Source organism: Pelagovum sp. HNIBRBA483 (assembly GCF_040931995.1).
GTDB lineage: Bacteria > Pseudomonadota > Alphaproteobacteria > Rhodobacterales > Rhodobacteraceae > JAEPMR01.
Genome location: NZ_CP162412.1, coordinates 2,395,001 through 2,452,671 on the forward strand (window position 1 = coordinate 2,395,001; position 57,671 = coordinate 2,452,671).

Consider the following 57,671-nt stretch of genomic DNA (forward strand, 5'->3'; position numbering starts at 1 on the left):
ATATCGGCGGCGGCACCACCGAAGTTGCCGTGCTCTCGCTGGGAGACATCGTATACGCCCGTTCCGTGCGCGTCGGTGGTGACCGTATGGACGAAGCGATCATCAACTATCTTCGCCGCCAACAGAACCTGCTCATCGGTGAGTCGACGGCCGAACGCATCAAGACCTCCATCGGAACCGCCCGGATGCCCGATGATGGGCGCGGTTCCTCCATGCAGATTCGTGGCCGCGACCTGTTGAACGGCGTTCCGAAAGAAACCGAGATCAGCCAGGCGCAGGTTGCCGAAGCCCTTGCCGAACCCGTACAGTATATTTGCGAGGCAGTGATGACCGCGCTTGAGGCCACACCGCCGGACCTTGCCGCCGATATCGTGGATCGCGGCGTTATGCTCACCGGCGGCGGCGCGCTGCTTGGTGAACTTGATCTCGCCCTGCGCGAACAAACAGGGCTTGCCATTTCTGTCGCGGACGAGTCGCTCAACTGCGTCGCGCTCGGGACGGGAAAAGCGCTGGAATACGAAAAACAGCTCCGCCATGTGATCGACTACGACAGCTGAGGCGGAACAGAGGTTCAAACTGGATTCGAAAGGGTCGTAACCCTTGGCACGCGAGCGGCAGCAAGAAGATACCTATGCAACGCCGATCCGGCGTCTGTTGGTTGGTGTCTCTCTCCTGTGCCTGATCCTGATCTTCCTGGTCTGGCGTATCGACAGTCCGCGCGTCGAGCGGTTCCGCCTGATGGTGATCGACCGCTTTGTCCCGTCGTTCGAATGGGCAATGGCGCCAGTTACCGGCGTCATCAAACTTGCCAGCGATTTTCAAAGCTACCAGCAACTCGCTGATCAGAACCGCGATTTGCGGCGCGAATTGCAGCAGATGAAAGCATGGCGGGAGGCCGCTTTGCAGCTTGAACAAGAAAACGCGAAGCTTCTCGACCTCAACAATGTCCGGCTCGACCCGAAACTGACCTATATTACCGGCGTCGTGCTGGCAGACAGCGGCTCCCCCTTCCGACAATCAGTCCTGCTCAATGTCGGCGAACGTGATGGAATCATCGACGGCTGGCCGGTCATGGACGGGATCGGCCTCGTAGGCCGGATCGCCGGCGTCGCCGAAAACACCAGTCGAGTGCTTCTCCTGAGCGACAGCTCGTCACGCATTCCGGTACTGATCCAGCCCTCCGGCCAGCGTGCCGTCCTTGCCGGCGACAACAGCCTGAACCCGCCGCTTGAATTCCTCGAAGATCCGGATCTTGTCCGCCCCGGTGATCGGGTTGTGTCGTCAGGTGATGGCGGCGTCTTTCCGGCCGATCTCCTTGTCGGCCAAGTAGCTCTCGGATCAGACCGACGGCTCCGCGTCCGCCTCTCGGCGGATTACGAGCGTCTGGAGTTCCTCCGCGTGTTGCGTTCCCGCCAGCGGGAGGAAATCGTTGATCCGGGTGACATCGTCGCGCCCGAAAGCGGGAGCGTAGCAACCACTGACGACGCAGCGGCCTCTACCACGGACGGGCAAAATGAGTGAGCCGAAGCGCAATCGCCAGCAGCTGACCGGCGCGTTGGTCTATTTTAGCTTGGCTGTGATGATGCTCTTCATGCAGATTCTTCCTTTGTCGAGCATTCCGCGCAGCTGGACAGGGCCTGACCTCCTCTTGGGCATTACGCTTGTCTGGGTCGCCCGCCGGCCCGACTTTCTCCCCGTCAGCATGGTCATCGCCGTGTTCTTCTTCGCCGATCTACTATTGCAGCGACCGCCGGGGCTATTTTGCGCATTGGTCGTGATCGCCACCGAGGTGCTGCGTGTACGGTCTTCGGCATTGCGTGACGCGCCTTTTGTTTTTGAATGGCTGTATGTCGCGATTGCGATTGTGGGGCTTACCGCCCTCAATCGCGCAATTTTGAGCATCATGATGGTGCCTTTGCCGCCCGCCTCACTTAATTATATCCAAATGATCATGACGATCGGCTCATACCCGGCGCTGGTCTTTGCAGCCCATTTCGGCTTCGGGCTCTATCGGCCCGCACCCGGAGAACTCGACAGCCACGGAAAACACCTTTGAAACGCCCGAACGCCCTTTCCACCCGCAACCACCGCCGCCTCACGCGGCGCGCCTTGCTTATCGGAACGGCCCAGTTCGCGCTGATGGGTGGTCTCGCCCTGCGTATGCGGTCCTTGCAAATCGAACAGTCGGAAGAGTATCGCCTTCTGGCTGAAGAAAACCGGATCAACATCCGCTTGCTCCCACCTGCGCGGGGGCTGATCTATGACCGCGATGGCCGTATTATTGCCGATAACGAGCAAAACTATCGCATTGTCTTGATCCGCGAAGATGCCGGTGACGTCGATCAGGTGCTCGAAAAACTCGGCAGCCTGATCACGCTTGATCCAGACCGCATTGAAAAAGCGCGCGAAGAAATGGCCCGCCGCTCGCCATTCGTGCCCGTCACCGTCGCCGAACGTGTCACATGGGATGAAATCGCGCGTGTTACAGTCAACGCACCCGCCCTCCCCGGCGTTCTGCCCGAAGTCGGCCTATCACGTCACTATCCGCTCGGCTCGGATCTGGCACATGTCGTAGGTTATGTCGGCCCTGTCAGCGATTATGATCTCAATCGCATCGATGATCAGGATCCGCTCTTGCAAATTCCGCGTTTCCAAATTGGCAAAACAGGCGTCGAGAACAAACTCGAGCGCGCCCTTCGGGGCAGCGCCGGCACCCAGCAGATTGAGGTCAATGCCCTCGGGAGGGTCATGCGCGAACTGGAGCGGCGCGAGGGCAACCCCGGCGCCGATATCCAGCTTACCATCGATAGTCGTCTCCAGTCCTACGTCGAAGCCCGGCTCGAAGGTGAATCGGCCAGCACCATTGTTATGGATGTCGAAACTGGCGATCTTCTGGCCTGCGCATCGGCCCCAAGCTTTGATCCCAACCTTTTCGTGCGCGGCATCAGCGTCCCCGATTGGAACGCCCTGAACGAGGATCCCTACCGCCCACTTGCCGCGAAAGCGGTACAAGGCACCTACCCGCCCGGCTCCACATTCAAGATGATCACTGCCCTCGCCGCCTATGAAGAAGGCCTTATCGACCCCGAAGAGACGGTATTTTGCGGCGGCTATGTCGAGGTTTCAGGCAACCGTTTCCACTGCTGGAAGCCAGGCGGCCACGGCAACATCAATCTTCACGAAAGCCTGAAGCAAAGCTGCGATACATTCTATTATGAAATTTGCCAGCGGGTCGGCATCGAGAAAATCTCCGAAATGGCCAAGCGCTTCGGCCTCGGCATCCAGCATGAGATACCGCTTTCTGCCGTTGCCGCGGGCCTCGCCCCGGACCGCGACTGGAAAATGCGCGTGCGCGGCACCCAGTGGCGGGTCGGTGACACGGTGAACGTCTCGATCGGTCAAGGCGATGTGTTGGCCTCCCCCCTGCAACTGGCAGTCATGACGGCCCGACTGGCAACCGGCCGCTCCGTCACCCCTCGGCTCATCCATTCCGTCGATGGTATCGAAACACCTTCCGGCCGCGGCGCACCGATGGGCATCAATGAAAACGCCCTCCGCCGCATCCGCGCAGCACTTGATGATGTCTCGAACCACAATCGCGGCACTGCCTATGCTTCCCGCATCACCGACTCGGAAATGCGACTGGCTGGCAAAACAGGGACGAGCCAGGTCCGCCGGATCACCCAAGCCGAACGCGATGCAGGCATTTCAGCGAACGAGGACCTCCCGTGGGAACGCCGCGACCACGCGCTCTTTGTTTCCTTCGCACCGTTCGACAACCCCCGCTTTGCAGTTGCCGTGGTCGTCGAGCACGGCGGTAGCGGCTCCGGTGCTGCAGCACCCATCGCCCGCGATGTGATGCTGCAGGCCCTCCATGACGGGCCGCCGCCTCTGTCTTCCTATCCCTCCAGTGTACGCAGCCGAATCGCTGAACAGCAGCGCCGGATCGAGGCACTGATCGAAGCGAAATTCACAGCCGCGGATAGGGCCTGATCGGTGAGTTATCTCGAATATAACATAAAATTTGTCCCGTCCGGCTTTCGTAAGATCCTCTACGTCAACTGGCCGATCGTGCTTTTGCTTGTGGCAATCACAAGCATCGGCTTCCTGATGCTGTATTCCGTCGCAGGCGGTTCCATGCGCCCATGGGTAGAGCCGCAAATGCAACGCTTCGCCTTGGGCCTCGTCTTGATGTTCACGGTGGCTTTCATCCCCATCTGGTTCTGGCGCAACGTATCGCTGCTTGGCTACCTGCTGGCATTCGGGCTCCTCGTGTATGTGGAACTTTTCGGCGCTGTCGGCATGGGCGCCCAGCGCTGGATCGATCTCGGTTTCATGCGGTTGCAACCCTCGGAGTTGATGAAAGTTACACTCGTGATGCTGCTCGCGGCCTATTATGACTGGCTTCCTGCAAATAAGATCTCACATCCTGTCTGGGTAGCGCTGGCGGTCATGCTGATCCTTATTCCGACAGCCCTCGTTCTCCGGCAGCCCGACCTCGGCACGGCGATCCTACTGCTCTCCGGGGGGGGTGCCGTGATCTACTTTGCAGGTGTTCATTGGGCCTATTTCGTCACCGTTATCGCATCGGGTGTCGGCGCCATAGCCGCCGTATTCCAAAGCCTTGGCACAAGCTGGCAATTACTACAGGATTATCAGTACCGGCGGATCGACACTTTTCTCAACCCCGAGAACGATCCCCTTGGCGCGGGCTATCACATCACGCAGGCAAAGATCGCGCTTGGTTCCGGCGGATGGACAGGGCGCGGCTATATGCAGGGAACGCAGTCGCGCCTCAACTTCCTTCCCGAAAAACATACCGACTTCATCTTCACTACCTTGGCAGAGGAATTCGGCTTCGTCGGTGGAATCGCCCTGCTCGGGCTTTATGCGCTTGTCACGCTCTTCTGCATCATCGCCGGATTGCAGCAGAAAGACCGTTTCAGCGCTCTGATCTGCCTCGGCATCGGTGTCACCTTCTTCCTCTATTTTTGCGTGAACATGGCGATGGTCATGGGACTGGCACCCGTCGTCGGTGTCCCATTGCCACTTGTCAGCTACGGTGGATCGGCCATGCTGGTGCTTCTTGCTGCTTTCGGCCTCGTTCAAAGCGCACACATCCACAGACCGAGGTAAGACGATGACCGTTAATGTTCTTTTTGCCGCGCCCGAAAAAGACTGGGAGGAATATGCCCCCCATCTGCGCACCGCTCTGGCCGATTTCGGCATCGCGGCAGATGTTGGAACCGATATCGCCCCCGAGGCGACGGACTACATCGTCTATGCCCCCAATAGCCCATTACAGGATTTCCGCCCATTCACCCGTTGCAAGGCAGTGCTCAATCTCTGGGCAGGGGTCGAGCAGGTCGTCAGCAATCCGACGCTATCCCAGCCACTTGCCCGCATGGTCGATGAAGGGCTCACCAATGGCATGGTCGAATGGGTCTGCGGCCACACGCTGCGCCATCACCTCGGGATGGACACCCATATCCACGGCCAGGACGGCATCTGGCGCGAGGGATCAGTCCCGCCTCTCGCCTCGGAGCGTACTGTCTGCATTCTCGGCATCGGCGCCTTGGGCAGCGCTTGTGCGCATCATCTTGCGCAATTCGGCTTCAAAATGCGGGGTTGGTCACGCAGCCCCAAACGGATCGAGGGTGTCACCTGCTTCCACGGCGAGAATGGCCTGAAGGAAGCGCTCACCGGCGCTGATATCGTCATCCTGCTGTTGCCGAACACACCGGATACCGAGAACACACTGAATAGCGAGACATTGGCGCTCCTCGCGCAAGGCGCCGTCGTCATCAACCCCGGCCGCGGGCCTCTGATAGATGATGACGCACTTCTCGCGGCCCTCAATAGCGGCCAAATCGGCCACGCAACACTCGACGTATTCCGCACCGAGCCCTTACCCGCCGATCATCCCTACTGGTCACATCCTCGGGTGACGGTCACACCGCATATCGCTTCAGCAACCCGCCCTAATACCGCAGCGCGTGTCGTCGCGGAGAACATTCGCAGGGGCGAAGCAGGTGAGCCGTTCCTCCACCTCGTGAACAGGCAAAGCGGCTACTAGGCTCTACTTCAGCTTAGGCGGTTTTTCGGGATCCATCCCGGGCGCCTGCCCGACCGTGCGCTCGGCTGGCTTTGGCAGATCAAACCGCAAACCAACCTGCCCGAACTTCGCCGCGTTCGGGTCGGTATCCGCCAGAAACACCACGTCCAACTGCCCCGCCTCAACGCCAGAGAACGTCAGCGCCTCATTCACCGCGCCAGCAAGGGCATGTTGCGCCGCATCGACGACATTCACAAATGCCAGAACATGCCCTCTCGTTTGGTCGTCATATGTCACCGCCGCGAGAAAACAAAACTCGGCCAGCCCCTGCCCCGTCGCCAACTTTCGCGAAAGCGACTCAAGTAAATGCTCCGGCACCCCTTCCGGTGGGCGCACCTCAAGAATTCGCGCCATGCCTTCTTCCGGCCCCTGCCCAAGCGTTTCAGAGAGCCATGAAATCGCTGCTGGCGGCACGAGCATCTCGTATCCCGCAACACCGATATTCACAGCCAGCCCCAACTCATCGCCCGCGATCATCGCTGCGAGCGACCGCCCCGACAAAGCAACATAGGGCGCCGAGCGGCCAACAAACTCTGCCAACCGCAACTCCCGGTCAAAAACCAGCAAGTATTCCAGCCCCTCGACATCAACCGTCTCTGGGTCGATATCCTCTCCGTCTGGCTCGGCTGTCAGCAAAAGATAAAGCTCACTGTCCGCCAACCGCTCATAATAACGCAGCCGCGCCATATCATCGTTGTCATCAGCTGCCATCGCGGCGAATGCCGTATCAAGTTCCGTCTGTGTCACGATCCATTACCTCTGCCACCCGCTGCCGCACAAACGGCAGAACCTCCTGTTCGAACCAAGGGTTCTTTTTCAACCAACCCGTATTCCGCCAAGACGGATGCGGCAAGGGCACCACGCCATTTCCAAACGCGCGCCAATTGGCGACTGTCTCCGTTACGCCCGTTTTGGCACCCAGGTGCCTGCGCTGCGCATAACCGCCCACAAGTATCTTCAGCTCTACATTGGGCAGAACGTCGGCAACCCGCTCATGCCATTGCGCAGCGCAAATGCGCGGTGGCGGCAGATCGGAGCCAGCATCATCATACCCCGGAAAGCAAAACGCCATCGGCACAATTGCGATCCGCTGCTGATCATAAAACGCAGCCTCAGACAGCCCCAACCACGCCCGCAACCTGTCCCCCGACGGATCGGAGAATGGCCGCCCGCTCGCATGCACGCGGGCACCGGGTGCCTGACCGGCAATCAATATGCGGGCACTAGGATCAAACCAGACAACAGGATTCGGTGAATGCGCCGTTGCCGTTTGTGCAAAGCGCTGCGCACACAGTCGGCACGCGCGTATCTCGGATTTCAAATCAGCCTGCATGTCGAAACCGCTACAGCGTGCCGCCTCAAAGGTCAAAACCCGCTAATACTTTGTGCTTCTGCGCCGTTTCACCCACAGTTGTGCCGTTTGCTATCTTCGGGTATCCGGCAATAAAGAAACAACGGGGATGGCTATGTACCGCGTCTGGAACTTCGTTACGAACTACTCGCTCCTACTCATTATCGGCGCACTCATCGCCTTGGTTTGGGCCAACATCAACCCCGACGGATACCACCACTTCGTCGAGTTTGAGTTGATCCACGACTTCATCATCGGCCACGCCCATTACAATGAAGCAGGACAAGTCGAGTACCGTTCGCTCACCCTACATTACCTCGTCAATGACGTGTTGATGGCCTTCTTCTTCGCCATCGCGGCGAAGGAAGTCTGGGAGGCGATTATCCTCGAAAACGGCTCTCTGCGCGGCAAAAAAGCCGCCACGCCGTTGGTCGCCACCGCTGGCGGCATGTTCGGCCCGATTGCCGTTTACCTCGGCCTCGCCATGTTCCTCGGCTCCGATACATATGACGCGGTTGCACGCGGCTGGGCCATCCCAACCGCAACCGATATTGCGTTCTCCTATCTCGTGGGTCGCTTGGTGTTTGGCGCAGGCCATCCAGCCGTGCGCTTCCTGCTTTTGCTGGCCATCGCAGATGACGCGGCAGGCCTGATCATTCTGGCCATTTTCTACCCTTCGGGCGAACTGGCCCCCGAATGGCTCATGCTGTCGGTCGGTGCCGCTGTCGCCGTCTATTTCCTCGCAAACTGGCTGCCCCGCCGTCTCGACCGTGGCAAGCAAGCGCGTCCAAATTCGACATGGGCGCGTAACACGCTGAGCTTCTGGCCCTACCTCATTGCAGGCGCGCTGAGCTGGTACGGCTTCCAAGAGGCCGGCATCCACCCCGCCCTTGGCCTGCTGCCAATCGTTCCAACGATCCCGCATGCGGACCGTGCCTTCGGTATCTTCTCGGAGGCAGAACAATACCTCTCCGACTTGCTGAACCATATAGAACACATCCTTAAGCACCCCGTTGAGGTGGTTCTCTTCTTCTTCGGCCTTCTGAATGCCGGCGTCGAATTCTCCTCCATCGGCTCGCCCACATGGCTGGTCCTTGCTGGCCTGCTTGTCGGCAAACCCTTTGGCGTCCTTCTTTTCGGTTGGATCGCGGCCAAACCGCTTGGCCTCGGCCTGCCGAAAGGTATGCGGATCATTGATCTCTTCGTGATCGGGTGCGTCGCCGCAATCGGCTTCACGGTGTCACTGTTCATCGCTTCGGTCGCGTTCACGGGTGATGCCATGCTGGGCGATATTCCGGTGAAAGACGCCGCCAAAATGGGTGCTCTGTTCAGCTTCGCCGCTGCCATTATCGCCATCGTGGCGGGCAAAGTCACCGGCGTCGTAAAACAAGAAAACTAACAACTTTCGCGGTCGGCCCACACGGGCCGGCCGCACCGATAACGAGAAACCGTTGTCAATCACTCGCGCTTTCCCTCATACTGAAACAAATGCAACCGTCCGGCACTTCGCCTGACGGAAGAGGTCGAGAGCGGGCCGCATGCTAGAATTTGTAAATGTGAGCAAATCTTTCTGGACTGGAAAACAGCGCAAGGTGATCCTTGATCGCGCATCTTTTCGTGTGGAGCTCGGCAATTCTTTAGGCATCCTTGCTCCCAACGGCACAGGCAAGACCACGCTCATCAACATGATGGCGGGCCTCGAAAAACCTGACGAAGGCGAAATCCACCGCCTCTGCCGAATCTCGTTCCCGCTCGGCTTCATGGGCGGGCTCGTGGGCCGGCATACGGCCCGTGAGAATACCCGCTACATCGCCCGCATCTATGGGCTCGACCCCGATTACGTCGAAGCGTTCTGCCGCTGGCTCTGCGGCATCGAAGAATATTTCGACATGCCGGTCGGCACCTACAGTTCCGGCATGCGCGCACGTCTGTCCTTCTCGCTCATGCTGGCTCTCGATTTCGATATCTACCTGATCGACGAGGGCCTGCCGACGACGATGGACGCAGAATTTAACAAAAAAGCAGGAGAGATTTTGCGTGAAAGGCTCGAAACGACTACCGTGGTGATTGTAAGCCATCAGGCCAAGGTACTCGAAAGGTTTGCGCGCTCGGCAGCGGTTCTCCGCGACGGCCATCTCTACATGTTCGATACGCTGGAAGAGGCAAAGCAGCTCTATGACTACGAACCCCAAAGCTAGAAAGTTCCGCATCCGTCGGACCAGCCGCCCCGCGACCGAAAATGCCCCTTCCGCAAGCGATCAGGTCGCTGGCACCGAACAGCCGAACCCGCAATCTTCCAGCAGCACGGCGCCATCACAACAAACGCCGAGCGACCGCGAGACAGCCGCCCAGCAACTCGATGCCATACGCCAAGAGGGCCTGACCGGCCGCCAGCTCCGCATGGCACGGCGGATCGCGCAGAAATATGGCATCCCAGCGACCTCGGATTTCGATGCAGTTCGGCAGCTTCGGGCGCGCGGCATCAATCCGTTCGAAAAGGCCAATCTGCTGGATATCGTCTCTGAACAGAACGCCGAAGCCGACAACGACGCCCAAATCCAACTGCCCCGCACCGTGCAGCAGCCCGGGCGCGAGGTTGCGCTCCACGATCCCCGCCTCGCCGCCGAACAACGCGCGAGCGAGATCCGCCGCGTACAGCAAGATATTGCCCGCCGCCGCAAGCGCCGCCTATTTGGCCTCTTCGCGCGGCTGACAGCCTTTGTTTTTCTACCGACCATTGCCGCGGGTTACTATTTCTACGTCTACGCCACCCCGATGTACGCCACTAACACCGAGTTCGTCATCCAACAGGCCGAACCCGCCGCAGGTGGCGCCGCCGGTGGCTTAGGCGGCTTGTTCCAAGGCACGTCGATGGCAACCCAGCAAGACAGCATCACAGTGCAATCCTATCTCGGTTCCCGCGCCGCGATGCTCCGTCTGGATGAGGAGCACGGCTTCAAGGAACACTTCAGCGATCCATCGATCGACCTTCTGCAACGCCTGCCCGAAGGGGCAACCAACGAAGAAGCGTTCAAGGTCTATACGGATCGGGTTCAGCTTGGCTACGATCCGACCGAAGGCATCCTGAAGATGGAAGTGGTCGCCACCGACCCCGAAACCAGCCAGCGTTTTGCCGAAGCACTCGTCAGCTATGCCGAGGAGCAGGTCGATCACCTGACCCAGCGTCTGCGCGAGGATCAAATGAAAGGCGCGATGGAAAGCTATAACGCGGCCGAAGAACGCCGGACCGCCGCGTTGAACGAACTCCTGCGCATTCAAAACGAGGTCGAGCTGATCGACCCCGTTGGTGAATCCGCGGCTGTTCTCAGCCAGATTTCGGCGCTCGAAACCCAACGACAGCAAAAGGTTCTGGAACTCACCAGCCTGCAAAACGCCCGTCGCCCCAATCAGGGCCGTGTTCAAGCCGTACAGGGCGAAATCGCGGGGCTCGAGTCCCTCATCGCCGATCTGCGCTCCCAGATGACCCGCGCGAATGGCGACAATACGACACTCGCCGCCAAGAATACCGAGCTACGCATCGCAGAAGAGAACTACCAGTTCCAAACCGTCATGGTGCAGCAAGCCCTCGCCGCGCTTGAGGGCGCACGTTTGGAGGCTAACCGACAAGTAAGATACCTCTCTGTCGGCGTCGAACCTATCGCCCCTGACCAAGCCACCTATCCGCGCGCGTTCGAGAATACGGCCATCGCTTTCTTCATCTTTGCGGGCATTTACCTGATGTTCTCGCTGACTGCCGCGATCTTGCGCGAACAGGTGTCGTCCTGATGCATAACGTCCAGATCGGCACGGTCAGTGTGAGCAATGAGGCTCCGCTGACACTGATTGCCGGCCCTTGCCAGATCGAGTCGCGGGACCACGCGCTGCGGATTGCCGAAACACTGGCAAAGGCAACCCAGAAGGCTGGCGCCAGCTACATTTTCAAAGCGAGCTTCGACAAGGCCAACCGCACCTCTGCAACAAGCCCGCGCGGCCCCGGAATGGATGCGGGGCTTGCCATTCTCGCCGCCGTCCGCAGCGAAATTGGTTGCCCTGTTTTGACCGATGTGCATCTGCCCGACCAATGCAGCACCGTCGCCGAAGTTGCCGATGTGCTGCAAATTCCGGCCTTCCTTTGCCGCCAAACAGACCTAATCACCGCCGCCGCCCGCACGGGCGCGGCGATCAACCTCAAGAAAGGTCAATTCCTCGCCCCGTGGGACATTCCGCCAGCTGCGGAGAAAGTCACTTCTTGCGGCAACGACAGGCTCTTGATCACCGAGCGCGGCACATCGTTCGGATACAACACGCTGGTGACGGATATGCGCGGCCTGCCCATCATGATGCAGACAGGCTTTCCGGTGATTATGGACGCCACGCATTCCGTCCAACACCCCGGTGGTGCAGGCACCGCTTCAGGGGGGGACCGCCGCTTCGCACCCGTCATGGCCCGCGCCGCTGTATCGCTCGGAATCGCAGGCGTCTTTATCGAATGTCACCCCGATCCAGACAGCGCACCCTCCGACGGACCAAACATGATTCCCCTCTCCGAGATGCCCGAACTCATCGCCTCACTGATGCGATTTGACGCCCTCGCAAAGGCCGATCCGGTCCGTCTCTGAGGGCAAAAGAGATTCAACAAAATCCATCCGATTTTTTGCACAATCGCTCTTGAACCATGGCAGCCTTCAGAATATGAACCCCTTCGTCGCTGGGGTGTAGCCAAGTGGTAAGGCAACGGTTTTTGGTACCGCGTACCGTAGGTTCGAATCCTACCACCCCAGCCAAACACTTCTCTGATTTCAGACCCTGAGAAGTTGCCGGTCAATTGCCGCGTGTTTCCGGGCGCTTGGCATGCGGCGCGTCGAGCAGAGACACAATCCCGAGTAGATCCGAAGCCGATTTCGGGCCGCAGTCTCTGTTTGCAATTCCGACGGTACGAGTTTGGGGATTCTGATGTCAGAGCGCTGCGAACTGCTCGCGCTGTTCTGACCAGATTGCGGGGAACCGGGTCTTGATCAGATAATCGGTTGTGAGACCCTCGGGTTGTTCACCCTGAACGATGGAGCAAAGAACATCAGGGGCGAGCAACGCGAGACTGGCCACGTCCTGAACGCGCCGTTTTGAAACGCCATCGGTTTCTGCGATCTCCGAGAAGGTCTTTCCCGCAATGACCATCGACAACCAACGGCGCCCCTTGATGATGTTCTGCACGAGGGTTTGGTCGATATCCGGTGGCGGTGCACCCAGATGCAACTTCAACTCCACCCCGCGCCGGCGCATCTGAAAGGGCGCTTTGATCAGCAATTCCCGCTGATTAATCTGTTCTGACTGACACCCCAACTGTTTTTCGAGAACCGCAGCGCTCAATTGTACGGTGACCAAACCCGGTCGCAAATCAGCACGTTCAACAAGTGCCAGGCATGCTTGCGTCTGCGTTAGATCTTTCAGTTTTTCCACCGCCGAGACGATCTCTGCCGCCGATGCTTTCTGGATCATTGACGAAGCCGCATCAGGTCGGCCCAAATGCTGCGCAACCAGAACTGTCAGAAGCCTTTCAACCTGCTCGGCGGGTAGCCGCCAGGCGCCAGGATGTTTCCGACGGCGATCTTTGACCAGCCGATGAGAGATATAATAGCGCAGGCGCCTGCCGTTCTTGCGGCTGTGGCTGGGTGTCAGGCGATCGCCAGTTTCATCGAAGAGCTTTCCAGCCAGCAGCGATGTTGTTGCCTTTTTTCCTGAACCCCGTGCGATGGAGGCCCTGCCTTGCAGCATATCCTGAACCGTGTCCCAGATCTCCGGATCAATGATCGCAGGATGCTGCCCTTCATACACCTGCTGTTTGTGATGGATCCGTCCGGCATAGACTGGGTTGCTCAGGATGTGCTGGAGGTGACCACGATCAAAGTGTTTTCCGCCTGATATCCGACCACCCGCCCTGTTACGGCACCGGGACCTGAGGTCGAGTTGCTTTGCCCGCTCTTTCACCTCTCGCAAGGTGCCGTGTTTCAGATAGAGGTCGTAAAGCGTCCGGATCGTAGTCGCTTCATTCTCGTCGACCTTCAACGTTCGGCCATCCGGTTGATAGCCAATTGGAACGCTCCCGCCCATCCACATTCCCTTGCGTTTCGAGGCTGCGATCTTGTCCCGGATCCGCTCTGCCGTGACCTCACGCTCGAATTGCGCAAAACTGAGCAGCATATTGAGAGTCAGCCGCCCCATGCTGGTGGCCGTGTTGAAGCTTTGGGTAACCGAGACAAAGGACGTCCCGGCCGCGTCCAATCGATCGACCAGTTTTGCGAAGTCGGCCAGCGAGCGCGTCAGGCGGTCGATCTTGTAGACAACAATCTGGTCGACGCGTTTTTCATCGACAGCCTGCATCAATCGCTTCAGTGCCGGGCGATCCAGATGCCCGCCCGAGATCCCGCCGTCGTCATAGTGGTCCGGGAGCAGTTCCCAGCCCTCGTGCTTCTGGCTGGCGATATAGGCTTCGCAGGCCTCTCGCTGCGCATCGAGGGAGTTGAAGTCCTGCTCCAGGCCATCTTCGGAACTCTTGCGGGTGTAGATGGCGCAGCGGATCCGACGCATCACTGCACTCCGAAGAAGCGGGGTCCGGACCAGCGGGCGCCGGTGATGTGTCGGGCAATGGCCGACAAGGACGGCCAGGTTTTCCCATCCATGACGTAGCCGCCCTCCACCACCTCAACCTGATACGTACGGCCATTCCATTCGCGGATCAGATGCGACCCCGGTTTTGTCGCGGCTGGATGGGATTTACCGGAGGCGATCTGGTTCAGACGCCGGGTGGTCTTGATTGACACACCGCCCAGCGTCTCATTTTGTGTCTCCCAGATCAGCACCCGCTTCATAAACTGCGGAGAGAGGTGTTTGGGCGGCGGACGCCCAAACACCTCTCTCCAGCGATTCAGGCATTCGGCACGATCAAAGGCACTGATATCTGCAATCAGGCTTTCCAGTTTGCCGGGGCCGTCACCGCTCATGCTGCAGTGTCCGCCCTGACCACGCGATAGACCGAACCTTTGTCGCTATCGCTGCGTTCGATCTGGTAGCCTGCCTTGCGTTGGGCGGAGATCGCGGCTCGTGCCGTATGGGGCTGCCAGCCGAAGGTCTTCTGTAACTGCGCCAGCGTTACTCCGGATTTCCGGGTCAACAACTTGTGCAACTGGACGCTGCGCGTCGCCTTGACGCCGAAAAGTTTTGGGCTCGCCGGTTTGTTCTCTTGATGAGATGACACTGCCATCGTGTTTCTCCACTCTGCGGGCGAAGGCCAATCCCCCGCCCTGTACTGAGTGGAGCCCGGACATTCCGGGCGGCACGCTGCCTGGTCAGTACCGCTCTGTCGCGCTCAGAAGTCCAGTGGATTATGGAAAAGTTGGGCGGATTGCGGTCATACACTGCGGTCGCGAAACGGTAAGGTTGCCGGCAAAATAGCTGACATTCGGTTAACTGTCAGACTTGCGTTCTTGGCCTCGATGGGTGTTTGCAGTGGCTCCGATCAGGCTCGCGTAGCGATCGGAAAGGTCGAAGAAGCCCATCTGCGCCATCGCTGCATCCATCTGACGTGTCACGACACCGAGGATACCCCGCCATCAGCGCGGGGGCAATTTATAGAGGTGCCCATAGGCGTATCGTTCCTTTTGGAGGTTCTGGCAGGCGTGGACACCCGCCACGATACGCCGCCTTCTCAGGCCCCATCACCCAGTTTCAGCCATAGCTCGTCATTGTGATTGGCAGTGGAGACCGAAACCGTTTTCATTTGGTGGTGCACGCAACGACAGGTTTGATCCAGACGCTCCCGGAATCGTGAGCTTCTGCCGCCATCCGCTGTTGATCGCGCTTTCCATATGGGCATTTGCACATATCTTGCCGAACGGTGATCTGGCCCATGTGCTGCTGTTCACCGTTTTTGCCGGCTTCGCAGTGTTGGGACAAAAGATCATCGACAGGCGCAAGCAACGGCAGATGGGCGCTGCAGCATGGACCGAACTATGGTTACAAACCCGCAAAGCGCAGATCACGGTTTCGGCGGGGTCAGTTGTTCGGTTCGTGGCGGCTTTACTGCTTTATCTTTTGTTGATCGGGTTCCACCCGCTGCTTTTCGGGGTCAGTCCACTGCCATGATGCGCCAATCGGCGACAACAAAGGGGCTACCCGTTTTCATCCTCAATCCAAGTTTTCGCCGCAACCGCGCGTGGCAAGCCAAGTGGACCAATTGCAAGCAGGGCCACTTGCTGAATGGCTGCCTCCTCGATTCCTTCGGCGCGCGCGCGCCGACAGTGAGAATGGACTGCTCCTTCAGAGGCAGCTCCAACAGCAAGCGCAAGTTTAACCAGGCGGCGTTCACGGTCGCTTAGAGGGCCAGCTTCGGCGCGGGCCTTTCCAAGTGCCGCATAAGCACTTCACAGGTCAGGATGTTGTTCAGCGAGCTCTCCGGCGGCTCCGGGCAAAGTCTTGGACACGGGTGCTTCTTAGGTCGAGTGATCATCAATAAGTGGGCTGGGTTTAGCAAAACGCATCAATTCCTCGGCGTCTGTGATCTTGATATGATTGCCATCGACGCGAACGCCATAGGGTTCCAGGCCTTTGAAGGCGCGGCTGAGGTTCTCGGGGGTCATTCCCAAAAACGATGCCAAGCGCCGCTTCTCCATAAGCAAGTCAAATGCGCTTGATCCTGTGCGCCCCATTTGGCGCAACAAGTAGTTTGCCAGTCGTTCCAATGACGTCCTAAGCTTGAGATCTTTGGTATTCTTGACGACGGCGCGATAACACTGGGAAAGCTCGGTCACGATGGCCCTTGCAAACGCACCGTCTTTTTCAAACACCTGACGCACATCCTCTGACGGTAGAAGAATAATCCTGCTTTTTTCCAATGTACGCGCTGACATCAGGTAAGGGGCGTCCTTGATAGTCGCTGCCAAAATGAATGTGCTGACAGGTCGCACAGTCGCCATACTGGTTTCCCTACCGTTCCATGAAGAAAACAGGTCAACGGCACCGGAGACGACAACATGCAGAAAATCCGGTGAGTCACCTTCGGTGATCAGATCAATACGTGGCGGGAAGTTCTGGACGTAGGACCCTCGCATGAGGGACTCGAAATTGACCTGATCCATATCGGCAAATAGCGCGAGAGCGCGCACGTCTTGTCGATACGATTCGGGCATTGTCTGCTTCCACCTCACCTTTGTACTTTGAAATCACCCTTGGCAACCACTTGATAATTGTCAAGCCTTCGATTGACAGCCGCTACCGCCTGATTTGACGGACCGCCTAACGCGACATGACCAATTTCTGTAAGCTATTTATTTTGCTGCATAAAAGTCGTCTTTTTGATCTGCATCAACAATCGCAGAACCGAACGACCTCATTTCTATCGCAACCCAGAACAGCAGCAACGGCTGCAAAAAGGCGGAGGGGCCGCGATGGAACTTCAAAACAAGGCCACAGCACTGTGGTCAAATTTCTTCAACGTAAAGATGGTGCAGATCAGGACCTTCCACATGACGTGGTTCGCGTTCTTCTCGTGCTTCTTTGCATGGTTCGGCATTGCGCCGCTAATGAGCGTTGTTCGGGATGAACTCGCACTGACGCCGAACCAGATCGGCTGGGCCATCATTGGATCGGTCTCAATGACTATTTTCGCCCGGCTGTTCATCGGCTGGCTCTGTGACCGCATCGGGCCCAGGAAGTCCTATACTTGGCTGCTGATCATCGGGTCGCTTCCAGTGATGGGCATCGGCTTGTCGTATAGCTTTGAAACTTTCTTGCTGTTCCGTGTTCTGATTGGCGGCATCGGCGCTGCTTTTGTTATCACGCAGTACCATACATCTGTGATGTTTGCGCCCAACGTGGTCGGCCAGGCAAACGCGACTTCGGCGGGCTGGGGTAATCTGGGCGGCGGTGTCACGCAATTTGTCATGCCGCTGTTGTTCTCGGTCATGGTCGTTGGTTTCGGCTTTTCCGAAGCGGTTGGCTGGCGCCTATCTATGGTTGTGGTCGGTGTGATCATCTTTCTAACCGGGATCGCCTATTATTTTCTGACCCAAGACGCGCCTGACGGCAATTTCGACGATCTGCGTGCGCTGGGCAAAATGGAAGAAAAGAAGAAAGTCACTGGCAATTACATGCAGGCACTCAAAGACCCACGGGTCTGGGTGCTGTTCGTAATCTATGGCGCATGTTTCGGTATCGAGCTGACAGTAAACAATGTCGCTGCTCTTTACTTCATGGACTACTTTGATCTTACCCTTGTAACAGCCGGTTTCGTCGCGGCCTCCTTCGGCCTGATGAACCTGTTTGCCCGCACGCTTGGCGGCCTGTTCGGGGACAATTTCGGATCGCTCTGGGGGCTCAAAGGGCGCGCATTCTGGCTCTTCATCTGCTTGTTCTTCGAGGGCTGCGCTTTGATGGTCTTCAGCCAGATGCATGTGCTGTTTCTCGCTTTGCCGGCTCTGATCGTCTTTTCGCTGTTCACGCAGATGGCGGAAGGAGCCACCTATTCGGTGGTGCCGTTCATCAACAAGAAGGCGCTTGGTGCTGTGGCCGGTGTAGTCGGCGCGGGCGGGAACGCGGGTGCTGTGCTCGCAGGGTTCCTCTTTAAGAACGTGATCGACTGGAGCGAGGCGTTCTTCATCCTAGGCATTGTCGTCACCTGTGCCTCTTTCCTTGCGTTCTTCGTTAGGTTCTCGACCCGGCAAGAAGACGAGGAGCGCGCCAACTTCGCGGCGGCCAACATCGAAACTCTCCGGTTGCGAGCCCTTAGGGCCAATGCGGCCTTGGAAGAGGGCTTGACCGCAATCGCGAAGAAAAATGGCGAAGCGAAACCAGCAGAATAACAATGAATGCGACGGGCCTGTTGCGGGCCCGTCCCACACTCAGTCTGGAGAAATAAAGTGGGACAAGATCTAAGAAACTGGAACATAGAGGACGATAGCTATTGGTCCTCAACCGGCAAATCGATTGCCACGCGTAACTTGTGGATTTCGATACCCTCATTGTTGTGCGGGTTTGCTGTTTGGTTATACTGGGGCATCATCACCGTTCAGATGATCAATCTGGGCTTTGCCTTTGATCAGTCACAGCTGTTTACGCTAGGCGCCATCGCGGGCCTGACCGGTGCGACGCTGCGTATTCCGTCGACATTCTTTATCCGTATTGCGGGTGGCAAGAACACGATTGTCTATACCACCGCTCTGCTGATGATCCCCGCCGCGGGCGCGGGTTTTGCGTTGCAAGATCCTGACACCCCCTTGTGGTATTTCCAGATCCTCGCATTCTTGTCCGGTATTGGTGGCGGCAACTTCTCGTCATCGATGTCAAACATTTCGTTCTTCTATCCCAAGAAAAAGCTGGGCTATGCGCTTGGCATGAATGCTGGCCTCGGCAACTTTGGCGTGACCACGATGCAGATCCTCATCCCTCTGGTGATGACGGTTGGCATTTTCGGCGGTGAAAGCCGCACACTGGTGAATACTTCCGGCACGCTGATCGGCAAAATTCCAGCCGGTACAGAGACCTACATCCACAACGCTGGCCTGATCTGGCTCGTATTCCTGATCCCATTGGCGATCATCGGCTGGATTGGTATGAACAACATCCGTGACGAGCACGTCTCACCCGACATCCCTAACCCGCTGGGTGGTTTCGCAATTATCACCGGTATGCTGGTGCTGGGCCTTGGTGCTGCGGCGTTCGGCCTTTGGTTGCTCTTGCCGCAAACCGAAGGTGGCCTTCCGACGTCGGGCCTTGGCGTTTCCAAATGGATCGTGCTGCCGATCGTGATCGCGCTGACGGTATTCCTGCTAAAAATGATCCCGGGCGCTGTTGGTCAGAACCTGACCCGCCAATACAAGATTTTCGGCAACAAGCACACTTGGGCGATGACAGTGATCTACACCATGACCTTCGGGTCATTCATCGGCTTCTCTGCTGCATTGGCGCTGACCATCAAGGTTGTATTTGGTTTCAGCCACATTGAAGTCGACGGACTTATGACCCATGATACCGTGAACCCAAATGGCCCCTCGGCCCTGATGTTCGCATGGATGGGGCCGTTCATCGGCGCACTGATCCGCCCGATTGGGGGTATCTGGGCTGATAAGGCCGGTGGCGCAAAGGTGACTCAGATCATCTCCGTTGTCATGGTCGCCTCGGCGCTGGGTGTCGCCTACTTCATCCAAGCGGCTTACAACTCGACGACACCGGAACAGTATTTCTACCCATTCCTGGGCCTGTTCCTGATCCTGTTCGCAGCCACCGGTATCGGCAACGGATCGACCTTCCGGACAATCGGTGTGGTGTTCAACAAAGAGCAAGCCGGCCCTGCACTTGGGTGGACCGCTGCGGTTGCCGCTTACGGCGCCTTCATCATCCCCAAAGTCTTCGGGGAACAGCTGAAAGCAGGAACCCCTGAGCTTGCTCTCTATGGCTTCGCAATCTTCTACGCTGTCTGCATCGCAATCAACTGGTGGTTCTATCTGCGACCTAACGCCTACGTGAAGAACCCTTAATCCTGACCCCTGCCTTCCCCGGCGCAACGCCGGGGAAGAATCCCTTCAACAGGAGACAATGACATGAGCCACCTGCTCGACAGATTGAACTTCCTTCAGTCCAAGGAACTGGAACAGTTTTCGGACGGCTTTGGGAAAGTGACAACGGAAGACCGCGACTGGGAAGATACCTATCGCAATCGCTGGCGCCACGACAAAGTCGTCCGCTCGACCCACGGAGTAAACTGCACAGGATCTTGCAGCTGGAAGATCTACGTCAAGTCGGGGATCGTGACCTGGGAAACCCAACAGACCGACTATCCGCGCACCCGCGCTGATCTGCCCAACCACGAGCCGCGCGGCTGCGCCCGTGGCGCGTCATACAGCTGGTATCTCTATTCCGCGAACCGGGTGAAGAACCCGCTGGTGCGCGGTCGGTTGATGAAAATCTGGCGCAAGATGCGCGAGACGATGGAGCCGATCGAGGCCTGGACCAAACTGCAGGCTGATCCGATCCTGCGCGCCTCTTACGTGGAAACACGCGGCAAGGGCGGTTTCGTCCGCGCCACATGGGATGAGGCGACCGAAATCACGGCGGCCGCAAACGCGTATACGGCCAAGACCTATGGCCCCGACCGCGTCTTTGGCTTCTCGCCGATTCCTGCAATGTCGATGGTCAGCTATGCCGCTGGCTCGCGTTACCTGTCGCTGATGGGCGGCGTCTGCATGTCGTTCTATGATTGGTACTGTGACCTGCCGCCTGCGTCGCCCATGACTTGGGGCGAGCAGACAGACGTGCCGGAAAGTGCCGACTGGTACAATTCAGGCTACCTGCTGCTTTGGGGCTCCAACGTCCCACAGACCCGGACGCCGGACGCGCATTTCTACACCGAGGCGCGCTATAAAGGCACCAAATCCGCCGTCATTTGCCCCGATTATTCCGAGGCCGCCAAGTTCGGCGACGTCTGGCTGAACGCCAAGCAGGGCACGGATGCGGCCCTGGCGATGGCCTTTGGCCACGTCATCTTGCGTGAATTCCACTTGGACCGTCAGGCCGAATACTTCGAGGATTACACCCGCAAATATTCGGATTTCCCGATGCTGGTGAAGCTGGACGAAAAGGACGGCAAGCTTGTGCCGGGTCGTTTCTTGCGGGCGGACGATCTGGACGGCAAACTGGGTGAGGACAACAACCCCGAATGGAAAACTGTCGCCTATGACGAGGCTTCCAAAGGGTTTGTCGCGCCTAATGGGTCCGTCGGATATCGCTGGGGCGAAGACGGTGAATGGAACCTCGAAGAAAAGGCGAAAGAGGCCGAGACCAAGCTCAAGATGAGCTTCGTTTTGGAAGAAGACCATGACGATGTTCTGGGCGTCGACTTTCCCTACTTTGGTGGCGAGGCGTTTGGCCAGTTTAAGACGGATGCCGATCACCCTGACGTTCTGACCCGCAACATCCCGGTGAAAAAGATCAAAACCGCCGATGGCGAGATTGCGGTCGCGACCGTGTTCGACCTGTTCTGTGCCAACTACGGCTTGGACCGTGGTCTCGGCGGTGACTGGGTTACATCGGACTATGCCAATGACATGCCTGGTACGCCTGCTTGGGCCCAGAAGATCACTGGCGTCCCGGCTGACAAGATCATCCACGTGGCTCGCGGATTTGCTGACAACGCAGAGAAGACGAACGGCAAGTCGATGATCATCATCGGGGCCGCGATGAACCACTGGTTCCACATGGATATGAACTATCGCGGAGTCATCAACATGCTGGTGATGTGTGGCTGTGTTGGGCAATCCGGCGGTGGCTGGGCACACTATGTGGGGCAGGAAAAACTGCGCCCGCAGACCGGCTGGCAACCTCTGGCCTTTGCGCTGGATTGGAACCGTCCTCCGCGGCACATGAACTCGACTTCAGCATGGTATGCGCACACGGATCAGTGGCGCTATGAGACCCTTAAAGCAGACGAGATCCTGTCACCCACAGCGCCCGAGGGCGATTGGGACATTTCCCTGATCGACTACAACATCCGCGCCGAACGCATGGGCTGGTTGCCGTCTGCTCCGCAGCTCAAGACCAACCCGTTCGAAGTAGCCAAGGCGGCCAAGGCGGCGGGCAAGGAAATCCCGGCCTATGTGGCCGAGAACCTGAAGTCCGGCGAACTGGAAATGTCCTGTGAGGACCCGGATAACCCAGCCAACTGGCCGCGCAACTTGTTCGTGTGGCGTTCCAACTTGCTCGGGTCTTCGGGCAAGGGGCACGAATACTTCCTCAAGCACCTGCTTGGCACCGATCATGGTGTGATGGGCAAGGATCTTGGCGAAGACGGCGGACAATTGCCCAAAGAGGCCAGGTGGCATGAAGATGCGCCGCGGGGCAAGCTGGACCTGCTTGTGACCATCGACTTTAGAATGAGCACGACCTGCGTCTATTCCGACATCGTTCTACCAACGGCCAGTTGGTACGAAAAGGACGATATGAACACGTCTGACATGCACCCGTTCATCCACCCGCTGCAAGCAGCGGTCGATCCGGCCTATGAGTCCAAATCCGATTGGGAAATCTTCAAGGCAATCGCCAAGAAATTCCAGCAGATCGCACCGGGCTATCTGGACAAAGAGATAGATATCGTCGCCCTGCCGATCCTGCACGACACCCCTGCGGAGATCGCGCAGGACCAGGTGAAGGACTGGAAAAAAGGCGAATGCGACCTGATCCCGGGCAAGACCGCCCCTGCTTTCGTGGCGGTCGAGCGGGACTATACCGCGATCTATGACCGCTTCACGGCGCTTGGCCCGATGCTTGATAAACTCGGCAATGGCGGCAAGGGCATCACCTGGAACACCCAGGACGAGATCGACAACCTGTCGGCTCTCAATGGTGTGCAACTGGACGGCGCGGCAGCGGGACGCCCAAAAATCGAAACGGCCATTGACGCTTGCGAAGTCATCCTGATGCTCGCACCTGAGACGAACGGCAACGTCGCCGTGAAGGCTTGGGAAGCTCTGGAAAAAGCCACGGGGCGCGAACATGCGCATCTGGCTGAAGGCGAACATGGCAACAAAATCCGTTTCCATGACATTGCAGCTCAACCGCGCAAGATCATCTCCAGCCCCACATGGTCGGGCATCGAGTCGGAGAAAGTCAGCTACAACGCGGGCTACACGAACGTCCACGAGCTGATCCCGTGGCGGACCTTGACAGGGCGGCAACAGCTTTATCAGGATCACCTCTGGATGCGCGCATTCGGCGAAGGCTTCATGTCCTACCGCCCGCCCGTTGATCTGAAGACCATTACAGCGGATGTACAGGATGAGGGCGACAACCTCGTTTTGAACTTCATCACGCCGCACCAGAAGTGGGGCATCCACTCCACCTATACCGACAATCTGTTAATGCTCACGCTGAACAGGGGCGGTCCGGTGATCTGGATCAGCGAGAATGACGCCAAGAGCGCCGGGATTGTCGATAACGACTGGGTGGAGCTTTACAACACCAACGGTGCCCTGACGGCGCGCGCGGTTGTCTCGCAGCGGATCAAGGACGGCACAACGTTCATGTATCACGCTCAAGAGAAGATCGTGAACACGCCGGGCTCTGAGAAGACCGGGAACCGCGGGGGTATCCACAACTCTGTAACCCGCGCTGTTCTCAAACCCACACACATGATCGGTGGCTATGCCCAGCAGTCCTACGGCTTCAATTACTACGGCACCGTGGGATCGAACCGGGACGAGTTCGTCGTTGTCCGCAAGATGAAGAAAGTGGACTGGCTCGACAAAGAAAAGAGCTGGGAAGCACCTGCACAGGAGGCAGCAGAATGAGAATCCGCGCACAAATCGGCATGGTGCTGAACCTCGACAAATGCATCGGGTGCCACACATGCTCTGTCACTTGCAAGAACGTCTGGACGAGCCGGGACGGCGTTGAATACGCCTGGTTCAACAACGTGGAAACCAAGCCCGGCACGGGGTATCCAACCGACTGGGAAAATCAGGATCGCTGGAAAGGCGGCTGGGAGCGGACGAAGGCAGGCAAGCTGCAGCCCAGGCAGGGCAGCAAATGGCGCATCCTGTCCAACATCTTTGCCAACCCGTCCATGCCCGAGATCGACGACTATTATGAGCCGTTTGACTTTGATTATGACCACCTGAAATCCGCCCCGGAAATGGAGGCGTTCCCCACGGCGCGCCCCCGTTCCAAGATCACTGGCGAGCGTATCCAGAAGATTGAAAAAGGTCCAAACTGGGAGGAAATCCTGGGCGGTGAATTCTCCAAGCGCTCGGCGGATTACAACTTTGAGGGCATCCAGAAGGAGATTTACGGGGAATACGAGAACACCTTCATGATGTATCTCCCCCGTCTTTGCGAACACTGCCTGAACCCGGCCTGTGCCTCGTCCTGCCCATCGGGCGCGATCTACAAGCGTGAAGAAGACGGCATTGTCTTGATCGACCAGGAAAAGTGCCGTGGCTGGCGCATGTGCGTGTCGGGCTGCCCCTATAAGAAGATCTACTACAACTGGGAAAGCGGCAAATCCGAGAAATGCACCCTGTGCTATCCCCGGATCGAAAGCGGCAACCCGACGGTCTGTTCTGAAACCTGTGTCGGACGCATTCGGTACCTGGGTGTCATGCTCTATGACGCCGACAAGATCGAAGATGCGGCGAATATGGAGGACGAACAGGACCTGTATGATGCGCAACTGGGCGTGTTTCTTGACCCCAACGACCCTGTCGTGATTGAGACAGCCCGCGCTGATGGCATACCGGAGGACTGGATCAAGGCCGCGCAGGAAAGCCCGATCTGGAAGATGGCGATGGAGTGGAAGGTCGCCTTCCCGCTGCACCCCGAATACCGGACGCTGCCGATGGTGTGGTACATTCCGCCACTCAGCCCGATCCAGAATGCAGCCGAAGCCGGAACCATCGGGACCGATGCTGGCATGCCGGACGTCAAGAACCTGCGGATCCCGGTCAAATACCTCGCCAACATGCTGACCGCAGGAGATGAAGAACCTGTTGTCACGGCGCTCGAGCGTATGCTGGCAATGCGATCCTACATGCGCTCCAAGACGATCGAAGGGGTGGTTGACGAAGCCATCGCGGCGCGCGTCGGGCTTTCTGGCCGTGTGATTGAAGACATGTACAAGATCATGGCGCTTGCCGATTACGAAGACCGCTTCGTCATCCCGACAACACACCGTGAACAGGTGGAAGAAGCTTATGACCTGCGTGGCGGCTGTGGTTTCACCGACACCAACGGATGTGGCGGCGGATCATCGAAGGGCTCGCTCTTCGGCGGCTCCAAAAGACCCCTCAAGATGCCATCGGAGGCGATGTGATATGGACCGGACCTTAAAAGCACTATCACTCATCCTGAGCTACCCGACCCGCGAGTTGCAGCAGGCGATGCCCGAAATCGGCGCCGTTCTGGCCTCGGACACACGTCTCACAGCAGCAGCCCGTCGGGCGTTGCGCCCGCTGGTGGAGGAGCTGAGCGGACGCGACATCTATGACCTCAAAGAGCAGTTCGTCCTGCTTTTCGACAGATCGCGCACCTTGTCGCTCAACCTGTTCGAGCACGTTCACGGAGAAAGCCGAGATCGGGGCGGCGCAATGGTCTCGTTGGTCGAGACGTATCGGGAGGGCGGGTTCGATCCCGTCACCTCGGAACTCCCGGATCACTTGCCTGTTTTGCTGGAATTCCTGTCGACGCGTCCCTTCGAAGAAGCACAGGATACTCTGGCGGATGCAGCCCATATTTTTGAGGCGCTGAACGCCCGGCTTGTCCGGAGGGAAAGCCCTTATGGCGCTGTATTCGCCGGAATTTTGCAATTGGCCGGGGTGAAAGCCGATCAGGACGCAGTTGCCGAGATGCTCGCGCAGCCTGACGATGATCCGACCGATCTGGAGGCTCTCGATGAGGTTTGGGAAGAAAGCGAAGTGCTCTTTGGCCCCGATCCCAATGCTGGATGTCCCCATGCGCGCGAAATGCTCGCGCAGATGGATTTTCCCGTTAACCCCGCGCCGCGACACGCGGCTGAATAGGGAGACAAGACATGTTCTTGAACTTTGATATCAACTTCATCATCTTCGGCATATTGCCCTATGCAGCGCTGACCATCCTCGTTGTTGGATCAATCGCTCGCTATGACCGCGATCAATACACGTGGAAAAGCTCCTCTAGTCAGCTGCTAAAGCGCAAACAACTGATCTGGGGCTCGATCCTGTTTCATGTTGGGATCATCACGATCTTTTTTGGGCACCTCGTTGGCCTGTTCACACCGGTCTGGGTGCTTGACGCACTTGGCGTGCCATATTCGCTCAAACAATGGATGGCCGTGATTATTGGCGGCCCTGCAGGTATCGCGGCCTTGATCGGTGCATCCCTGCTTATGCATCGTCGTCTGACTGAGCCACGGATCCGAGCAACGTCCAGCCGGATGGATATCACCATCATGGCATTGATCTGGTTGCAACTGGCCATTGGCTTGCTGACAATCACGCAGACTCTGCAACACATGGACGGCTCCGAGATGGTGCGTTTCATGAACTGGTCGCAGAGCATCGTCACTTGGAACATCAATGCATGGGTTACAGTGGTAGACGTGCATTGGCTCTACAAGTTGCACATCTTCCTTGGCTTGATCATCACGGCGCTCTTCCCCTTCTCGCGGTTGGTTCACATGGTTTCGGGCTTTGCAGCACCGTTCCGGTACCTTTTGCGGCCTGGCTATCAGATTGTGCGCTCGCGCCGTCAAATAGCGCTGCCCAAGCGTGCCGATACCAAAGCGACACCGGCGGAGTAAAGCAAATGAAAGCAGCACTCTTTCCAGATCTGGTCGTCAACGGCGAGCATGTTCCCCACGGCCTGATTGCTGCGGAGACGCAGAACCAGGACGCGCCGAAAGGCAAACCCGGTATTGCTTGGCGCAAGGCGGCCAATGCCGTGGCGATCCGCACCTTGTTGTTGCAAGAAGCGCGGTCTCGCAGCGTCGAGGCAAAACCCAATGAGGTCGCCCCGGGGCGGTTTGAAACTGATGAGGAGGCCCTGATCAGGGGCCTCCTAGAGGAGGCGATTGATGTTGTTCCCCCAACTCGGGAGGACATCGCATCCGAATGGGAAAAAGATCCGACGCGCTTTCGAACACCGCCGCTTTGGGAGGTGTCCCATATCCTGTGCGCCTGCGATCCGCGGGACGAGGCAGCACGCGCCAAAGCGCTAGGCCGTGCCAAGGGGCTGCTTGCCTTGGTGCTGGGTGAACCAAAGAGCTTCGCGGCACTGGCCGCACGCCAGAGCGATTGCGGGTCCAAGACCTCAGGCGGGACGCTCGGCCAACTTGGCCCGAATGACACCGTTCCTGAGTTCGAGGCTGCCCTGCGTCACCTTGTTGAAGGCGAGATTTCGACAGAGCCGGTTCTGACCCGCCATGGCTATCATATCATCCGAATGGATGCGGTTGCGTTGGGGCAGGTCCTGCCATTCGAAGCCGTTCGCGGGAAAATTTCCGAAGCAATGGAGAAAGCAGCTTGGGCGCGGCAGTCCCGTACCTTCATCACCCAATTGGTCGAAGCCTCAGATATCGAGGGGGCAGACCTGAGCATGGTCTAACTGGGAGGAGAGGACGATGGGAAAAGATCCTAAACGACTCTTGAGAACGGCAAGAGGTGAGGCTGCTGATGTTTCCGACTTGGACAATCCACTAGACTTCATCGCCGAAGATCATATGCGCGAACGGGAGGTCTGCGCAGTGATCGATCGGATTGTCGCCTCTGCATCCATAGAACGCGCAGAGATCGACCCAGTCCTCACCTTTCTGGAAACGGAACTGCCGCAGCATCTGGCTGATGAAGAAATTGATCTGTTTCCGATGATGCTAAAACGCTGCGAGCCGGAAGACGAAATCGACAAGGTGATCGACAAGCTTCAATCTGATCATGGCCATGCCATCGCCGACGCGCCGGCGATTGTCGCGATCATCAGAGGTTTCGATAAACCTAACTCGCGGCCCTCCCAATCGGATTGCGAGCAAATTATGGATTTTGCCCATCATGCGCGCCGCCACTTGATCCTCGAAAACGCGGTCATCCTTCCGATCGCCCGGGCGAGACTGACCGAGGCGGACCTGAACGCAATGAAAAGGCACATGCTGGAGCGCCGTAGTCTAAAGCCCACGCTCGGAGAATGAGACATGCTGAATGATCTTCTTGACCGCAACGTGAAATGGTCTGAACAGAAGAACCCGGCTATTTTGCACGTCTGGCCACACGGCAATCGCCTGAATTCTTCTGGATCGGCTGTTCTGACAGCCGGGTGCCTGCCAATGTCGTCGCAGGTCTCGATCCAGGCGAGGTGTTTGTGCACCGCAACGTGGCAAATGTTATCCATACGTCGGATATGAATATGCTTTCGGCGCTGGAGTTTGCCGTAGATGCGCTCAAGATCCGCGAGATAATCGTATGCGGTCACTACGGGTGCGGCGGGGTCAAGGCAGCGACCGAAGACCTGCCCCACGGCTTGGCGGACCACTGGCTCGTACCGATCCGGCGTCTTACCCGGGCCTATGCCGTCGATTTGGCACAACAGGGCGATGACGAGGCACGAAGAGACAAGCTCGCGGAACTGAATGTGGTGGAGGGCGTCCGCCGGGTAGCTGAGACGCCCATTCTTCAACGGGCCTGGCGGGAACGTGTCAGCATCCGTATCCATGGGCTGATCTATGGCCTGAAAGACGGACGGCTTCGCGATCTGGACTGCACGGTTGGCCCGGGCCATTTTCATGCGGAGGCCGCGCAATGACCGTCATCCAAAAGATCGAAAGCAGCGGTTTCGGGTGTGACGATCTCGTGCGTCAGGGTTCACTGATCAGTATTGATGAGGGGTTGGCTCGGATTGCCCGCCTGACAAAGGCTGTTCCTGAAACCGAGCATGTCCCGCTAGCGCAAGCCGCAGGGCGGGTGCTTTCAAAATCTGTGCGGTCGCTGGGAATGGTTCCTCCTTTTGATAATGCTGCCATGGACGGGTACGCAATCAATACGGGCGACCTATCTGGTGAAGGGCCGTGGGAATTGACAGTCGTAGGGCGCGTTGCAGCAGGGCATGTCCCGAACAACACGCTCAAGCGCGGGAGTGCGATACAGATCTTTACAGGCGCGCCTCTTCCAGACGGTGCAAACGCAGTCGTAATGCAGGAGCAGGTTTTGTGCACTAGCACCCATGTCCGTTTGCACGATGTCGTTAAACGGGGCGCTCATGTTCGCCGCGCCGGCGAAGACATGGCGAGGGGAAAGACGATAGCTCCGGCGGGACGCCTCCTCACTCCGCGAGACATCGCGGCCTGCGCGGCCGCCGGACACGCCGAGGTGTGCGTCACACGACGCGTCCGCGTAGCCCTCGTGGTCACCGGGGATGAGGTCGCCCAGCAAGGTGAGGCGAGGGGCACCGCTGCGATATGGGATGTGAATACGCCGATGCTCCGCGCCGCGCTGGCGACGCCTGACATTGAGCTGTACAGCGTCCAAGTTGCATTCGACACGCTCCCCGCGCTGCGCGAACAACTGGACGCTCTGTCGCAAGAGGTGGACCTGATCGTTACGACTGGTGGCATATCGGTCGGCGAAGAAGACCATGTGAAGCCAGCCTTGGCTGGGCTTTTCGCCAAAATTGCCTTTAGCGGCGTCGCGTTAAAGCCCGGCAAGCCAGTGTCGTTTGGACATGTTGGGCGAGCGGTCTGGCTTGGACTGCCCGGTAATCCACTGTCTGCTTTCGTGACGTGGCAAATCTTCGGTTCAGCCCTTTGCAGGTCCCTCAGCGGACAAGCGCAAAGGCCCGTCCGCCGACGACATGTGGTATTGCAACATACGCTTCATCATAAACCGGGCCGATGTGAGCTACGGCTGGCGCGCCTGACGGGCTTTGACAGCGCGGGACGAGAAATCGCTGAATTCGCGGAGGCAACTCATTCGGGTAGGGTGTCACTGCTTCCTGAAATGGACGGTTTGCTTTTCATTCCTGCCGATACCGAGGAATTGCCCTGTGGTGCATTGGTGGAGTTTCACCCTTTCTGAAGGACAAGGACAACAAGATATGAAGATCGCTTACACAATGGCTCCAGGCAGGGGAGATACCGACCTTCTGCTTTCACGGCTGGCCGATACGCTCGCTTCGCAAGGCTACACAACCTGCGGCACAGTTCAGATCAATACAGATCGCGCAAATGGCCCGTGCGACATGGATGTGCAGGTCTTGCCAGACGGTCCGGTTCTGCGCATTTCACAAGATCTTGGATTAGGCTCTAAGGGATGCAGGCTGGACCCCGCTGCGTTGGAGACCGCCGTCGGCCTGGCGGAGGCGCGACTTGATCCAAATGTGGACCTCTTGATCATCAACAAGTTCGGCAAGCATGAAGCCGATGGTCGCGGCTTCAGAACCATCATTGCCACAGCGCTGGAGCTTGAAATTCCAGTGATCGTGGGGGTCAACGATCTCAATATGGCAGCATTTAGAGAATTTGCTGGCACAGAAGCCGTTCAGTTAGAGCCATCGAAAGCGCAAATTCTTGAGTGGTTAGCTATGGTAATGAGAACTAAGCAGGATGTTGCTTGAGTGATCCTAGTACCCGCTAAGTGCATTCCTCAGAGTGTGAGGACGGCTTTGATTTAGCGCAAGACGGATTCGGGATTTGAGAATTGTACGATGCGGTGAAAAAGGACGTACAGTTTTGCCTGTTTCAACCGGGTACAACTATGAGCTGGCAGCGGGTTCTGTGATTTGTTCGCCTTTGGAGGATTGGATATACTGTTCGTCCCAATCAAGGCTGCCGCCACTGTAGGTGCGCAAATTGTGTACAATCCAAAGTGAAGGTCCGCAAACGCATGAAAGCGGCCTCCTGAGCAAGCGCAGCGAATTCACCCTTTGTCCGCATGGCGGACCTCAGCCAAGCGTGCAGCGAAAGTCCGCAATCCGCCCTTCACGACCAAGTCACCTGCCGGCCCGAAGCGGACATTCGACTAGGTGAAAATCCAGCTTTCCAGATTCCCGAAGCCGGACCTTGGTGCAACTTGCAGCATTTGACGACCTGTGTATGACTGCAACGCGGGACAAAGCTACCATTCGGCAAGATTGATGCGAGGGCTGCTTTGGGTAGAGGGCTACGTTCGCTCAGTAAATGCGGCAGTCATATTCAGTATCCACCACTTCGATCATAAAGCGGGACGATCTTCTGTGCGCCGGTACCAACCTCCGACTGCGTTTTCAAATGCACTCGCAGCCTGAAATGCGACTTCATCGCGATAGGCAGGGGCCACAATCTGCATTCCCGTTGGAACTCCGTTTCCCGCAAACCCGGTTGGAAGCGAAATGACGGGACAGCGGCTCAGCATGTTGAATGGGGTCGTCATCGCCCATCCGAGAAACGATCCAACTTCCTTGCCGTTGATCTCAATTCGATCCTGAGATGGATCAAACGTCGCATCAACTGCGGGTAGGGCGGTCGTCGGACATATCAGGCAATCGAATTCCTCTAGCAGCAATCCGAGTCTCCGATAGGCTTGCCCCGCAGTTTTGAGACTGTTGAGATAGTTAAGAGGGCTGGACGATTGCGATTGTTCCGCGAAATCGCGGCAATAGGTCGTCATCAGGTCAGCACTCTCTTTCAACTCGGTCGACAGGGACGCGCCAAAAAGGTGTTTCAGATAAGCGATAACGCCTTCGCTCACTTCGGGCCCCCAACCGATATCGACCTCCTCGACTTTTGCGCCCAGATCGCGGAATACCTGTGCTGCAGTTAGTGTATTTCGACGTACGTCCTCATCCACCTCGAAACTGCCCAAATCCATCGACAATGCGATCTTCCACCCCTTGATGCCGGGGTAGTTCATCGGCAGCGTCAGTTTGGGGTAAAGTGTTGCAATGTCTTCGGGATGCGGACCGCACATGACGTTTTGCAGAAGCGCCGCATCCGCGACCGAACGCGCCAAAGGACCAGTATGATTGTACATATCCAAGTTGAAAGGTGGTGTCTGCGGCGTCCGCCCATAGGTTGGTTTGTACCCGACGAGCCCACAGCAGGATGCCGGAACTCGTATCGACCCCCCAATATCCGTGCCAGTGGCCAATGAACACGCGCCTGAAGCCAGCGCAGCGGCGGCGCCGCCGGAAGACCCACCCGGTGTTTTCTCTGTGTTCCAGGGGTTGCGCGTCACGCCCCAAAGCCGCGACCAAGTGATGAGCGCGCAACAAAATTCGGGCGTCGTGGTGAAAGCGTGCGCAATCGCCCCCTCGGCGAGAATACGTTCATTTGCAGGGGATGTCGCGTCAGCCACGAAATCCTTCAGGATCAGAGAACCACATGTTGACGGCTTGCCCGCAATCTGGGTTTCGTCCTTGATGGCGACAGGCAACCCGTCGAGGCACCCGGAAGGCTCACCCTTGGACCATCGCGCCTCGGATTGCCGTGCCAGTTCGCGCGCTTCATCAAAATGTGTATGTGCAAATGCATTGACTGTCTTGGAAGTCGCTTCAGCGCGGGTGATCTGCGCTTCCAACAGCTCAACTGGTGATAACGATTTTTGGGAAAATCGTGCCAGAGCCTCGGTCGCTGTCACATAAAGTAACTCGTCAGACATTTGATGTTCCTTGTCGGTGACAGGATCGTTGTGAACATACGAGGCACTCAATAATGGGTCCAAAATCAGATAATACAGCCCCCTCCAAAATCAGATAATGTAGCCCCCTAAGCCAGAAAGTTATCAAAGTTCTTAGGCAATGTCAGCTTGGCGCTTTCATTGCGGAAATTCGTGCGATCTATAGCATCGGTCAAATTGGGCTCCAGGCAGCCGTTCGCTGCACTCGGCTCGAACGTCGGCTCCAGGAATTTCGGGCAGCTAAATCATGATGCCCCATAGATCAGGTTCAGTATCGCTTCCCTGTTAGTTCCAAAAAATTCACTGATATCGGAACGGAATTTCCCTGTTAACGAACTTAGGGAAATCGTGGCTAAACCACTGTTTTCTCACCCACAATCAAGGCGACGGGCTCGAATATTGGCAAAATCGGCAGTTTTTCCCTGTATTTTCCCTGTTATCAGGGAAATTTCGGCCAGACTGGCTAGCGTGAGACTGCGTGCACAGCCAGCATTTCCCCTTAAACCATAACGTTCGCACCTAACTTGGTATCAAGCCACAAGTTCAAAAGCCTGCGCGAGATATCGTTTTGTGCGGATTGGATAGCGAAGCGATTACGACTCTGACATAGCCCAAAATCTGCAGTCCGCTTTCGGCGGTGGCAGTGTGCAGTTCTATGATGCTGTTGTGATGCGATAACGATCAGCTGCTGAATTTCTTTTCTGCGCTGGTGATGAGGTACCGCCCACAAATGCGATAGCTAGAGCGTCACGAGCAGCTTGCGTCGCGCGGAGCAGTCTGTTGGCAGATCATATCGCTTGTCCGCCTGCCCGGCTGAACTCATGAAAAGCAAGGTAACGGATTATACCCGCTGCAAAAAATGGGGAACGATGTCTTTGCGCGTCAAACCAATTTCCGCAAGTTCCGCATCGCTCGCACTAAGAAGACGTTCCATTTTGCGAACGCGCAAAATGTCTCCAGACAGTCGGGACAACCCCCTGAAAATCGCAGGAATAAGGCCAACCAGCCCAGACAAGAAAGCATTCCAATTTATTGCCATCTGGACGTAGGTCATGTTGAATACTCCTTGGAAATCAAGACACTGTCGATGCACGGCACATATCTCGGTATTCTCCGTTTATCCACACATAAGACAGCAATGCAGCATTGCAGCATACGCAGAGCTACTGGATAGAAACGGCGCAGCCAGAAATCTGCCTTCATGGTTGCCGAAAGCGCCTAATTCGGAAGACCTTTTTCCGTTCTTGGCAATCTGCATGGGCGCCGGCGCAACCTGATACGGGCGAAAATCAGCGTTCAGTGAATACAGTCAGTCGCACTAAAAACGAGAACAAATTCAATGCTTCGTTGAATGTTGGGTATTCATCGCGACTGCCAGCACCTCGGCCAGAACAGATACAGCGAGTGTTCTTGCATCACGGGCAGAAGGTATGAGCCCGATCGGCCCGCGCAATCGCTCCAGCGTCTCTCCTGCGATACCCATACTCGCCAACATTTCTCTGCGAGCATCCTGCGCTTTCTTACTTCCCTGCGCACCGACATAGAATGCTGGCGTCGCCAACGCTTCCACCAAAATTGGCGGTTCCCAGTCGTGATCATGGAAGAACTACACGATCGCCGTCCTGTGATCGACCGCCAAATCTTGGGGGTAGTTTTTTCCGGTTAACAGGTGCGTGTCACAGCCAGCGAGATCGCCCGCTCCCAAAGTCTCATCATCAGGTGAAAGCAGCAAATTCTCATAGCCGAGTGTTTGAACCAACGCCGCAAACTGTCCTGCTTCGGGGCCTTTGCCGAATACAAAGAACTTCAATTCCGGTCCGATGCGAATGCGAAGAATATTTTTGTCCAGACCGGACTTTACGCTATCCGTCAGTTCCATCCTTCCTGTGTTCACCTCGATTTCAAGCGTTATTCCTCGGCGCTGGCTTTGGTGTTCTTTTAGGTTTTCCAGTACCTCCAAATCGGGGTTTGGAACCAAGAGGATCTTCAGCCCTCCTCCACAAGGCAGCTGGATATCCATGAACGGGGAATCTTTGCCATATGCCACAAAACGTGGCTCACCGTCCGAGCGTGCTTCCAAAGCATGAAGCGCGATATCCGCTTCAACGCAGCCTGATGACAGGGTTCCCACCCATTCCTTGCGCCCAAGCACTGCCATCATTGCACCAACAGGGCGATAGGATGGCCCAGAGGTTTCAGCAATCACCGCCAAAACAGCGCCCCCGCCCGCGGCCACAAGAGCGGAGACAGGATCATGTCGTGAGTGAACAGCCGAAATACCCGCCATCTACCTGCTAAACTGCCTCGATATCGCTTGGCAAAACAATCAGCACCTCAGTAAAATCCGCGTAGAAGCTCCACCGCTTCTGGCATCTCATTGGCCTTGAGGTTTTCCCAAAAACTCTCAGTCTCAATTTCAGCGAACCCGGGCAATGCTTCGAGGTCTTTGGCTTCGACGTTTCTGAAGCCCATCGACCAATTTGGGAACATTCTGTCCGTCTGTTTGCCTTCGGCCAACGTGACAATGGTATGATGGCGTCGATCCTCGGAAATCCTATCCCAAAGAGCGTTCAGGACATCATCGGGCCCCTCGATAGCCTGAATGAAATAGCCTTTATCGAAGTCATCGCTGTACCTGTACAGCAACAGCCCAGTTATCCCTTCATTGGAGTTTCGAGCGCGGCTTTTCTCGAGGAGCTCCTTCAGAGCCAACTTTGAAAAAGGCGCTTTTGCCTGGCTGACATAAACAATGTATTTCATCCTCACGCCCTTTCGACTTCAAAAACGTCAACACGTCTCGCCTGCGAGATCTTTGACAATGGGAATGACAGGCCCATTTCAGCCAACTTCGGCTCAATCCTTGATCTAAGCTCCACCGCCGCCAGTTCAAATGCCGATTTGTCCTGCCAATTTTCGTATGGATCGAGATAGGGCCTTGCTTCGGCAGGTCCGTCACATGGGATCTGCACGCCCCAGACCTGATCCGTTTTGAACTCGCCCGCCTCAAGCGACCCATCGATCGCGGCACCCAAAAGGCTGCGCGTAACTGTTATGGGCATCCTTTTGCCCGTTTCCACGCCGCCGCCGCTCCAGCCGGTATTCACCAACCAAACCTGCGCGCCCGAATGCTCCAGCTTGGCCTCGAAGAGGTCAGCATAGACAGCCGGATCGCGGGTCAGGAACGGCGCTCCGAAACAGGTCGAAAAGGTAGGCTCCGGTTTCCCAACGCCCCGCTCGGTTCCGGCAACCTTGGATGTGAACCCCAGCAGGAATAAGGCGCGTGCCTCAACGGGCGACAATTTCGCAACGGGGGGCGTCACTCCGAAGGCGTCACATGTCAGCAGGAAAATGTGCCGCGGTTCACCTCCACGCGATGTGGAGCTCGCATTTTTCAGGTGATCGAGAGGATAGGCCGCGCGCGTGTTTTCAGTAATTGTATCGTCATCCAGTAATAGCGTCCGGCTTTGATCGTCCATTACGACGTTTTCAAGCACCGTCCCAAAGGAATGCACCGCGCCCCAGATATCCGGCTCCGATTGTTGCGACAGGCGGATAGTCTTGGCATAGCACCCCCCCTCAAAATTGAAGACACCGCCGTCAGACCAGCCGTGTTCGTCATCGCCAATCAATTTCCGTGTTGGATCGGCTGAAAGCGTTGTCTTGCCTGTGCCGGAAAGTCCGAAGAAAAGCGCCGTATCGCGCGGGTCATGCAGCGCATGGTTAGCGGAACAGTGCATCGGTAGAATGCCCCGAGATGGGTACAAGTGGTTGAGAATGGTAAAGGCCGATTTCTTGTTCTCACCCGAGTATTCGGTTCCCGCGATCAGAACGAGCTTTTGCTCGAAACTGAGTGCCACGACAGTCTCGCTCCGAGTCCCATGCCGCTCAGGATCGGCAAGAAAACCCGGAAGGTTGATGATCGTGAAGTCCGGCACATAGGTCTGCAACTCTGCCTGCGAAGGACGACGCAGCATATGACGCAGGAACAGCGCATGCCATGTGAATTCCGCGATCAACCGAATACCGACCGCGTTCGCCGGATCGGCGCCGCAAACCAGATCCTGAACTTCGACGTCCCGATCTCCCAGATAAGCCAACATGTCGGTCTTTAGTGTTTCGAAATTCGATGGGGTCATGGCTCGGTTGCCTTCCCACCAAATCTCCGCCTGCGTCGACGGCTCGGACACGATGTGTTTGTCCTTAGGCGAGCGGCCCGTGTACTTCCCTGTGTTCACAACCAGCGCGCCAGTCTCGGAAAGACGGCCCTCACCCTTCATCAGGGCGGTTTCCAGCAGCGCCGCAGTCCCGGCGTTATAGCGCGCGGACCGCGCTGCGTATCCCTGCGCCTGCAAGCTCCAGCTCAAATTGCGCACCCCCTCATCAAGCATAGCTTACTCCCACTTCTTGGCTCTGTCCGAGCTCTATTTTGGGATGGATCAATTGGCATGATCCGAGTGTGTGCCCAATCCGCGTTGGCGATATTTTCAGCACCTGCCGGATCGGCTGAATCAGAGGCCGAACACCCGCGAACCCAAGGCCAAAATAGAAATACAGCCCCCAGAGATCCCCAAGGATCAACCACTCTTCACTTTTCTCAGAGATCATTCTCATTTTTCGGGTCCTTACGGGCACCCACACTTTTTCGCGCAGGTACCCTTACTCTTCGCCCTGCCCGTTAACTGATTTTTGTCAGCAGGGTATCGAGGCTTGCTTTGGCATCGCCGTAGAACATGCGCGTGTTTTCTTTGTAGAAGAGCGGGTTTTCGATGCCCGAATAGCCCGTGCCCTGTCCCCGCTTGGAGACGAACACCTGCTTGGCCTTCCAGCATTCCAGCACCGGCATACCCGCGATGGGGCTGTTCGGGTCTTCTTGTGCCGCAGGGTTCACGATGTCGTTGGAGCCGATCACGATGGCCACGTCCGTTTCAGGGAAGTCCTCGTTGATCTCGTCCATCTCCATCACGATGTCATAGGGCACCTTCGCTTCCGCCAACAGCACGTTCATATGCCCCGGCAAGCGCCCCGCAACGGGGTGAATGGCAAAGCGCACGTTCTTGCCCTTGGCCCGCAGGCGGCGGGTCAGTTCCGCCACGTTCTGTTGCGCCTGCGCCACCGCCATACCGTAGCCCGGGATGATGATCACGCTGTCGGCCTCGTCCAGAGCCTGCGCCACACCATCCGCCTCGATCGCGATCTGCTCGCCCTCGACCTCCATCGCCGGCCCCGCAGCGCCGCCAAAGCCCCCGAGGATCACGCTGATGAACGACCGGTTCATCGCCTTACACATGATGTAGCTGAGGATCGCGCCCGACGAACCGACCAAGGCACCCACAACGATCAGCAGGTCGTTGCCGAGGCTGAAGCCAATCGCCGCCGCGGCCCACCCCGAATAGGAGTTCAGCATCGACACAACCACCGGCATGTCCGCGCCGCCGATCCCCATGATCAGGTGATAGCCGATGAACAGCGCCGCCGCCGTCAGGATCAACAGGGGCAGCATCGCGCCCGCGTTCAGATACCACACAAGGCACACGACCGAGAGCAAAGCCGCCGCCGCATTCAGCAGATGCCCGCCCGGCAGCTTTGTCGCAGCCGAGTTCACCTTGCCCGCCAGCTTGCCATAGGCAATCACCGAGCCGGTGAAGGTCACCGCACCGATCCAGATGCCCAGCGACAACTCGATCTTCAGGATCGCGATCTCAATCGGCTCTTTCTTGGCGACCAACAGCGCAAACGCGCCCTCAACGCCTTCGCCCGCAGCCTTCGCCGCTTCAACGAGGTTAATGGTCATCTCGGCATTGAAGCCCACGAACACCGCCGCAAGGCCCACCAGCGAGTGCATCGCCGCCACCAGCTGCGGCATCTCGGTCATCTGCACCCGCATCGCCACATAATAGCCGATCAGGCCACCCGCTGCGATCAGCACCAGCGACAGAAGCCACAGCCCCGCCCCCGGTCCAACCAGCGTCGCAAAGACCGCAATCGCCATCCCCACGATGCCGTACCACACCGCGCGTTTCGCGCTTTCCTGCCCAGACAATCCCCCCAGCGAGAGGATGAACAGAACACCGGCAACGACATAGGCTGCCATGGTAAACGAATTTTCCATTGTTCTGGCTCCCCCTTAAGATTTCTGGAACATGGCGAGCATGCGCCGGGTGACAAGGAAGCCACCAAAGATGTTGATACCCGCCATAAAGACCGAGATGGCCGCCAACAGGATCACGAGGAACCCGCCCGATCCGATCTGGATCAAGGCGCCCAGAATGATGATCGACGAGATCGCGTTCGTCACCGCCATCAGCGGTGTGTGCAGCGAATGCGCGACGTTCCAGATCACCTGGAAGCCGATGAACACCGACAGAACGAACACGATGAAGTGCTGCATGAAGCTCGCCGGCATATCCGGGATCAGCCCCACGCCAAGGATCAGCGCCGCGCCGATGGCCAGCAGCGTCACCTGGTTCTTGGTCTGCGCCTTGAAGGCCGCAGCTTCCGCCGCGCGCTTCTCCTCCGGCGTCAGCTCCTTGGCCGCTTCCTTCTTCGGAGCAGCCGCAATCGCCTGCACCTTCGGCGGTGGTGGCGGGAAGGTGATCTCCCCCTCATGGGTGATCGTGGCACCACGGATCACGTCATCGTCCATATTGTGGTTCGGCGTGCCGTCCTTCTCGGGCGTCAGGTCCGTCATCATATGGCGGATGTTCGTCGCATAGAGCGTCGAGGCCTGCTGCGCCATCCGGCTGGGGAAGTCGGTATAGCCGATGATGATCACGCCGTTATCGGTCACGATCCGCTCGTCGGCCTTGGTCAGCTTGCAGTTGCCGCCCCGCTCTGCCGCCAGATCGACGATCACCGACCCCGGCTTCATCGCCTGCACCATGTCCTCGGTCCACAGCTCCGGCGCCTCGCGGTTCGGGATCAGCGCGGTGGTGATGACGATATCCATTTCAGGGGCCAACTCGCGGAACTTCGCCAGCTGCGCCTCACGGAATTCCGGCGAGGAAACAGAGGCATAGCCGCCGCTGGCAGATCCATCCTGCTGTTCTTCCTCGAAATCGAGATAGACGAACTCAGCGCCCATCGATTCCACCTGCTCGGCCACTTCCGGCCGCACGTCGAAGGCATAGGTCATCGCGCCCAGCGAGGTCGATGTCCCGATCGCCGCCAGACCGGCCACACCAGCGCCCACGATCAGCACCTTCGCCGGCGGCACCTTGCCCGCCGCCGTCACCTGCCCGGTGAAGAACCGGCCAAAGTTGTTGCCCGCCTCGATCACCGCGCGATAGCCCGCGATATTCGCCATCGAGGACAGCGCATCCATCTTCTGCGCGCGGCTGATGCGCGGCACCATGTCCATCGCAATCACGCTCGCGCCCTTCGAACGCGCCAACTCCATCAGCGCCTCGTTCGACGCAGGATAGAAAAACGAAATCAAAGTCTGACCCTTCGTCAGACGCTTGGCCTCCGTCTCCGAAGGCGGACGCACCTTCGCAACGATGTCGGCCTGGCCCCACAACTCGGCAGCGCTGGTCACAACGGTGACACCGGCCTCTTCATAGGTGGCGTCAGAGAAACCGGCCCGCGCTCCTGCTCCGGTTTCAACCAGGCACTCATAGCCCAGTTTTTGAAGTTGGCGCGCCGAGTCCGGCGTCATTCCGACCCGCGCCTCCCCTTCGTAGATCTCTTTTGGTGTCCCGATTTTCATCCGTCGTTACCCTTTTTTAGCTCACTTTTTCAGCGGGTTAGGCTGCAAAATCGCGAAATCGCAGCCTTCGTCCGCCTGAAGAACCTGTTCGGCATAAAGCCGGTCGTACCCGCGTCGCGTGTCGGCCGGTTCATTGTCGGAAGTCCATTGCGCGCGGCGTCGATCAAGTTCCGCCTCGTCCACCAGGAGTTCGATGCTCTTGTTCTTGACCGACAGTCGAATTCGGTCACCGTTCTGGACCAATCCCAAGACTCCGCCGGTCGAGCTTTCGGGCGCGACGTGAAGCACGATCGTCCCGAAGGCTGTGCCAGACATCCTCGCATCCGAGATGCGCACCATATCCTTGACACCTTTGGAGCTGAGTTTCCGGGGGATCGGCAGATAACCGGCCTCAGGCATACCGGAGGCACTCTTCGGACCTGCATTTTGCAAGACCATGAAATCATCCTCGGTAATATCAAGATCAGGGTCGTCCACACGGTTGGCCAGGTCCTCAAGAGAACTGAACACCACCGCACGGCCTTCTTTCTCGAACAACCGCTCGTCCGCAGCGGACCGTTTCAGGATGGCGCCACGCGGCGCGATATTGCCAAAGAGCGCGACGAGGCCGCCCTGTGGCTCCAGCGGCTCAGTCGCACTGGAAATGATGCGCCGATCCACATATCCCGGATCCTGTTCCAGACGGTCACCCAAGGTTTCGCCCGTCACCGAGAGCGTATCCAAGTGCAGAAGCGGTTTGAGTTCACGAAGAACAGCCCCCATTCCGCCCGCATAGAAGAAATCTTCCATATAGGCAGAGCCAACCGGCTTCAGATTGACCAGCACAGGGGTCGTGTCGGACAACTCATTCATACGGTCCAGAGAGATGCGTATCCCAAGCCGTCCGGCGATGGCCGTGAGGTGGATGATTGCATTCGTGGACCCCCCCAACGCCAGCAGGACGCGAAGCGCGTTTTCGACGGATTTTTCAGTGATCAACTGGCTTGGCCGGATCGGATTTGTGACCATCCGCGCCGCAGCCAAACCCGACGCCTCGCCTGCGCGCAATCGGTCGGCATTAACGGCAGGGATGGCGGCCGTGCCCGGCAAAGACATACCGAGTGTCTCGGCTATACAGGCCATTGTCGAGGCTGTCCCCATGACAGCGCATGTGCCGGCAGTCGTGGCGAGACGCCCCTCGATCTGGCTAATTTCATCACCAGAGACTTCGCCCGCGCGGTACTTGCCCCAGAACCGGCGACAATCCGTGCAGGCGCCCAAGCGCTCTTCGCCGTGCCGCGATGTCATCATTGGCCCGGCAACAAGCTGAACCGCCGGAAGATCCGCAGAAGCCGCGCCCATCAACTGGGCAGGCACGGTCTTGTCGCATCCCCCCATCAGCACGACCGCATCCATTGGCTGAGCGCGGATCATTTCCTCCGTGTCCATCGACATAAGATTGCGAAATTTCAGGCTGGTTGGGCTGAGATAGACTTCGCCAAGCGAGATCGTCGGAAATTCAACCGGCAAACCGCCGCCCAGAAGCACCCCGCGCTTCACCGCTTCAAGCAGTTCAGGGAAATGCCGATGGCAGCTATTGAAGCCCGAAAAACTGTTCGCGATACCGACGATAGGCTTTTTCAGAACGTCTTGTGAATAGCCCATCGACGCTGCGAAAGACCGTCGAAGGTAGACCGAAAAATCTCTGTCACCATAATTGGTCAGGCCCCTTGCGAAGCCTTGTTCATTGTCGTCTGTCATATCTTCTTATCCCGCGAGTTTCATCTTGACGTATTTCGGATCCAAGTAATCGTGCATCCCAAGGCTCCCGCCCTCGCGGCCCATGCCGCTTTCCTTGACCCCGCCAAACGGAGCCTCAGCGGTTGCGAGAAGCATCTCGTTCACCCCGACCATACCCAGTTCGAGATCTTCATAGGCGCGGGTTGCAGTGGTCAAGTTGTTGGAGAACACATACCCCGCCAACCCGAATGGCAGCGAATTGGCGCGCGCGATCACCTCATCATAATCTGTGAATGTGGTAATCGGCGCGATCGGACCAAATGGTTCCTCGGTCATCACCAGCGCATCGTCCGGCACGCGCCCCAGAACGGTGGGCTCCACGAAATACCCCTTGTTGAATCCGGCTGGACGTTTCCCCCCGGCCAACAATTCCGCGCCGCGATCCAATGCATCTTGGGTCATTTTCTGAATGGTTTCCAGCCCGCGCTTGTTCGCCATTGGGCCGATTTGCACGCCATCGTCCAATCCGCGCCCGATCTTGAGTGAATTGGCGATTTCCGCGAAACGAGAGGCGAACTTCTCGTAACTATTTTCATGAACGTAGAATCTGGTTGGCGAAATACAAACCTGACCGCAATTGCGGAATTTTGTAGGCGCACATATTTCGGCTGCTTTCTCAGCGTCGAAATCGTCAAACACCAGAACAGGGCCGTGGCCTCCCAATTCCATCGACACCTTCTTGACCCCCTCCGCAGCAAGCGAAAGGATTTGTTTGCCGACAGGAACAGAGCCCGTCACGCTGACCTTTCGCACGATGGGAGAGCGGATGAGTTTTTCAGCAATTTGGCCCGAATTGCCGGTCAACATATTCACGACCCCAGGCGGAATGCCCGCATCATGGCAGGCCTGTATCAGAGCAGCACATGAAGCTGGTGTTTCACCTGCGGGCTTGATGATGATCGCGCAACCGGCCCCAAGAGCGGCTGCAATCTTTCTGGCCGGCAACAATGCCGGAAAATTCCATGCTGAAAAGGCCGCAACGACGCCAACAGGTTGATATATCACCGCCATGCGGCTGTCGCTGGTGCGCGCTTCGATGATCTGGCCATAAATACGTTTGGTTTCTTCCGAATACCATTCGAACTGGTCGGCCGCAGCGCCGGTTTCGCCCATGGACTCGGCCAATGGCTTGCCGGTTTCCAACGACATAAGCCTTGCGATCTCACTCTGCCTCTCGCGTATCAGATCAGCAACTTTGCGGATCTTTGCCGCTCGGTCCCATGTCCCGGTTTTGCGCCAAACATCAAAGCCGTCTTTTGCCGCTGAAAGCGCCCGATTGATGTCGTCATCTGCGGCGACGGCGATCGAACCAATCACATCTTCCGATGCCGGACACGTCACCGGCTTGGTCGCACCGTCCGAAGCATTGCACCAGTCGCCATTGATGAAGAGTTCAATATTCTCATACATTGATGCCGCTCCTTAAATAGTCGCGTTCAGGTACGCGCCCTGAACTTCTTCGACCCAATTTCCGACATTCCAGGACCCATAGGCTCCCATACCTGCGATCGGGTCACGTCCCGAATAGACAGGGATATGAAGCAGCGAGAGTCCATCGTAGGCATGCGCCTCAGTTAGCGCAGCCTCGAGCGCACTACGGGTGAAGCCTCCGTGAAGCGCCTTCACACCGGACACCGACGCCGCCATCGCCCTGTAATCAACCGCCACACTGTCATTCGTTTTGAATTCGCGCCCATACTGGTCGTATTGAAGGCCGGTGATCGCCGCCATCCGCCGGTTGTCAAACAGGGCAATCATACCGCGAACGCCATGCTCGACCGCATCAATCAGGATTTGCGGGTTCATCATGAAGGAGCCATCCCCGGTGAAGGCGATGCCGTATTTGGCATCCTTCACCAACGCGCCACCCAAAAGAGCCGATCCCGAAAACCCCATGAAGGAGGCTCCCGTCTCGGTGTATGTCTGGCCGGGCGCATCGTCTTCTACGATCTGGAACCCATTGGCCTGCACATCACCCGCGTCGAAGAATTTGATCGCGCCGACCTTGTTGGCAAAAGACGCAACAGTGTGGATCGCGGCGGGTTGGGTGAGGACAGGTTGCTGCCACACTTCGTCGGCAATCGGTTCCGCGTGAATCCGCTTTGCCTTGAAGGCCGTCCATTCATCCTTCTTTGCGGCACAATCCCGGATCCAGTCCTTGCGCAAGTCAATGCCCGCATCATCGCCCAGCTCCGCTAGCAGCATATCAATGACCGATGTGATATCGCCCGGAAGGCATACCGTGTTGGCATAATGGGTCAAATCGTCGAGATCACCGTTGATGTTCAACACGGCTTGCGCATTTGGATAGCCGACACCCGAACAATCCGCCTGACACACACCGCGGCTTCCGATCACGATTAGCGCATCAGCATTTTGCATCGCGTAGTTGCCCGAGATCGAACCTTTGGAACCGCCCACATGCATGTTCTGGGCATGTGCGTCCATCAGAACCCCGGTTGACCCTGGCGACAATACAACAGGGGCGCCGATGCGTGTGGCAAGCGATCTTACAGCCATATAATGTGACCGGGTGCCCCCTCCGGCTTTTATGACAATGCGTTTATAACGACGCAGGAAATCTACAGCGGCGCCCAGATCGTCGGATCTTGCTGGCGCAACCGGCGGCAATGTCTGACGCCCTGGCAGGGTCGCAATATTGATCTTGGTCATTTGCGGCTGGGTGTTGATAGGCAGCATGATGAAAAACGGGCCCGCCTTGTAAGGGTGATGGGCGCAAGCCGTTCCCCGTCGCATGCATTCACGCAGTGCGCCTGGCGTGTGCAGCGTATAGGATTGCCCCATAAGGGCAGTCATCTTACCGAAAACCCCCTGCTCGGGCTTCGGTACCTGCTGCATGTTGTAGCCTTCGCCCTGTGTCGTCTCGTCACCATAGATATGGTAAACCCCAACCCCGTTAGACGCCGCAGCGAGCGATCCTGCCATCGCCTGAAGTCCACCCGGTCCAATGGATGTGACAACTGCAGGCGTTTTGCCGTAAACCCATGCATAGGCTGTGGCTGCATGCGCCATTTCCACTTCATTGCGGCAGTTTATGACCTCAACCGCACCTTCCTCGTGATAAATGCGCAAGACCTCGCCGAGATCGGTCGAGCCGTGTCCGAAGATCGCAAAGTAGCGGCGAACGCCTTGCTTCATCAGGGCGACAACAAGCGCCTCTGAAAGTGTCAGATCGACAATACCACCGTTCTGATCGTCGATCAGCGCATCTTCGACAGACTTGACCGCCAGCCTGATTGCTCTTTTCCGAATTTCGTTCTCGGGTTCGTCGGGGATCTTGTTTTTGTCAAGCATCTGTCATCTCGATTTTTTTGGAGGTTTTCTTTTTCAGCTTCAGTTCGGTGATCACTTGCAAACCAATGACCAGCAGCGCGAGGGCGAAGAACACCAAGACTGTCGGAGAGGTCAGGAAGATGTCGAAACTACCGCCGGACAGCATCATCGCAGTCCTGAACTCGTTCTCCAGCGTCGGTCCTAAAACCATTCCGAGGATGATGGGTGTAATCGGGATGCGCAGAGCTACGAGCACATAGGCCAGAACGCCGATGGCCCCCATAGCATAGATGTCAAAGGCACTATTGCGGATGGAATAGGCTCCGATTGCACAGAGAACCAACACGGAAACGGCCAGCATCTCACGAGGGATCTTAAGCACATGCACAAATATGCGGATCCCCATCAGTTGAAGACCCAGTACCCAGACATAGGCCAGGGCAACGGCAACATACATTCCATAGACTTCCACGGCATTGTTCATGAACAGTGCCGGTCCCGGCGTAATGCCATGGATCATCAGACCAGCAAGAACGATTGCTGTCGCCGGATCTCCTGGAATGCCCAAAGATAACAGAGGGATAAGCGTTCCGCCTGTGACTGCATTGTTGGCAGTTTCCGGCGCGATAACACCTTCGATATTTCCCTTACCGAAGCTTTCCGGCTTTTTCGAAAACCGTTTTGCGTGATCATAAGCGAGGAACGAGGCGATTGCACCGCCGGTGCCCGGGATCGCGCCGATACCCGTGCCCAATACAGAACACCGCAGCATCAGTGAAAGCTTGCCGAAGAGCATTTTCAGAGAGGGCAATTCAGCGCGGACCTTGGCGACGCGCTTTGTATGCAGATCCTGTGGCCCTTTCCCTGAAAAGGCTTCGATAATAAACGGAACGGCGAACAACCCGATCATCGCCACCAGAAGATTGACACCTTGCAGCAGATTGATGCTGCCAAATGTCATCCGCGGCACGCCATCGATTGCGTCGAGGCCGACCGTCATGATCATGAGTCCGAGGGCACCAGCAATCAGCCCCTTGATGAGAGAGTCACCGCAAAGCCCGCAAATCGTCGACATGCCGAACAGAACAAGCGCGAAGATTTCCGCCGGTCCGAAACTGATTGCGATCCGCGACACGAGGTCAACCGAGACCATCATGACGAACAAGCTGAACAATCCGCCAAATACGGACACAATCACGGCAGTACCCAAAGCAATTGAAGCGTTGCCCTGTTTGGTCATGGCATGGCCGTCAAGCACGGTCGCGGCAGCTGATGGTGTCCCTGGAATACCCAGCAATATCGCAGAGACTGACCCCCCAGTCATGCCTCCGATGTAGGTTCCGAGCAACAATCCAATCGCGGGAACTGGGTCCATGCTAAAGGTGATCGGCAACGCGAGCGCAAGGGCGACTGTAAATGTCAGTCCGGGTATCGACCCGAAGACAAGTCCAACCATTGCCCCGAGTCCTATCGCCGCAATTGCCATCGGCGTGAATGAAAGCGCAAGTGCTTGAAGAAACAGATCCATCATCTTATCCCACGTTCAGCCAGGTGCCATTCGCGAGATAAATCCCGAGCAGCTTTTCGAAGATGAGCCAGCTTCCCACGGTCAACCCGAGAGACATTCCAATCAGTTTCCTGAGCGACCGGACACGCAAACTCACGATCATGACCAACAGCACCACCAAAGGGGTCGCCAAAACGAAGCCGATCTTTTCAAGCAAGAAGCCGTACAGAACGATCTGTCCAAGAACCAACAGGGCCGGACCCCAATCAAGCCGGTTGGTCGATGGCATCTCAGGATCGTCCGACGTCTCTGCTGAAGCGGTGTCCGCACCTGATACAATCCGACTAATCAGCAGGATCGCCGAGAAAACCGTCAGGATCAGCCCAAACGCCATTGGAAAGGCTCTTGGGCCGACTTCTCCATCTCCGAAACCTGGAGGGATCGTGTCAACGACCAACCATGTCCAACAAACACCGAGCAGGAGTAGAACCGCTGCAGCAATGGCATCTTGAACACGATTGGTCATCTTTTCGATCCCTGGCTAGAGTTACTGGGCCATGCCGAGTTCTGTCAGAAGGTCGCCATAGAAGGCGTCATCCTTCTCGATCAGCGCTCCGAACTCGTCAGCATTCAAGAAAGCGGGTGAAAACCCGATATTCCCTGCAGCACTACGGAACTGTTCGGATGCAACGGCCGCCTCTGCTGCAGCTTGTAGCTTGGCCACGACATCCGCAGATGTTCCGGCTGGGGCCGCAAGCCCGCGCCACATGGAAATGTTCACATCTACGCCCTGCTCTTGCGCGGTTGGCACCTCTGGAAGAACGGCGACACGTTCATCGCCCGTCACAGCCAAGACATTGAGCTCGCCAGCTTGCACATACGACGCGAATTGACCGGGCCACTGAATTGCGGCGTCAATGCGCCCTGCCAATAGCTCAACCGGCGCTTTGCCTTGACCGTAAGAGATATAGGCAACCTTATCGCCAACACCCATGGCATCAAAGAGCGCGGCCGACGTCAGATGGGTGAAAGAGCCCTTGCCAGAGATACCCACTTTGAGCGTCCCGTCCATTGATCCAATTGCGGCCGCGAGGTCGGCAAGGGTTTCCCAGCCTGTGTCACTGTTCACGGCCAAAGCAGGGATTTCGGTCGAAACCCGCGCGATTGGTGTAAATGCCGTATAGTCGAAAGGCACTCGCCCTGTGTGATGGGTCGTACTGATCGAGTTCGAATTCCATACGATGTTATAGCCGTCAGGCGCAGTCGATACGACATGCGAGTAACCGACAGCGCCACCGCCACCCGTGCGGCTTACCGGAACGACCGGCTGCCCCAATTCATTCGACATCAACTCGGAAAGCAACTGAGCAATCGTATTGGCAGTGCCCCCGAAAAGCACTGTCATATCGACCGGCTTTTCTGGGTATTCAGCTTGCGCTGCGCCGCCGAACGCAATCAGCGCTGACGATAGCAGGCCAACAACCCCGCTCTTGATTTTGGTTCTAAGTTCCATTTCTTCCTCCCTTTTTGAGACCGATTTCGCTCGGACCAAGCGTCTGCAATTAGTGTCTCGCGGCTTCTGCACGCTCCTGTCTGGCCGATTGGGCAATCTGTTCCCGCCCCGGGACATGGTCCCGAAGCGCTTTCAGGATTTTCTCCGGCGTTGCAGGCAACGTCTTTATGCGCACCCCGATTGCGTCGTAGATCGCGTTCATGATTGCCGGCGCAGTCGGGACCAGAGCCGGCTCGCCAATACCCTTCGCCTTCAGAGGGCTTTTGGGATCTGGGTCTTCAACGATCACACAGTTGATCTGAGGGATATCCAGAGACGTGGGCAGGATGTATTTGGCGAAGCCATGGGTAATCGCATGCCCTTTCTCGGTGATGTACTCCTCCATCAGAGCTTGCCCCAACCCTTGAACAACGCCCCCCTCGATCTGTCCCTCGACGCCGCGCGGATTGATCGCGCGGCCAACATCGTGAGCTGCCCAGATGCCCAGAACCTGCACCTCCCCGGTCCAGGTATCGACCTCAACCTCTGCAACCTGTGTCCCAAAGACATAGGCCTGCCAGGGGCTTCCCGATCCATCCACAGGGTCCAGACCAGTTCCATGCGCAGTGAAAGACGCCGATCCCACCGGCACGACACCGCGCGCCTTGCACGTTGCGACCGCATCCTTCATCGACATGCGCAAATTGGTGTCCTCGGCCCAGATCTCGCCATCGAAGGCCCGCAACTGTTCAATTTCGACATCCCAATGATCCGCAATCTGTTCAAACAGTGCGTTCCTCGCCTCGCGCGATGCGAGCGCTACCGAATTGCCGATCATATATGTTTGGCGTGTCGCGCCAGCATGTGCCGCTTCGGGCGAACGAGCCGTATCATTGTCGCCAATTGTCACGTCTTGGGGCTTGATGCCCATCTCGTCTGCTGCCACCTGTGCCAGAACGGTCAGAATGCCTTCACCGATCTCAGTCACACCAGTGACCACCTTTCCTGTGCCACCATCATCGAGCTCTGCCCAAGCGCCAGCGCGATCAATCGTTGCCGTCCGAGCGATGCCATACCAGCTCGCCGCCATTCCGCGGCCGCGTTTCATCCTAGCCATCACGCAACCCTTTCCGTGGTTTTGGCATCATTCTTGGCGGCACTTTTGATCCGCGCCCCCAATGTGCAAGGTTTCCGGGTATCAGGACCATTGAGATCCCCTCGCTCTGCTCCGCGCACGCGAGGAGCACCCGCTTCCCAACGAGAGGCTGTCTCCGCGGCTTCAAGGACACGGTCCAAAGACGCGGTTTCGAGCCGTTGCTGGGTGTGCGTTGTCGACCCAATTTTCATCATGTTGATGCGTCGGATCTCAAAGGGGTCCATGTCCAGCGCTTCGGCGGCCATGTCCATCATGCTTTCAGTGGCGAATTGCGCCTGCATGCCGCCAAACGTCCTGAACGCACCCGAGGGCGTATTGTTGGTGTAAACCGCCCGCGTATCGACAGACAGATTATCCACTTCGTATGGGCCGCAAGACAAAATTGCTGCCTTACGCATCACGCCTTCACTCGACATGCCGTAGGCACCGCCGTCGGACAGCATGTCGAACTCAATGGCTGTAATCTGGCCGTTCCACTTGAGGCCCATTTTGTAATGCACGCGGCTGGGATGCCGCTTGGCCGAAGCGATCAGGCTTTCTTCACGGGTGAAATTCAGTTGTACAGGTTGATGGGTCTTCATCGCACATAGCGCGAGCATCCCCTGATAGATCATGTCTTCTTTGCCACCAAAACCGCCACCAACAGGGCTCATGATGAACCGCACTTTGTTAATCGGCTTGGCTATGATCTCGGCAAGCATGTGCCGATGGTGGGTAATGTTCTGCGATGGTGAGATCACCACCACTACATCATCAGGGTCGACATAGGCGATCCCGGCTTCTGGCTCGAGATAGGCATGCTCGACTTGCTGGGTTCCGAAATCATCCTCAAGTATCAGGTCCGCTTCAGCGAAACCTTTCTTTATATCGCCCTTCCGAACAGGGATATGCTTCACCAGATTATCGGGGGCATAGTCATGGATCACAGGCGCGCCCGGCTTCAGTGCATCCGCAGGATCGTAAACCCCCGGCAACTCCTCGTACTCGACCTTGATCATTGCCAATGCACGGCGTGCAGTAACGAGGTCCTCAGCAGCGACAGCTGCCACAGCTTCCCCCACATGGCGCACCTTGCCCCGCGCCATGATCGGTTGGTCATGCACAAACACACCAAAGCCGTCTTTGCCCGGAACATCATCGGCTGTGATCACGCACGCCACACCGTCCATCGCTTCCGCCGCACTTGTGTCGATCGACACGATACGCGCATGGGCATGGGGAGAGCGCAAAACCTGCATTTGCAGCATGTCCGGCATCTTCATGTCAGCCGCATATTTCAGCCGGCCCGACACTTTCGACGGGGCGTCCAGGCGGCGCACATTGGCGCCGATGTAACTGCCATCGACATTGTCTTCTTCAAGGGCATTCTCCGGCATATCACCAGCAATCACGGCCTTTGCAATCTCGACTGCTTCGAAGATCTTCGTATAGCCGGTGCAGCGGCAAATATTGCCACCCAATCTTTCCTTGATCTCTTCGATATCGGCATTCGGATTCTCACGAAGAGCCGAGGTCGCTGCCATCACCATTCCTGGAATGCAGTAGCCGCACTGGCTGGCGCCGGTCTTATGAAAGGCGCGTTGAACCGGTGTCAGTTCACCCGGCTTCGCTAGGCCCTCAACCGTTTCGATCTTCGTGCCCGTTGCTTTGGCCGCCGGCATCAGACAAGACTTCACAAGCTTGCCATCGACGAACACCGAGCAGGTTCCACACTCCCCAGCGCCACAGCCTTCCTTTGCGCCGGTGAGGTTCAACTCGTCGCGAAGAAAATCCAGCAGTCGAGCGTGCGGCTGTGTCTCACGAGAGACTTTCCGGCCGTTGACTTCAGCATCTATTCTCACTTTAGGCATTTGCTTTTTCCTTCGCGTCTGCAAAATCCACCTGGACTTCGGGTTGATCCTCCAGCGCATCCTCAAGGGCGGCTCGAACGAAGTTGACGACAACCTCGCGCCGGTATTCCTTCCGGCTGCGCGACCCTACGGTGTCGGCGGCGGTCTGTGCTGCACGTTCGATCAGCGCATGCGATATCCGTTCGCCGCGCAGCACGCTTTCTGCCTCGGTCATCCGGATCGGCCGGGGACCAACACCGCCCAGAGCAAGGCGGACGTCCTCAAAGACACGCCCATCACGATCGGCTTTGACCAAAGCAGCACTGCACGCGACCGAAATCACAAGCGACCGCCGTTGCCCGACCTTCTGGAAAGACCCTCCATACCCGTTGGCCGTATCCAGAATAACTGCGGTCGCGATCTCATCTTCACCGATCTGGGTTTTGCCGGGGCCTTCAATGAAATCGACCACCGGAACCCGACGGCTGACCACCTTGCCATCTTGCAGGCGGGCCAATTCGATCTCGCCATTCAAAGCCACCACTGCGGGCGTCCCGTCAGCGACAGGGGACGCATTGACGAGGTTTCCGGTTACAGAAGCTTGTTCGCGGATTTGGTCATCCGCAAACCAGATCGCGCAAAACGGCATGCACGGCAGGCTGCGCATCAACGTCGGGTCTGTCAGGAAATCCTGATAAACAGTATTGGCCCCAAGCCGCACACGACCGTTCTCGAACGAATAGCCGTCCAATTCCGCGATCCGCGTAACATCGACAAGCTCAGGCAGATGGACATCCCCGGCCCGCCCTTCACGGGCCCAGGGCAAGATATCTGTGGCACCGGAGACGAGCCGGCTGCCTGCCTTCGCTTCGGACCAAATCGTCAACGCTTCCGACAAGTTCGTCGGCAGGTGATAGTTGTCACAGGTCAGCATGGTTCGCCTCCTTTGTTCTGGCTTATTCAGCTGCCACTTTTTTCGATTGCTTTTGCGGGTTCTTGACCACGACCTTGATCGCATCTTCGACCCGGTCCTTGGCGTAGCGCAGCGCTTCTTCCAGATCGGACATCTCAAAGGTGTGCGTATGGATCAGCGTCGCGTCGAAACGCTTCTGCCGCATAAAAGCTTCGGCCCGGTGCGTTGCCGTTTTACCTTCACCACGGATGCCGTAGAGGTAGATGTTATTGCGCACGAGATAGGCGACATCGACTTCAGGACTGTTGTGGGGGAACGCCGCAAGGCAGATCTTGCCACCACGGTTCACCATCTGCGCCGCTTCGTTCAGACCGTTCGGCGCGCCGGCACACTCGACCACATAATCGACACCCATGCCGCCGGTCAGCTCACGGACTTTTTCAACAACATTTTCGTTGCGCACGTTGATCACATGATCTGCGCCCAGCTTCTTACCGATCTCAAGCCGGTTGTCGCGCGTGCCAGTCAGGATAACGGGTTGCGCGCCAAGCGCCTTGGCGACCGCTGCGCCCATCAGGCCGATGGGTCCGGGACCTGTGACAACGACACTTTCACCGGCGACCAGTCCACCAAGTTCGGTCAGGCCATACATTGCGGTTCCGGCAGTGACGACCAGCGTCGCTTCTTCGTCGGTCATACTGTCATCGACGTGGACCAAGGTATTGATATTGTTGACGGCGTACTCGGCAAAACCCCCATCGGTGGTGAAGCCATTGGCGCGGTGTCCCTTATCCACATCACCATAGTTCTTGCCGTAGTTGTGGCATGACGTGTACATACCCTGACGGCAGCGCTTGCACTGGCCACAACCAGCGTGGATTTCCACGGTCACGCGCTCGCCAATTTGATATTCGTCGACACCCGGTCCCAGAGCAACAACCGTGCCCATGTATTCATGGCCCGGCGTAAAATTCTTGTTGAACGGATCACCGCCATTGATCTGTGCGGGCGGGCCGTGATGGATGATCTCCAGATCGGTGGCGCAGATCGCAACCGCATCAATGCGGACCAGCACTTCGGCCTTTCCGGGTACAGGAACCGGTTTGTCGGAAAGCGTCAACTCACCCGGATCACCGAGAACCCAAGCTTTCATTGTCTCGGGGACCGGATGGGTTTCGCTGGTGGTTACGTTATTGGGCATGGGCATTTTTCAAGCTCCTTGTCGTTTGAGAGGGCGCTAGATTTTCAGGTCGCGCAGTTTGTTTGAAAACGAATTAGCCGCCGCGATCATTTCCTTGATCAGGTAGTCGCGGTATTCATCGGTGGCCCGATCGGCTGGGATGGTGACAGAAATAGACCCGATGACAGCTCCAGCGCCGGCCCTGATCGTCGCGCCAATGCAAACGATCCCTTCGCTGAATTCCTGATCATCGATCGAGTATTTGCGCCGGCGAACCAAACGCAGCTCCTCAACCAAACCGGAGAGAGAGGTAATGGTTTTGGAGGTATAAGTAGTAAGTCCATTGGCAGAAATGATTCGAACCAATTCTGTGTCGGGGATCCATGCGAGGATCGCCTTCCCCGTCGCCGTGGCGTGCAAGGCTGCCATTTTCTCAACCTCGTCGGGTTCCGCCAGATTATCGTCAGACCCAGGGAAACTGAGCTTTGTCATCAGCGCGGTGTCCCGCAACACGGCGAATTGCACACCGTGCCCCAACCGTCCGCCCAACGACTTCAACTCTTCGGTCAACAGCACGTCGGGGTCGCGTTCGCCCTCCGAAATCTGAACCAACTCGCCAAGCCGTGGGCCAAGTGCATATCCCTTGACCCTTCCGAGGTGGGTTACAAAGCCCTTCTTAACCAAGGTCGCGATCAAATGATGACATGTTGAAATGTTGAGTTCGAGGCGCTCGGAAACATCTGAAACAGTGACGCCATCGCGTTCTTGGGCAACGATCTCGAGAACATTGAGGGCTCTTTCCACAGACTGGATCGTGCGCCCACCGAACTCATCGGAATCGATGTTCAGTGGCAAAACCTGAGCATCCATCGTGCCACTTTTCTCGAACCTTCTGGGCTTATCAACCATGACTTCATCCTCGTTCCTTATGGGTGACAATCGTGAATGAACACGATTCTAGCAAGTTATTTTGATATTGCGGACTTTAATTTGATATCATCAAATATATCGTAGTATTTGACAATTTTGGATTATGCTATGTGGCATCAATATTGAGCCGTGCCGCCCGCAGCACGGGCAGTCGCGTTCAGCTAAAGGACGATCTGCGACGACAGCGTAAAGATGGAAAAAGTCCCCGTCGCCATGCGCAGAAAGCGCGGTTCCGCGCTGCGAGGACGGCCCCTCCTCATTCGCGCAGAACTTCAGCTTCCCATAAAAACGGTCGGGGCTCGCGCGATGTTCACGGTCCGCTCGCAAAGCTATGTCTGCCAATTATTGGAAATGAGCAGTGGCCACCAACGTCAGGCCAGTGCCCGCCATTTTCAGCTCACGCAGCGACGGTTAAATAGCGCGTTTCGCAGGGCTTAACTTCGGCTTTTCGGGCTTCAGATGTGCAATCGCAACTTGCGCCGCTTATGCCCCCAACTGCGCGCCATCTGCGCGCAATGCCTGCGGCGTCATTCCCGTCCACTTCCGGAACGCGCGCTGGAACGCATTCGGATCGCGATACCCGACAAGGTGAGCGATTTGCTGATTGTTCAAGTCGCTTTTGACCAGATAGCGGATCGCCAGATCTTTTCTCGTTTGGTCTAGCAACGATTGGAACGTAACGCCCTCCTCTGCCAAACGGCGCAGAAGTGTGCTCCGACTGACTTTCAAGCGTCCGCAGACATGGGCGATCTTGGGCTCGGTGATCGTGAACATCTCCAGCATGATGGCCCGCACCCGCTCCGAAAGGGGCAGGCCCTTGGACTGGATCAGCGCTTGGGCCTGAAGGTCGGCCTCGGTGGCTTCCCAAAGTTCGGGGTTGTCCGAGATGAAAGGCACGCGCGCATCCGCGCGGGAATAGGTCAGCGCAGCGTCGCCCTGCTCGGGAATTTGGCCGAAGACGTCCTCCAGACGTTCCCGCTCGTCCTGTGGCAGCGGCAGGCGGACCCGCAGCGGCCGGATCATATCACGCGCCAGCGCATTCGCTTGTGAATGCAGGTAAATGATCTGCGGGCTGCTGAAAGTTGCAGGCAAAGGGGCGGTTGCCACATCGGAGGCAACGCGAACGGTGAACTCCCGCTCGCTGCGCGACACGAGGAATTGCATTGGCCCGAACAGGCTTTTGAATTGCGTCATGCGCTCGATGCCAGTCTCGAAATCCGGCGCAGTCGAGAGCGCGAAAAGGACGGGAATCGCAGGGCCGCCCGCCATCCGCAGCCCCAGCAACCGAGGGATATCCTGCTGCCCTGACAGATCAATGATCGCGTTCCAGAGCCGCAGGTATTCATCGGCTGTCACCAGAAAGGCCCGATCAGCGAGCGCAGGCGCAATCATGCCCGCACGGGCCACGACCTCGTTCCATCCGATCCCCAGTATCCCGCAAATCGGTCCCGACAAGATGGCGGCTGTATAGATCGGGGATCGCTCATCATTCTGCATCAGAAAACCTTTCTCGCGGCTGGGAGCGGCCAGTCGCAGTAGATACCCAGACGCCCCGCCCCGCAACGGCCTTGAGATGATCTGCAAGTCATTGAAACGATCTGCAAGGCATGAGCGGTGGAGGAGCTCGATCCAACAGGGCTAGCTTCTGGGGAACCTGCCAATTGGAGATCCTGACTTGGACCTGACATCAAAGACCATCCTTATCACCGGAGGCGGCTCCGGCATCGGCCTTGAGCTGGCCCGCCAATTTGTAGAGCTGGGCAACACTGTCGTCATCTGCGGGCGCGACGAGGGCAGGCTTGCCGACGCGACGCGCCAGACCGGCGCGCAGGCGATCGCGGGGGATGTGACCGTTGCCGAGGATCAGGAGCGGATCCTGTCAGGTATTCAGGCGCAACATGGCAAGCTTGATATGCTGATCAATAATGCAGGCGTGTTCCTTGCCTATGATTTCAAGGACGATCCCGAAACGATGCACAAGATCGAGAGCGAGATTGCGATCAATGCGACGGCTCCCCTGACATTGACGCGGCGCGCCTTGCCGCTTCTGGAGCGCAGCGCGCAGCCGGCGGTGGTGTTCATCGGCTCCGGCATTGCCTTCGTCGCCTCACCCGGAACGCCCGTCTATTCTGGCACCAAGGCCCTGATTCATCACTGTGCGCAGACCCTCCGGCACCAATTGCATCCGCACGGCATAAAGGTATTCGAAGCAATGCCGCCCGTCGTCGATACCGACATGGCCAATGTGCTGAAGTCAGAGAACTTCAAAAAGATGAAGCCCACCGACCTCGTACGCGAGATCATCGCGGGACTACGAAGCAACCAGACCGAAATGCTGCTTGGCCAATCAAGCCAGATCAAATGGATGAGCCGGATCGCGCCCGCGTTCCTGTTCCGCCAATTCGCAAAGACCGAGTTTCATTGACCTCAACATCAAGGCAATCGTGATGTCCTCCGCCACCTACCGAAACCGCGTCAACGCGCTCGCGATCACCACCTCAGCCGCCTTCTTTGGCGCTAACGCCTTCATCGGGCTGTCGATGGGGTCCTATTGGCTGAGCTTGGCTCCGGCCGATTTCGTCGCGCAGTTCTTTCCCCAGTTCAGCAATTTTCTCTACACGATCATGCCGCTGTTCGTGGCCATGCTGGTGGGCCTGATCCTCTCGGCCCGGCTCGATTGGCAGGATGCCCCAGCGCGGCGAAACTGGGTGATTGCGCTGTGGCTTTACCTGTCCGTCTCGCTGATCACGATCTTCTTTCACATGCCGTTAAACGTGCGTCTTGCCGCCGCGATCGGGTCGCCACTGGGCGATGCGCTAGGCTTCTATAAGTCCATCGCGCTGGTCGGTCCTGTGACCGAGGATAACGCGGCCATGATCCGCGCAACTTGGCTTCTGGGCCATGTTCCCCGCGTCCTGCTCACCCTTGCCATCGCCATCTACAGCCTACGCGCTCTTGCCGCCCGCCGCTCTCACTGAACTCGGAGACACCGCCCATGAACGACGCAACCTATCGCAAAACCGTTAACATCCTAGCTGTCATTGGGTCCGCGGCCTTTGCGGGCTGCGGCGTCCTGATCCTCTTATCCTACGGCATCCGCTGGCTTGGGACCGATCCACTGATCTGGCGGGCGGCCTTCTGGGACGAGTTCCTGAATTTTGCGCTGACCATCATTCCGCTCAACATGATCACGCTGGTCGGGCTGGTTCTGTCGGTGCGGTTGGACTGGCAAAATCGCCCCATCCGGCGCATCTGGATGATCGCAC

At 57.4% G+C, this 57,671-nt stretch carries 52 protein-coding genes, 1 tRNA gene and 1 pseudogene (2 of these 54 running past the window's edge); 26 read left to right on the forward strand and 28 right to left on the reverse strand.

Features of this window, described 5'->3' with window-relative positions:
* The 6 genes from AB1E42_RS11780 to AB1E42_RS11805 all read left to right on the forward strand — a co-directional run.
* Positions 1 to 557, forward strand: the 3' portion of a protein-coding gene (locus tag AB1E42_RS11780) for a rod shape-determining protein (protein ID WP_368344430.1). Its footprint begins 481 nt before the window's first position; only the last 557 of its 1,038 coding nucleotides appear in the window; its start codon lies off the left edge, out of view; the stop codon is at positions 555 to 557.
* A 43-nt stretch (positions 558 to 600) separates the two neighbouring features.
* Entirely contained in the window at positions 601 to 1,521 is a 921-nt protein-coding gene (mreC, locus tag AB1E42_RS11785; RefSeq protein WP_368344431.1) for a rod shape-determining protein MreC, read from the forward strand.
* Positions 1,514 to 2,056 (forward strand): rod shape-determining protein MreD, encoded by a 543-nt coding sequence (locus tag AB1E42_RS11790; protein ID WP_368344432.1) that lies wholly within the window; start codon positions 1,514 to 1,516, stop codon positions 2,054 to 2,056. Before mreC ends, AB1E42_RS11790 begins: the two co-directional genes overlap by 8 nt.
* 83 nt (positions 2,057 to 2,139) lie before the next feature.
* Complete coding sequence (gene mrdA / locus AB1E42_RS11795) at positions 2,140 to 3,993, forward strand: penicillin-binding protein 2 (protein WP_368346424.1); 1,854 nt, start codon at positions 2,140 to 2,142, stop codon at positions 3,991 to 3,993.
* 3 nt (positions 3,994 to 3,996) lie between these two features.
* Positions 3,997 to 5,136 carry a rod shape-determining protein RodA gene (rodA, locus tag AB1E42_RS11800; protein WP_368344433.1) on the forward strand — a complete coding sequence of 380 codons (1,140 nt, stop codon included), beginning with the start codon at positions 3,997 to 3,999 and terminating at the stop codon, positions 5,134 to 5,136.
* Positions 5,137 to 5,140: 4 nt separating this feature from the next.
* The gene (locus AB1E42_RS11805) at positions 5,141 to 6,076 is read left to right on the forward strand and encodes a 2-hydroxyacid dehydrogenase (protein WP_368344434.1); all 936 of its coding nucleotides are present in this window, start codon (positions 5,141 to 5,143) and stop codon (positions 6,074 to 6,076) included.
* Positions 6,077 to 6,079: 3 nt separating this feature from the next.
* On the opposite strand, the gene AB1E42_RS11810 is transcribed toward AB1E42_RS11805, so the two are convergent.
* On the reverse strand, positions 6,080 to 6,865 hold the full coding sequence (locus AB1E42_RS11810) for an SseB family protein (RefSeq protein WP_368346425.1): 786 nt from the start codon (positions 6,863 to 6,865) through the stop codon (positions 6,080 to 6,082).
* Positions 6,843 to 7,448: a uracil-DNA glycosylase family protein gene (locus tag AB1E42_RS11815; RefSeq protein ID WP_368344435.1), complete on the reverse strand. Its 606-nt coding sequence runs from the start codon at positions 7,446 to 7,448 to the stop codon at positions 6,843 to 6,845. The genes AB1E42_RS11810 and AB1E42_RS11815 overlap by 23 nt, the downstream gene beginning before the upstream one ends.
* 133 nt (positions 7,449 to 7,581) lie before the next feature.
* Here AB1E42_RS11815 and AB1E42_RS11820 point away from each other — a divergent pair, with 133 nt between their 5' ends.
* From AB1E42_RS11820 to AB1E42_RS11840, 5 genes are all read left to right on the forward strand, one after another.
* Positions 7,582 to 8,865, forward strand: a complete 1,284-nt coding sequence (locus AB1E42_RS11820) for a Na+/H+ antiporter NhaA (protein ID WP_368346426.1) — start codon at positions 7,582 to 7,584, stop codon at positions 8,863 to 8,865.
* 139 nt (positions 8,866 to 9,004) lie between these two features.
* Entirely contained in the window at positions 9,005 to 9,664 is a 660-nt protein-coding gene (locus tag AB1E42_RS11825; RefSeq protein ID WP_368344436.1) for an ABC transporter ATP-binding protein, read from the forward strand.
* A complete protein-coding gene (locus AB1E42_RS11830; RefSeq protein WP_368344437.1) occupies positions 9,642 to 11,252 on the forward strand; it encodes a capsule biosynthesis protein in 1,611 nt (536 codons plus the stop codon). The genes AB1E42_RS11825 and AB1E42_RS11830 overlap by 23 nt, the downstream gene beginning before the upstream one ends.
* Complete coding sequence (kdsA, locus tag AB1E42_RS11835) at positions 11,252 to 12,085, forward strand: 3-deoxy-8-phosphooctulonate synthase (protein WP_368344438.1); 834 nt, start codon at positions 11,252 to 11,254, stop codon at positions 12,083 to 12,085. Before AB1E42_RS11830 ends, kdsA begins: the two co-directional genes overlap by 1 nt.
* Before the next feature lie 90 nt (positions 12,086 to 12,175).
* A tRNA-Gln gene (locus tag AB1E42_RS11840) sits at positions 12,176 to 12,250 on the forward strand.
* Between the two features lie 172 nt (positions 12,251 to 12,422).
* Here AB1E42_RS11840 and AB1E42_RS11845 read toward each other — a convergent pair.
* The 4 genes from AB1E42_RS11845 to AB1E42_RS11860 all read right to left on the reverse strand — a co-directional run bounded on the left by AB1E42_RS11845 (position 12,423) and on the right by AB1E42_RS11860 (position 15,052).
* Positions 12,423 to 14,051: a recombinase family protein gene (locus AB1E42_RS11845; protein WP_368344439.1), complete on the reverse strand. Its 1,629-nt coding sequence runs from the start codon at positions 14,049 to 14,051 to the stop codon at positions 12,423 to 12,425.
* Positions 14,051 to 14,464 carry a DUF2924 domain-containing protein gene (locus AB1E42_RS11850; RefSeq protein ID WP_368344440.1) on the reverse strand — a complete coding sequence of 138 codons (414 nt, stop codon included), beginning with the start codon at positions 14,462 to 14,464 and terminating at the stop codon, positions 14,051 to 14,053. Before AB1E42_RS11850 ends, AB1E42_RS11845 begins: the two co-directional genes overlap by 1 nt.
* Positions 14,461 to 14,724 (reverse strand): DUF3489 domain-containing protein, encoded by a 264-nt coding sequence (locus tag AB1E42_RS11855; RefSeq protein ID WP_368344441.1) that lies wholly within the window; start codon positions 14,722 to 14,724, stop codon positions 14,461 to 14,463. The genes AB1E42_RS11850 and AB1E42_RS11855 overlap by 4 nt, the downstream gene beginning before the upstream one ends.
* Before the next feature lie 202 nt (positions 14,725 to 14,926).
* Entirely contained in the window at positions 14,927 to 15,052 is a 126-nt protein-coding gene (locus tag AB1E42_RS11860) for a hypothetical protein (RefSeq protein WP_368344442.1), read from the reverse strand.
* Between the two features lie 235 nt (positions 15,053 to 15,287).
* On the opposite strand from AB1E42_RS11860, the gene AB1E42_RS11865 reads away from it, so the two are divergent.
* Positions 15,288 to 15,605 (forward strand): NnrU family protein, encoded by a 318-nt coding sequence (locus tag AB1E42_RS11865; RefSeq protein ID WP_368344443.1) that lies wholly within the window; start codon positions 15,288 to 15,290, stop codon positions 15,603 to 15,605.
* A 26-nt stretch (positions 15,606 to 15,631) separates the two neighbouring features.
* Here the strand turns inward: AB1E42_RS11865 and AB1E42_RS11870 are convergent.
* A pseudogene (locus AB1E42_RS11870) lies at positions 15,632 to 15,820 on the reverse strand (carboxymuconolactone decarboxylase family protein); the annotation flags it as partial.
* Between the two features lie 132 nt (positions 15,821 to 15,952).
* On the reverse strand, positions 15,953 to 16,648 hold the full coding sequence (locus tag AB1E42_RS11875; RefSeq protein ID WP_368344444.1) for a cyclic nucleotide-binding domain-containing protein: 696 nt from the start codon (positions 16,646 to 16,648) through the stop codon (positions 15,953 to 15,955).
* Positions 16,649 to 16,906: 258 nt separating this feature from the next.
* Between AB1E42_RS11875 and AB1E42_RS11880 the strand changes: the two genes are divergently transcribed.
* The 11 genes from AB1E42_RS11880 to AB1E42_RS11930 all read left to right on the forward strand — a co-directional run bounded on the left by AB1E42_RS11880 (position 16,907) and on the right by AB1E42_RS11930 (position 30,581).
* Complete coding sequence (locus AB1E42_RS11880; RefSeq protein WP_368344445.1) at positions 16,907 to 18,319, forward strand: MFS transporter; 1,413 nt, start codon at positions 16,907 to 16,909, stop codon at positions 18,317 to 18,319.
* Between the two features lie 57 nt (positions 18,320 to 18,376).
* A complete protein-coding gene (locus tag AB1E42_RS11885; RefSeq protein WP_368344446.1) occupies positions 18,377 to 19,993 on the forward strand; it encodes an MFS transporter in 1,617 nt (538 codons plus the stop codon).
* Positions 19,994 to 20,056: 63 nt separating this feature from the next.
* Positions 20,057 to 23,797, forward strand: a complete 3,741-nt coding sequence (locus AB1E42_RS11890; RefSeq protein WP_368344447.1) for a nitrate reductase subunit alpha — start codon at positions 20,057 to 20,059, stop codon at positions 23,795 to 23,797.
* Positions 23,794 to 25,317 (forward strand): nitrate reductase subunit beta, encoded by a 1,524-nt coding sequence (narH, locus tag AB1E42_RS11895; protein ID WP_368344448.1) that lies wholly within the window; start codon positions 23,794 to 23,796, stop codon positions 25,315 to 25,317. The genes AB1E42_RS11890 and narH overlap by 4 nt, the downstream gene beginning before the upstream one ends.
* A gap of 1 nt (position 25,318) precedes the next feature.
* Entirely contained in the window at positions 25,319 to 26,023 is a 705-nt protein-coding gene (gene narJ, locus AB1E42_RS11900) for a nitrate reductase molybdenum cofactor assembly chaperone (RefSeq protein ID WP_368344449.1), read from the forward strand.
* An 11-nt stretch (positions 26,024 to 26,034) separates the two neighbouring features.
* Entirely contained in the window at positions 26,035 to 26,784 is a 750-nt protein-coding gene (gene narI / locus AB1E42_RS11905) for a respiratory nitrate reductase subunit gamma (protein WP_368344450.1), read from the forward strand.
* Positions 26,785 to 26,789: 5 nt separating this feature from the next.
* Positions 26,790 to 27,587, forward strand: coding sequence for a peptidylprolyl isomerase (locus AB1E42_RS11910; protein WP_368344451.1), 798 nt, complete (start codon positions 26,790 to 26,792; stop codon positions 27,585 to 27,587).
* A 16-nt stretch (positions 27,588 to 27,603) separates the two neighbouring features.
* Positions 27,604 to 28,164 (forward strand): hemerythrin domain-containing protein, encoded by a 561-nt coding sequence (locus AB1E42_RS11915; RefSeq protein WP_368344452.1) that lies wholly within the window; start codon positions 27,604 to 27,606, stop codon positions 28,162 to 28,164.
* A gap of 125 nt (positions 28,165 to 28,289) precedes the next feature.
* Entirely contained in the window at positions 28,290 to 28,775 is a 486-nt protein-coding gene (locus AB1E42_RS11920; protein WP_368344453.1) for a carbonic anhydrase, read from the forward strand.
* On the forward strand, positions 28,772 to 30,043 hold the full coding sequence (gene glp, locus AB1E42_RS11925; RefSeq protein ID WP_368344454.1) for a gephyrin-like molybdotransferase Glp: 1,272 nt from the start codon (positions 28,772 to 28,774) through the stop codon (positions 30,041 to 30,043). Before AB1E42_RS11920 ends, glp begins: the two co-directional genes overlap by 4 nt.
* A 19-nt stretch (positions 30,044 to 30,062) precedes the next feature.
* Complete coding sequence (locus AB1E42_RS11930; RefSeq protein ID WP_368344455.1) at positions 30,063 to 30,581, forward strand: DUF2478 domain-containing protein; 519 nt, start codon at positions 30,063 to 30,065, stop codon at positions 30,579 to 30,581.
* Positions 30,582 to 31,177: 596 nt separating this feature from the next.
* Here AB1E42_RS11930 and AB1E42_RS11935 read toward each other — a convergent pair.
* From AB1E42_RS11935 to AB1E42_RS12030, 20 genes are all read right to left on the reverse strand, one after another.
* Positions 31,178 to 32,602, reverse strand: a complete 1,425-nt coding sequence (locus AB1E42_RS11935) for an amidase (RefSeq protein WP_368344456.1) — start codon at positions 32,600 to 32,602, stop codon at positions 31,178 to 31,180.
* Between the two features lie 859 nt (positions 32,603 to 33,461).
* Entirely contained in the window at positions 33,462 to 33,674 is a 213-nt protein-coding gene (locus AB1E42_RS11940) for a hypothetical protein (protein ID WP_368344457.1), read from the reverse strand.
* A gap of 282 nt (positions 33,675 to 33,956) precedes the next feature.
* On the reverse strand, positions 33,957 to 34,190 hold the full coding sequence (locus AB1E42_RS11945) for an XdhC family protein (protein WP_368344458.1): 234 nt from the start codon (positions 34,188 to 34,190) through the stop codon (positions 33,957 to 33,959).
* A 36-nt stretch (positions 34,191 to 34,226) separates the two neighbouring features.
* Positions 34,227 to 34,907 carry an XdhC family protein gene (locus tag AB1E42_RS11950; RefSeq protein ID WP_368344459.1) on the reverse strand — a complete coding sequence of 227 codons (681 nt, stop codon included), beginning with the start codon at positions 34,905 to 34,907 and terminating at the stop codon, positions 34,227 to 34,229.
* Positions 34,908 to 34,954: 47 nt separating this feature from the next.
* Complete coding sequence (locus tag AB1E42_RS11955) at positions 34,955 to 35,380, reverse strand: BLUF domain-containing protein (RefSeq protein ID WP_368344460.1); 426 nt, start codon at positions 35,378 to 35,380, stop codon at positions 34,955 to 34,957.
* Positions 35,381 to 35,382: 2 nt separating this feature from the next.
* Positions 35,383 to 37,008: a phosphoenolpyruvate carboxykinase (ATP) gene (locus AB1E42_RS11960; RefSeq protein WP_368344461.1), complete on the reverse strand. Its 1,626-nt coding sequence runs from the start codon at positions 37,006 to 37,008 to the stop codon at positions 35,383 to 35,385.
* Positions 37,009 to 37,295: 287 nt separating this feature from the next.
* The gene (locus tag AB1E42_RS11965) at positions 37,296 to 38,729 is read right to left on the reverse strand and encodes an NAD(P)(+) transhydrogenase (Re/Si-specific) subunit beta (RefSeq protein ID WP_368344114.1); all 1,434 of its coding nucleotides are present in this window, start codon (positions 38,727 to 38,729) and stop codon (positions 37,296 to 37,298) included.
* A gap of 15 nt (positions 38,730 to 38,744) precedes the next feature.
* Positions 38,745 to 40,325 (reverse strand): Re/Si-specific NAD(P)(+) transhydrogenase subunit alpha, encoded by a 1,581-nt coding sequence (locus tag AB1E42_RS11970; protein ID WP_368344462.1) that lies wholly within the window; start codon positions 40,323 to 40,325, stop codon positions 38,745 to 38,747.
* 21 nt (positions 40,326 to 40,346) lie between these two features.
* A complete protein-coding gene (locus AB1E42_RS11975; protein WP_368344463.1) occupies positions 40,347 to 42,065 on the reverse strand; it encodes an IlvD/Edd family dehydratase in 1,719 nt (572 codons plus the stop codon).
* Positions 42,066 to 42,071: 6 nt separating this feature from the next.
* Complete coding sequence (locus tag AB1E42_RS11980) at positions 42,072 to 43,514, reverse strand: NAD-dependent succinate-semialdehyde dehydrogenase (RefSeq protein ID WP_368344464.1); 1,443 nt, start codon at positions 43,512 to 43,514, stop codon at positions 42,072 to 42,074.
* Positions 43,515 to 43,526: 12 nt separating this feature from the next.
* A complete protein-coding gene (locus AB1E42_RS11985; RefSeq protein WP_368344465.1) occupies positions 43,527 to 45,419 on the reverse strand; it encodes a thiamine pyrophosphate-dependent enzyme in 1,893 nt (630 codons plus the stop codon).
* Entirely contained in the window at positions 45,412 to 46,926 is a 1,515-nt protein-coding gene (locus tag AB1E42_RS11990) for a tripartite tricarboxylate transporter permease (protein WP_368344466.1), read from the reverse strand. The genes AB1E42_RS11985 and AB1E42_RS11990 overlap by 8 nt, the downstream gene beginning before the upstream one ends.
* A 4-nt stretch (positions 46,927 to 46,930) precedes the next feature.
* Positions 46,931 to 47,431: a tripartite tricarboxylate transporter TctB family protein gene (locus AB1E42_RS11995; protein ID WP_368344467.1), complete on the reverse strand. Its 501-nt coding sequence runs from the start codon at positions 47,429 to 47,431 to the stop codon at positions 46,931 to 46,933.
* Between the two features lie 21 nt (positions 47,432 to 47,452).
* Positions 47,453 to 48,418 carry a Bug family tripartite tricarboxylate transporter substrate binding protein gene (locus AB1E42_RS12000; RefSeq protein ID WP_368344468.1) on the reverse strand — a complete coding sequence of 322 codons (966 nt, stop codon included), beginning with the start codon at positions 48,416 to 48,418 and terminating at the stop codon, positions 47,453 to 47,455.
* A 49-nt stretch (positions 48,419 to 48,467) separates the two neighbouring features.
* The gene (locus tag AB1E42_RS12005; RefSeq protein WP_368344469.1) at positions 48,468 to 49,514 is read right to left on the reverse strand and encodes a xanthine dehydrogenase family protein molybdopterin-binding subunit; all 1,047 of its coding nucleotides are present in this window, start codon (positions 49,512 to 49,514) and stop codon (positions 48,468 to 48,470) included.
* Entirely contained in the window at positions 49,514 to 51,403 is a 1,890-nt protein-coding gene (locus AB1E42_RS12010; protein ID WP_368344470.1) for a molybdopterin-dependent oxidoreductase, read from the reverse strand. Before AB1E42_RS12010 ends, AB1E42_RS12005 begins: the two co-directional genes overlap by 1 nt.
* A complete protein-coding gene (locus AB1E42_RS12015) occupies positions 51,396 to 52,316 on the reverse strand; it encodes a xanthine dehydrogenase family protein subunit M (RefSeq protein ID WP_368344471.1) in 921 nt (306 codons plus the stop codon). The genes AB1E42_RS12010 and AB1E42_RS12015 overlap by 8 nt, the downstream gene beginning before the upstream one ends.
* Positions 52,317 to 52,338: 22 nt before the next feature.
* Positions 52,339 to 53,502: a zinc-binding dehydrogenase gene (locus AB1E42_RS12020; protein ID WP_368344472.1), complete on the reverse strand. Its 1,164-nt coding sequence runs from the start codon at positions 53,500 to 53,502 to the stop codon at positions 52,339 to 52,341.
* 30 nt (positions 53,503 to 53,532) lie between these two features.
* Positions 53,533 to 54,384, reverse strand: a complete 852-nt coding sequence (locus AB1E42_RS12025) for an IclR family transcriptional regulator (RefSeq protein ID WP_368344473.1) — start codon at positions 54,382 to 54,384, stop codon at positions 53,533 to 53,535.
* Between the two features lie 504 nt (positions 54,385 to 54,888).
* Complete coding sequence (locus AB1E42_RS12030) at positions 54,889 to 55,902, reverse strand: helix-turn-helix domain-containing protein (protein WP_368344474.1); 1,014 nt, start codon at positions 55,900 to 55,902, stop codon at positions 54,889 to 54,891.
* Positions 55,903 to 56,080: 178 nt separating this feature from the next.
* Here AB1E42_RS12030 and AB1E42_RS12035 point away from each other — a divergent pair, with 178 nt between their 5' ends.
* The 3 genes in view from AB1E42_RS12035 to AB1E42_RS12045 are tightly spaced (at most 22 nt apart) and all read left to right on the forward strand, a layout consistent with a single transcriptional unit that may run on beyond the window.
* Positions 56,081 to 56,830 (forward strand): SDR family oxidoreductase, encoded by a 750-nt coding sequence (locus AB1E42_RS12035; protein ID WP_368344475.1) that lies wholly within the window; start codon positions 56,081 to 56,083, stop codon positions 56,828 to 56,830.
* A 22-nt stretch (positions 56,831 to 56,852) separates the two neighbouring features.
* On the forward strand, positions 56,853 to 57,383 hold the full coding sequence (locus AB1E42_RS12040) for an anthrone oxygenase family protein (protein ID WP_368344476.1): 531 nt from the start codon (positions 56,853 to 56,855) through the stop codon (positions 57,381 to 57,383).
* A 17-nt stretch (positions 57,384 to 57,400) separates the two neighbouring features.
* On the forward strand, positions 57,401 to 57,671 hold the 5' portion of the coding sequence (locus AB1E42_RS12045; protein WP_368344477.1) for a hypothetical protein. The gene runs 221 nt beyond the window's last position; 271 of the gene's 492 nt are visible here — the first part of the coding sequence; the start codon lies at positions 57,401 to 57,403; the stop codon falls past the right edge of the window.

Bases quoted from the DNA above. Each gene is read 5' to 3' on its own strand.
- AB1E42_RS11790 (WP_368344432.1), top strand. From the start codon at position 1,514: ATGAGTGAGCCGAAGCGCAATCGCCAGCAGCTGACCGGCGCGTTGGTC.
- mrdA (WP_368346424.1), top strand. From the start codon at position 2,140: ATGGGTGGTCTCGCCCTGCGTATGCGGTCCTTGCAAATCGAACAGTCG.
- AB1E42_RS11805 (WP_368344434.1), top strand. From the start codon at position 5,141: ATGACCGTTAATGTTCTTTTTGCCGCGCCCGAAAAAGACTGGGAGGAA.
- AB1E42_RS11815 (WP_368344435.1), bottom strand. From the start codon at position 7,448: ATGCAGGCTGATTTGAAATCCGAGATACGCGCGTGCCGACTGTGTGCG.
- AB1E42_RS11820 (WP_368346426.1), top strand. From the start codon at position 7,582: ATGTACCGCGTCTGGAACTTCGTTACGAACTACTCGCTCCTACTCATT.
- AB1E42_RS11825 (WP_368344436.1), top strand. From the start codon at position 9,005: ATGCTAGAATTTGTAAATGTGAGCAAATCTTTCTGGACTGGAAAACAG.
- AB1E42_RS11830 (WP_368344437.1), top strand. From the start codon at position 9,642: ATGACTACGAACCCCAAAGCTAGAAAGTTCCGCATCCGTCGGACCAGC.
- kdsA (WP_368344438.1), top strand. From the start codon at position 11,252: ATGCATAACGTCCAGATCGGCACGGTCAGTGTGAGCAATGAGGCTCCG.
- AB1E42_RS11845 (WP_368344439.1), bottom strand. From the start codon at position 14,051: ATGCGTCGGATCCGCTGCGCCATCTACACCCGCAAGAGTTCCGAAGAT.
- AB1E42_RS11850 (WP_368344440.1), bottom strand. From the start codon at position 14,464: ATGAGCGGTGACGGCCCCGGCAAACTGGAAAGCCTGATTGCAGATATC.
- AB1E42_RS11855 (WP_368344441.1), bottom strand. From the start codon at position 14,724: ATGGCAGTGTCATCTCATCAAGAGAACAAACCGGCGAGCCCAAAACTT.
- AB1E42_RS11875 (WP_368344444.1), bottom strand. From the start codon at position 16,648: ATGCCCGAATCGTATCGACAAGACGTGCGCGCTCTCGCGCTATTTGCC.
- AB1E42_RS11880 (WP_368344445.1), top strand. From the start codon at position 16,907: ATGGAACTTCAAAACAAGGCCACAGCACTGTGGTCAAATTTCTTCAAC.
- AB1E42_RS11890 (WP_368344447.1), top strand. From the start codon at position 20,057: ATGAGCCACCTGCTCGACAGATTGAACTTCCTTCAGTCCAAGGAACTG.
- narH (WP_368344448.1), top strand. From the start codon at position 23,794: ATGAGAATCCGCGCACAAATCGGCATGGTGCTGAACCTCGACAAATGC.
- narJ (WP_368344449.1), top strand. From the start codon at position 25,319: ATGGACCGGACCTTAAAAGCACTATCACTCATCCTGAGCTACCCGACC.
- narI (WP_368344450.1), top strand. From the start codon at position 26,035: ATGTTCTTGAACTTTGATATCAACTTCATCATCTTCGGCATATTGCCC.
- AB1E42_RS11910 (WP_368344451.1), top strand. From the start codon at position 26,790: ATGAAAGCAGCACTCTTTCCAGATCTGGTCGTCAACGGCGAGCATGTT.
- AB1E42_RS11915 (WP_368344452.1), top strand. From the start codon at position 27,604: ATGGGAAAAGATCCTAAACGACTCTTGAGAACGGCAAGAGGTGAGGCT.
- glp (WP_368344454.1), top strand. From the start codon at position 28,772: ATGACCGTCATCCAAAAGATCGAAAGCAGCGGTTTCGGGTGTGACGAT.
- AB1E42_RS11930 (WP_368344455.1), top strand. From the start codon at position 30,063: ATGAAGATCGCTTACACAATGGCTCCAGGCAGGGGAGATACCGACCTT.
- AB1E42_RS11935 (WP_368344456.1), bottom strand. From the start codon at position 32,602: ATGTCTGACGAGTTACTTTATGTGACAGCGACCGAGGCTCTGGCACGA.
- AB1E42_RS11940 (WP_368344457.1), bottom strand. From the start codon at position 33,674: ATGACCTACGTCCAGATGGCAATAAATTGGAATGCTTTCTTGTCTGGG.
- AB1E42_RS11950 (WP_368344459.1), bottom strand. From the start codon at position 34,907: ATGGCGGGTATTTCGGCTGTTCACTCACGACATGATCCTGTCTCCGCT.
- AB1E42_RS11955 (WP_368344460.1), bottom strand. From the start codon at position 35,380: ATGAAATACATTGTTTATGTCAGCCAGGCAAAAGCGCCTTTTTCAAAG.
- AB1E42_RS11960 (WP_368344461.1), bottom strand. From the start codon at position 37,008: ATGCTTGATGAGGGGGTGCGCAATTTGAGCTGGAGCTTGCAGGCGCAG.
- AB1E42_RS11965 (WP_368344114.1), bottom strand. From the start codon at position 38,729: ATGGAAAATTCGTTTACCATGGCAGCCTATGTCGTTGCCGGTGTTCTG.
- AB1E42_RS11970 (WP_368344462.1), bottom strand. From the start codon at position 40,325: ATGAAAATCGGGACACCAAAAGAGATCTACGAAGGGGAGGCGCGGGTC.
- AB1E42_RS11975 (WP_368344463.1), bottom strand. From the start codon at position 42,065: ATGACAGACGACAATGAACAAGGCTTCGCAAGGGGCCTGACCAATTAT.
- AB1E42_RS11980 (WP_368344464.1), bottom strand. From the start codon at position 43,514: ATGTATGAGAATATTGAACTCTTCATCAATGGCGACTGGTGCAATGCT.
- AB1E42_RS11985 (WP_368344465.1), bottom strand. From the start codon at position 45,419: ATGCTTGACAAAAACAAGATCCCCGACGAACCCGAGAACGAAATTCGG.
- AB1E42_RS11990 (WP_368344466.1), bottom strand. From the start codon at position 46,926: ATGGATCTGTTTCTTCAAGCACTTGCGCTTTCATTCACGCCGATGGCA.
- AB1E42_RS11995 (WP_368344467.1), bottom strand. From the start codon at position 47,431: ATGACCAATCGTGTTCAAGATGCCATTGCTGCAGCGGTTCTACTCCTG.
- AB1E42_RS12000 (WP_368344468.1), bottom strand. From the start codon at position 48,418: ATGGAACTTAGAACCAAAATCAAGAGCGGGGTTGTTGGCCTGCTATCG.
- AB1E42_RS12005 (WP_368344469.1), bottom strand. From the start codon at position 49,514: ATGGCTAGGATGAAACGCGGCCGCGGAATGGCGGCGAGCTGGTATGGC.
- AB1E42_RS12010 (WP_368344470.1), bottom strand. From the start codon at position 51,403: ATGCCTAAAGTGAGAATAGATGCTGAAGTCAACGGCCGGAAAGTCTCT.
- AB1E42_RS12015 (WP_368344471.1), bottom strand. From the start codon at position 52,316: ATGCTGACCTGTGACAACTATCACCTGCCGACGAACTTGTCGGAAGCG.
- AB1E42_RS12020 (WP_368344472.1), bottom strand. From the start codon at position 53,502: ATGCCCATGCCCAATAACGTAACCACCAGCGAAACCCATCCGGTCCCC.
- AB1E42_RS12025 (WP_368344473.1), bottom strand. From the start codon at position 54,384: ATGGTTGATAAGCCCAGAAGGTTCGAGAAAAGTGGCACGATGGATGCT.
- AB1E42_RS12030 (WP_368344474.1), bottom strand. From the start codon at position 55,902: ATGCAGAATGATGAGCGATCCCCGATCTATACAGCCGCCATCTTGTCG.
- AB1E42_RS12040 (WP_368344476.1), top strand. From the start codon at position 56,853: ATGTCCTCCGCCACCTACCGAAACCGCGTCAACGCGCTCGCGATCACC.